Genomic DNA, 57,671 nt, shown 5'->3' on the forward strand with positions numbered 1-57,671 from the left:
GACGTCGACCCACAGGCGACGCTCGCCTTCGCCGGCAGCGCCCCGTTCAGCACCGCCGGCGTCCCGATCGCGAAGAATGCGGCGCTCCTCGAAGCCGGGCTCGACCTCGCCATCAGCCGGAGCGCGACGCTCGGCGTCTCCTACACCGGCCAGCTCGCAACCGACGCCCAGGACCATGCCTTCAAGGCCAACCTTGCCGTCAGGTTCTGAGGATGGGGGCAGGCTGCCCCAGGGTACGCTATCCTTGGTCCGCTTCCTGGCATGGACTGAATCTCCGTTCCTCGGCACCAACCTGAGCATGCACGGTGCTGACGAAATCGCCGCGGTGGCTGCTGCCTCCTGGCAACAGGTTCGATCCCGAGAGTGGGGTGCCCGCGATTGAAATCCTAGACTCCGCCGCCGGGTCTTCTATCCTCTACACGCCTGCTGCCGTGCCTCTGGAGGAACCTTGGGACAGCGTGCCCCGGAATTCGCCTGCGCCGACTGCGGCGCGGTGACCATGTATATCCCTCAGTGGACGGATGAGGATGCCTTCATAGAGTGCGCGGGATGTGGAAAGCCATTCGCGACGATCGCGGAACTGCGCGAACGGCTCGAAGCCGCGCTCCAGGAAGACGAGGTCAGCCCCGAGACCGCCGAGGAGCCGTCCGGCCTGTGCAGGCAGGAGAAGTAGTCCGGCGGGCGCCGAACGGGCCGGCGTCTTGCTGTCAATGGAGCTTCCGAAGGTCCGTGCGGTTGCGGGCATTTGCGACACCAAAGGTCTGCTGATTTGCCCGACCTTCGTCCCTAGCGGCGGAGCGCTGCAATGGAGCATTCTCCGGCTGAAGAGTTCAACGCGATTGCTCTTCCGACTTTACGCCGCGGGAGCGTTCCAGGACGCTGCCGCGGCTTTCCCTTCAGTACCCGCAGTCACTTGCCGCGCCGAGGAGGCGCGTCGGGCGCGCTTGCAACGCTCATTCCCTCGCACTGGCCTCCCATGTCGAATCAGACGAACAGGAAATCGCTCAGTTGCAGTGTGGTGGCGGTCACGCCTGTGAGCGTCACGGAGTGACCGGGCTCGATCGTCACGACCGCGTCGGTACCTGAAGCAGCGATGTGCTCCTGACGCCAGGACGCGAAATCGCCGACATTCAGGTTGAGGAAGTGGAAGTCGAGGACATCCTCGCCCCGCACGAAATCCCGGACCGTATCCTGGTCGAAGCCGGGCGCGAAGACGAAGGTATCCCGGCCGGCGCCGCCCGTCAGGAGGTCATTCCCGCCCTCGCCCCTGATCCAGTCGGCGCCCGCGCCGCCCGAAAGCTCGTTGGCCCGGCTGTCGCCGATCAGGAGATCGTTATGGGCGCTGCCGGTGATGGCGGTGACGGCGGCAGCGATCGCCGTGCCGGTGCCGGCGGCGGGTGGATTGGCCAGATAGGCCGTCGTCCAGTAGCCCGCCATCTCGCGATAGCCGGCATCGGTCGGGTGAATGCCGTCGAACAGGTCGGACAGAGTCACGCTCGGCATTTCGACGAGGCTGACATTCTGCCCTCGCCCGATCGCGTCCGAGACGACGCTGCGGATCGCAGCGTTCACATTGGCGACCTCCGTGGCGTAGCCCGCCAGCGGGATCAGGGTTGATACATAGACCTCCGTCGTCGGGCTCGCCTGCGCGAGATGGTTGAGCATGCCGGCGATCTCGGCCCCGACGGCGATCTGCGGATTGCTCTTGTAGAAGATGTCATTGGTGCCGGCCATCAGCAGGACAGCATTTGGCGCATAGGTCGAGAGCAGATTCGGCAGCAGCGCCTGGATGTCGTCCCCGGTTTCGCCGGGGTAGCCCGCATGCTGAGGATCGGGCACCTGGCCGTTGCTGTTGGGCCCGACCATGTCGACCAGACGACCCGCATTGACCATGTTCTGGTAGAAGAAACCGCGATAGCCGTGCTCGTCCTGCCCCGTAGGTGCATCGCCATTGGTGATCGAATCCCCGAGTGCCATCACCTTGGTGGCGAGCGTCCATTGCGCAGCGCCGAGATCGGCCCTGACCCCGCGCGTGGCGCCCGTGAGATCGAGCGCGGAGCCGCCACCGCTTCCGACCGTCAGCAGGAACTGCTGCGGAACCGGCGTAGAGCCATCCTCGTTGCCGTCCTCCACCGACACGGAAAAGGACGGCGCAGACGACGTTCCGTCATGCCGGAAGGCGACCTGGCCGTTCGTGAGCTGCGTGGGCGTGAAGCTCGTGGCTGCGGATCCGCCGACCAGCAACGTGCCTCCTGCGGCCCCTGAGGTCGTGAAGGCGACTCCCGTCGCAGCGTCGTCGGAGTCCGAGTAGAAGAGGTCCGCCTGGGTCAGCACATAGGTGGCGCCGCTGGCGACGGTGGCCCTCAGGTCGCCGGTCAGGCTCGGCGGCGCATTCACCGGCCCCGTCGCGATGTTGAAGACGAAGTTCCGCGCCACTGGCGTGGAGCCGTCCTCGTTCCCGTCCTCGACGGCGATCCTGAAGCTGCCGACGGGCTCGGTTCCATCATGCCAGAACGTGATCTGGCCGGCCGCCAGCTGTTCGGCCGTGAAGTTCGAGACCGCAGTGCCGTTACGGCGCACGTAACCATTGTCGAGATTGCTGACCGTGAAGGTGACGCCGGCCGGGCCGTCATCCGGATCGGTGTAGAAGAAGTCGCTGGTGGTGAACTGGTAGGTGCTGCCATTGGCGATCGTCGCCTGGAGATCGCCCGTCAGCGTCGGCGGCGTGTTCCCGCCTGTGCCCCCGCCGACATCGAAGACGAAGCTTCGCGGCACCGGCGCAGACCCATCCTCATTGCCGTCCTCGACCGACACGGAGAAGGATGGCGCCGTCGATGTGCCGTCATGCCGGAACGCGACCTGCCCGCCGGTCAGCTGCGCCGGGGTGAAGCTCGTGGCCGCATTCCCGCCGACAAGGAATGTCCCGCCGGCGACGCCTGCGACCGCGAAAGCGACGCCCGTTGCGGCGTCGTCCGCGTCGGAATAGAAGAGGTCCGCCTGGGTCAGCACATAGGTGCCGCCGCTGGCGACAGTCGCTCTTAGGTCGCCCGTCAGGCCCGGCGGCGCATTCACCGGCGCGGTCGCGACGTCGAACACGAAGTTTCGCGGAGCCGGCGTCGAGCCATCCTCGTTCCCATCCTCCACCGACACGGAGAAGGACGGAGCGAAAGACGTGCCGTCGTGGCGGAAGGCTACCTGCCCGCCGGTGAGCTGCGTTGGCGTGAAGCTCGTAGCCGCATTCCCGCCGACAAGGAACGTCCCCCCAGTGACGCCTGCGACCGCGAAGGCGACTCCGGTCGCAGCGTCGTCCGGGTCGGAATAGAACAGGTCCGCCTGGGTCAGCACATAGGTCGCGCCGCTGGCAACTGTTGCTCTCAGATCGCCCGTCAGGCTCGGCGGTGCGTTCACCGTCCCGGTCGTGATGTTGAAGACGAAATTCTGCGCGACCGGCGCGGAGCCGTCCTCGTTCCCGTCCTCGACGGCGATCCTGAAGCTGCCGACAGGCTCCGTCCCGTCATGCCAGAAGGTGATCTGGCCGGCCGCAAGCTGCTCGGCCGTGAAGCTCGATACCGCCGCGCCGTTGCGGCGGACGTAACCATTGTCGAGATTGCTGACGGTGAAGGTAACGCCGGCCGGGCCGTCATCAGGGTCGGTGTAGAAGAAGTCGCTGGTGGTGAACTGGTAGGTGCTGCCATTGGCGATCGTCGCCTGAAGATCGCCCGTCAGCGTCGGCGCGACGTTGCCCTGCCCGGCGGCGAGCGAGATCGTCGCGACGGCGCTGGCGACGGCCTGGCCGCCATTCGCCGTCCCGTCCCCATCGTTGAGCGTGAAGGTGACGGCGCGCGGTGATGTCGGGCTGCCCGCGCCTGTCGAGAAGCCGACATGCTGGAGCAGCGCCTGGACGGCCGCCGGCGTCGCGCTCGTATTGAGGCTGACCACGAGATCGGCGCCGTTCGTGCCGCCGGAAAACGTTCCGATGCTCGTCCCGTTGACCCGCACGGTGGTGCCGCTGAGCGTCACCGTCGCGTCCGTCATGATCCGGAGCTGGTCACCGGCGGAGCCGTTCTCCGTGAAGCCCACGCGCAGCGACCCGCCGCCGAAATTCGCCGAGTCGATATCGGCCAAGGTCGCCAGAGCGGCGAGCTTGACGAGAGGAGCGCCGGTCTGATGTGACAACGCCACACCGGTTCCAGCAGCGGCGCCGTTGAGGTCCAGCACCGGAACATCGTTGACCCGCGTGATCGAGATGCTCGCATCTTGTGTAAGGCTGGTATCGGCACCATCGCTCGCCGACACGCGGACCGTTCTGGCGGCGGTCGAGGGCTGGTCGCTGCCGTTCTCGTAGAGGATGCCGCGCAGGACGGCCTGATAGGTGGATGTGGACGCGCTGCCGACGATGCTGAGGACGCCGGTGGACGCCGCATAGGTCACGGCGAGCCCCGCCGCTGCGGCGGCGCTCGCGGCGGCCGCATCCAGGATGAGCCGCTCCAGCGCATTCCCGTCCGGCCGGGTGAGAAGCGTTGCCTGGAGCGAGACAAGACTGCTCGTATCTGGGTCGGTCAGCGTCGCGTTCGGCGCCACAGCCACCGAACCATTCTCGATGAAGCTCGCCGACGAGCCGGCGCCCGAGGCGGCGCCGTTCAGGTCCAGCAAAGGTCTATCATTCACCGGAATGACGGTGATCGCATCGGTCCGGACCGTGCCGGCAAGATTGAAGGTGATCGTCTGGCTTGCGGTCGGCGTATCGCTGACATCGGTGTAGGTGAGATTGCGCAGCACGGTCTGAACCCTGCTGACCGTTGCGTTGCTGTTGAACGCGATCACGAAATCGGCGCCGTTGATACCGCCCGTTACGGAGCCGACCGTGACGCCGTTAACGCGTAGGTTCGTGCCCGAAAGACTGACCCCACTCGCGAACCCGATCTGCGCCTCGGCCAGGAGGCCCGAAAGCCGAAGCGACTGGCCATTGAAGTTGCCGCTCGCGCTGAGCGTGGCGCTCGGAGCGAGCCGGATGGCGGACGCCCCCTCCTGAAAGCTCCTGCTCTCGTCGAGCCCGACGCCCGAGCCATTCAGATCGAAGCTAGTGAGAGTGGCCATGCCGCTTCCCCCCAGGACGTAGGCCTAAGGCATCGGGCCGAAAAGTGGCTTGCGCTTTTCGGGCTCATCCGATGCCAGGACAAAGAGATAGATCGACACTTCGCGCCCGACAGGACGCGCGGCGATCTAGTCATGCCAAGCGGATCGATCACTGTTGCTATCGCACGGTTCTGCGGACCGGCGGCGGAGCATTGGGAGTAGTCACAGGGGCGGCCGAGGTACATCAAACGGCCGTCCGAGTGCGGATGATGGTCAACGCCGCTTTGGCAAGGCCGTCGTCGCGGCCATGCGTCGTAGAATCCTCACGAGCGAGAGGCCGGACTTGCCGGCCCCGTTTTTCTGTTCACCAGCTCATGGACGGCCATCAACGCGTCAGTGGCAGGCCCGAGCAGGTGGTGATCCGTGAGCGCTTGGAAGAGGCCGGCGAGCATGATCACCGTCCGGCCGGCTCCACGCCGAAGGTGAAGGGCGGGAGCAGCGCAAGCGTCGGGATCGGCCCAGTACCAGCGGACCTGACATAGCGCATCATTGACTTTCCCGGTCGGCGGTGCCTCTTTTCGCGAGCTTCGGTTTCTCATTCGCCGTCATGCACGGCAGATCGGCCGTAGGGTGAAACCGTCCGTCGATGCCTACACGGTCGCGATGCCGTGGTATGAGCGCGAAGACTTCCACGAGCTGTGGGCGCTGGCTCACGACCGGGACGAGATGCCCACAGACTATGACGTCTGGCATAGCAGCGCCGTCTCGGTGATGAACGCATGGCTTGCAGAGGGACGGGCCCTGCAGATCGTCACGATCAAGCCCGCTCCATTCCTGTCCTGGCTCGGCGCGCGCGGCCTGGCCAACACGGCCGGGAACCGCCTGCGCTATGTCGAGGATCTCGCCACGCGCGACCACGACGCAGCGTGAGCCCAGAGCGCCGCCCGTTGCAGGCCCGGCCACGTCAGCGCTTGGTGATCTCGATGTCGGGCATCGTTGGCGCGGTTCCGCCGCCCTCGCTCTCGACGAAGGTCGGGGAGGGGTGCCGCGAGATGCGCAGCGCGACGTAGATCGCAACCGCGACCGACAGCCCGATCAGATAGACCAGCATGCCCTGCGGGCCCATGATCTGCATCAGCAGGGTCGCGGCAAGCGGTCCGATGGCGGAGCCGACGCCCCACAGGAACAGCAGCCGCGCCGAGAGCCCGACGGCCTGGTCCCGCCCGATGCGGAAATAGGCATGCGTGACGGCAACCGTGTAGAGCGGCGAACTGCAGCCGCCGATCAGGACGAACAGTCCGAAGAGCCAGATCCGGCCCAGGTTCATATCGAAGTTCAGGAGGATCAGCAGCAGGCTAGCCGCCATGGCGACGGTGCTGACCGCGACCAGCATGATCAGGCGGCTGGCGACACGGTCCGCCAGCAGGCTCATCGGCCATTGCAGCAGCAACGCCCCGACCTGGACGCTCGCGGTCAGCAGGATCGTGGCGCGCTGGTCGAGCCCGGAGAGGATGCCATAGGCAGGCATCACGCTGATCAGCGGGCCGCTGGTCAGCCCGACATAGAGGCAGCCGACGACGGCGGCAGGTGCCTGCCGCCAGAGCGTCGCCAGGCCGACGGAGACGACGGCGCTCGATTCCGGCCCGCGAGCCCGCGTCAGGGCGACCGGGATCAGGGCAAGGGAGAACGCCATGGAAGCGTAGAGGAAGACGTCATGAGTCTGGATCGCGACATAGCCGACACCGACCTGCGAACTGATCAGCGCGACGCGGTTGAGGATCTGGTAGACTCCGAAGATCCGGCCGCGCTGGGCGCCGTTGGCCTGCCCGCTGATCCAGCTCTCGATGCAGATTCCGTGGCCGGCGGCCGACAGGCCCATGACGAGGCGCGAGACGCCCCACCATTCCTCGGACAAGAGCGGGAAGCTCAGCGTCGAGATCGCTTGGAGTGCGGCGAAGACGGCGAAACCGCGGATATGGCCGATCCGGCCGACCTGGGCGGGGACGGCGAAGCAGCCGATCAGGAAGCCCAACGAGTAGGCCGAGGCGACGAGGCCGATCAGCAGCGGCGGCTGGTTCGCAACCGCCATCCGCAGTGGCACGACGGTGTTCACGATCGTCCCGGCGACTTGCAGGATCAGCGCGCCCGTGACGATCGCGCCAAGCGCGGCGACGGAACCGCCATAGGCCTTTGGATTCACGATGCGGCAATTCCCGAGGAGCCGATTCGACGAAGCTAGAGCATAGGACCGAAAAGTCGATCCTCTGCCGCCGCTTGCGTCAGAGATGGTCGGCCAGCGAGGGGCGATGATGCCCGTCGCGGCCGTGCGTATCCGGCGCCGCCAGCATCGCGTTGAGCACCGCCTCCTGCGTCGCCTCGGCGGCGGCCCGGAAAGGCAGGTCGATCCGGTTCTCGTTGAGGACGTCGAGCGGCACGATGCCGGCGCCCTCGTGATGGACGATAGGCGCTTTCGTCGTGAAGGCGACGGCGATGTCACCGCTGCCATTGCCCCAGAAGGCGCCGAGCCGCGCCAACCCTGCCCCGCAGCGCCGGGCGATGCGCGTCAACTGGCGGCTCTCCAGCGGCAGGTCCGTAGCCAGGATGACGATCACCGAGCCGCGCTCCGGCGCAGGCGGGGCTGCATCGGCAGCCGGCACCGGTCTGCGCCCGTCGGGCAGGACGAGATCGCCGGCATTGCCGAAATTGGCCTGCACCAGCACCCCGAGATGGAAGCTGCGCCCGTCGAGTTCCATGACGCGCGAGGCGGTCCCGATGCCGCCCTTGAAGCCGAAACAGCTCATGCCGGCACCGGCGCCGACAGCCCCTTCCGGGACCGTCCCGCCGGCAGCAGCATCCAGCGCCGCCTCGGCATCGGCGACGGTCAGCCGCCTGGCTCGGATATCGGAGAGGTAGCCGTCATTGCATTCGAGCACGAGCGAATTCACCGTGCCGGTGCTGCGGCCGATCTCGGGATTCCCGGCCAAGGCCCGGCCGACCAGCGCCTCGATCCCCGCCGCGACCGAAAACGTGTTGCCGAGCAGGATCGGCGTCTCGATCTGGCCGAGTTCGGCCACCTGCATCAGCCCGGCGCTCTTGCCGAAGCCGTTGATGACCTCGACGCCGGCGCGGACCTTTTCGCGAAACACGTCGCCGCGATGCGGCAGGATCGCGGTGAAGCCGGTCAGGATGCCGGTGTCCCGCAGGGTACGGTGTCCCACCGCGACGCCCGCCACATCGGTGATGGCGTTGAGCGGCCCGGGCGGCAGGCTGCCGCAGATCAAGCCGAAATCGCGCGCCCGTCCAACCAAGACAACCTCCCCCGCTCCCGTTCGGGCAGCTTGTCCGATCGCATCGCGCAATTGGCAAGCCCCGGGTGTGGATGGAGCCGCGCCCGCGAGAGACGTCACATGATCCCGGTCTTGGCGAAGATATCGACCGTCGACTGGCCTTCCAGGATCATGTCGCGGACGCTGTTCTCGCCGCGAACCTTGGCGAAGGCGGCCTCCAGCACCTCCTTCTCGCGGGCGGCCGGCACGATCACCACACCGTCGATGTCGCCGACGACGAGATCGCCGGCGCTGACCCGGCAGCCATTGCGGAACTGGATGTCGCAGCGGAAATCGATCACCCGGCCGCGCACGCGCTGGTCCTGCGCATAGCTGCCGGCGGAGAAGACGGGGAAGCCGAGCTCCAGGATTTCGCGGGTGTCGCGGTGGTAGCCGTCGAGCACCGCACCGGCGGCGCCGAGCGTGCGGGCGCGCGTGCTCATCAGCCCGCCCCAGAGCGCATAGGTCGGCGACGATCCGGTGCAGATGTAGATCTCGCCAGGTTGCAGGCCGTCGAGCGCCTCGAACATCAGGCCGAAGGGCTTGGCTCCGCCATGCGCCGCGACATCGACGGCGCAATCGGCCTCCTGCACCGTCATGGCCCGGCCGGCGATCACGGCGCCCGGAACCTGCACGCGGATCTCCGGTGGCAGGAACTGGCGCGTCAGGCCGATCGCATCCATCACATCGCCGAGCACGGCGCTGTAGAGCTCCTCACGGATACGCTGGAACAGCGGCTCTTCCGGCGAGGCGGGAATGGTCGACATGGTCTTCTCCTCAGGCATAGTCGATCGAGCCTCGGGCCGATCGGCTCCGAGGCGTTCGCCGCAGTCCTATCACGGCCATGGCCGTCCGGTTCCGCGCGGACGTCAACCCGCCGATGCGGCCGCCGCCGCGAGCCAGATCGAGACCGCGACGGCCCCGCCATCGGGCACGCCGAGCGCCCGCTCGCCGAGATAGCTCGCGCGTCCGAGCCGCGGCTTCATCGTCGTCGTGGCCTCGGCGCCGGCCTGGGCCGCCTCGGCCGCGAGGTCCCAGGCCTGTGCGGCCGGCACCTTGTGCGCCGCCGCCTGCGACAGCGCTTCGGCGGCCGGCAGCAGCGCGTCGAGCATGGTGCGGTCGCCGGCGCGCGCGCCACCCAGTTCCGAGACGGCGGCGACGCCGGCTGCGAAGGCGTCGGCCCAATCGGGGAGCCCGGCACTCGGCCCCTCGGCGAGGCGACGCGCCGCGCGCAGCAGCCCCACCGCGTAGAACGGCCCCGAACTGCCGCCGATGACGCGCCGCAGCTCGGCCGCTAGCAAGGCGAGAACCGCCGCCGCATCCCTGGATTCGTCGCGCGCGCAAAGCGCCTGCACCGCGGCCGCAGCGCGGCTCATGCTGATGCCGAGATCGCCGTCTCCGGCCTGGCTGTCGAGCTCGGTCAGGCGCGGCTCGGCCGCCGTAAGCGCCGATGCCGCGGCGAGTGCCGCCCTTCGGATTACGGCGCCAAGGGCGTCCGCGGAGATTAGGCTTTCATCCATCGCCTGCGCCTTGCCCGCAGCCACGATCGCCATGGCAGCCGGGACGACGCCGGAGCCCGGCCAGGCGGGCGCAGCCGTGGCCCGGTCGAGCAGGCCGAGGCTGTCGTCGTCGACCTTCATGACCGAAAGCGAGCAGCCCGGCATTTCGAGCGCGCTCAGCAGCGTCCCGGCCCAGGCCCGCTCGACCACGAGCCCGCGCTCGCGCAGCCTGGCCAGCGCCCGCCGCGCGACGACCGAAAGTTCCATCGTGGTCGTCCCGCCGAGATTGTTGACGAGCAGCGCGACGCGCGCGCCGGCGCCAAATCCGCGATCGGTGAGGATCGTATCCAGCAACCTGTCGGTGATCGCGTCAGCCGGGGCGATGCGCGCGCGCGCGACGCCAGCCTCGCCATGGATGCCGAGGCCGAGCTCGATCTCGTCCTCGCCCAGCGTGAATCCGGGGGTGCCGACAGCCGGGATCGTGCAGGCGCCGAGCGCCACACCCATCGTGCCGAGCCCCGCGACGGCTGAACGCCCCACAGCTGCGATCTCTGCGAGCGATGCGCCCTGCTCGGCCAGCGCCCCGACGATCTTGTGGATCAGCACCGTGCCGGCGATGCCGCGGCGGCGCTCCTCCGGGACCGTCTCGCGCAAGGCGACGTCATCCGCGACGACGACGATCTCGGTCGGGATCCCGCTTGCCCGGGCCAGCTCCGCGGCGAGGCCGAAATTCAGCCGGTCGCCGGTATAGTTCTTGACCACGAGCAGCGCTCCGGCCGGTCCGGCCGCGGCATGGATCGCGGCGAGAACCGCATCGACCGAAGGAGACGTGAAGACATCGCCGGAGACTGCGGCGTGCAGCATCCCCGCGCCGACATAGCCGGCATGGGCCGGCTCATGGCCCGCGCCGCCGCCCGAGATCACCGCGACGCGCCGCGCCGCCGGCTCCGGCAGGTCGCTGCGCAGGACGACGTCGTGATCGGCCAGGATGGCGAGGCCCGGATGCAGCGCGACCAGTCCCTCCAGCATCTCCCGCACGACATGGCGGGGATCGTTGATCAGCTTCTTCACGGCATCCTCCCTGCGGCCAGGCCATCGAATGGTCCCGGGCCGCGCCCAGACTGGCGATGCGCGGCGCCGGGTCAAGCCGGCCGCCAGCATATTCGCCGCGACGCGACAAGCCTCTGGATGGCAGGACCGCATATGCGCCCGGCCGATTGCCAAGCCAGCTGAGCGAGATCAAAGAAGCGGCAAAGCAATAAGCTAAGAAGCAGCATCCTGGGGAGGAACCGAACACCATGGCGTGGCGCGTACTAATCGCGGAATTTATGCACGAGACGAACACCTTCAGTGTTCAGCTCACCGACGAAGCCACCTTCCGCGCCCATGGCGCCTTCCTCGGCAACGCGATCCCCGAAGCCTTCCGCGGCACGCGCACATCGATGGGCGCCGCCTTCGAGGCCGCCGACAAGTTCGGCTGGAGCCTGACGCACCCGCTGGTCACCGGCGCGAACCCATCGGGCCGCGTCACCGATGCGGCCTTCGACATCTTCGCCGCCCACATCGTCGATGCCGCAGCGGGCGTCGACGGCGTGTTGCTGCACCTGCACGGCGCCATGGCGACGGAAAGCTCCGACGACGGCGAAGGCGAGCTGTTGGCGCGGCTGCGCCGGAAGATCGGACCGGACGTGCCCGTCGTCGCGATCCTCGACCTACATGCGACCGTCACGCAGCTCATGGCCGACAACGCCAATGCGCTGATCTCCTACCGGACCTATCCGCATATCGACCAGTATGAGCGGACCTGGCAGGGCGCAGAGCTGCTCGAACGGGCCATGAAGGGCGAGATCCGGCCGAAGGTTGCGCTCGCCCGGCGCCCGATCCTCTACGCGCTGGACGGCGGCCGCACCACCTCGCCGCCCTTCGCCGAGCTGCTGCGCCGCGGCGATGCGCTGGAAGCCTCGGGCGACGCGCTCGTCGTCAGCGTCCAGGCCGGCTTCTCCTCGGCCGATGTCCACGATATCGGACCCTCGATCGCGGTCACCGCCGATGATCGCGGCCAGGCGCAGGCCGTCGCCGAAGAACTCATGGATTATGCCTGGGAGCAGCGCCACTTCTCCTCGATTCATTTCACGCCGCTTGCCGAAGCGATCGCCCGCGCCAAGGCCGGCGAAGCGGATGCGGGCACGCCCGGCTACAAGCCGCTGGTGATCTCGGACTATTCCGACAATCCCGGCTCCGGCGCCTATGGCGACGCCACCAACCTGCTGCGCGCGGTACTCGCGGCAAAGCTCAGGAATGTCGGCTTCCACGCGATCTGCGACCCCGAAGCGGCGCTTGCGGCGCAGGCAGCCGGCGTCGGCAACCGCGCCCGCATCAGGCTCGGCGACAAGGTCGATCCCAGCATGGGCGGCGGCCCGCTCGATCTCGACGCGCAGGTCGTGGCGATCACCGACGGGCACTTCATCTGCTACGGCCCGATGGCCGGCGGCGTCTGGCGCAATTACGGGCTCTCGGCCCTGCTGCGGGTCGACGATGTCGAGATCGTCGTCATCACCCATAACGGGCAGGCGACCGATCTCGCCCAGTTCACTTCGCTCGGTGTCGATCCGACGCGGAAATCGACACTGATCGTCAAGTCGATGCAGCATTTCCGCGCCGCCTTCCAGCCGATCGCCCGCGAGGTGCTGGAGGTCGATACCGGCGCGCTCTCGACGCGCAACTTCAAGGAGCGGCCCTACAAGAAGGTGCGCCGCCCGATCTTCCCGCTCGACGACATCTGAACGCTAAGCCCGCGACGCCGGCAACGACTGCGACACAGGAGGAAACCATGGCTGTTCAAGCCGATATCGTGCTGCGCAACGGGCCGATCTGGTGCGGCCGCGAGGACGGCGTCGTCGAGGCGCTGGCGATCTGGCAGGACAAGGTGCTCGCCACCGGAACCGATGCCGAGATCAAGCCGCTCGTCGGGCCGAAGACCCGCGTGATCGACCTGAAGGGCCGGCTGGCGACGCCGGGCCTGAACGATTCCCATCTCCATCTCGTCTCGCTCGGCATGACCATGGGCTGGGTCGACTCCAAGCCCGAGGCCGCGCCGACGCTGGAGACGCTGCTCGCTGCGATCTCGGCCCGCGCCGCGACGCTGAAGCCCGGCGAATGGATCCTGTCGCGCGGCTACGACCAAACAAAGCTCGACACCGGCCGCCACCCCTATCGCGAGGAGCTGGACCGTGCGGCGCCGGACAATCCGGTGATGCTGGTGCGCGCCTGCGGCCATGTCGCGATCTGCAATTCGGAGGCGCTGCGCCTCGGCGGCATCGACGAAAGCTCACCGACCCCGCAGGGCGGGCTGATCGAGCAGCAGAACGGCCGCCTCACCGGCCTGCTCGCCGAGAACGCCCGCGCCCCGGTCCAGGCCGCGGTTCCGCCTGCCACCGAGGAGGACCTGATCGCCGGCATCGAGCGCGGCGGCAAGTACCTGCTCTCGCTCGGCATCACCAGCTGCATGGACGCCGCCGTCGGCCAGAAGGGCGGCTTCCGCGAGATCGGCGCCTATCACCGCGCGAAGCGCGACGGCCGCCTGCCGGTCCGCACCTGGCTGACGCTGCTCGGCGATGACGGCCGCTCGATCGTGCCGCAATGCTACGAGGCCGGGCTGATCTCCGGCACCGGCGACGACATGCTGATGGTCGGCGCGGTCAAGCTCTTCCTCGACGGCTCGGCCGGCGGCCGCACCGCCTGGATGACCGAGCCCTATCTCGGCGAGGACAAGACCACCGGCGTCTGGATGTGGGAGGATGCCGAGCTCGAGCGCATGGTGATGGACGCCCATGTGAAGGGCTACCAGCTCGCCTGCCACGCCATCGGCGACGCCGCGATCGAGCAGCTGATCACGGCTTACGAGAAGGCGCTCGCGGCCCATCCCGACCCGGACCGGCGCCACCGCATCGAGCATTGCGGCTTCTCGACGCCGCAGCAGCACGAGCGCATGGTCAAGGCCGGCATCTACCCTTGCCCGCAGCAGGTCTTCATCCATGATTTCGGCGACGCCTACGTCAAGGTGCTCGGCCCGGAGCGGGCGCTGCCGAGCTATCCCCTGCGCACCTGGTTCGACCTCGGGCTGAAGCCGGCGACGGGCAGCGACGCCCCGGTCTGCGACCCGAATCCCTTCCCGAACTTCCACACCATGCTGACCCGCAAGACCTGGAAGGGCACGGTGATGGACGAGGGCCAGCGCGTCTCGATCGAGGAAGCGCTGCAGGCCTATACCGAGTTCGGCGCCTTCTCGCAGAAGCAGGAGGCCGTCAAGGGTCGGCTCGTGCCTGGCTTCCTCGCCGACGTCGCCGTGTTCTCGCGCGACCTGTTGACCGCACAGCCAGCCGACATCCTGAACGATACCTGTTGCGACCTCACCATTCTCGGCGGCGAAATCGTCTACGAACGACCGGTCTGAGCTGGGGATTTACCCGCCAGGGGGAAGACAACTGCCGTAAAGGCGTTATGGTTCCACATGGGGCAAACATATCCGGGCCAGCCGGAGCTTCATAATAATCGGGAGGAATGATCGTGTTGTTCAAAAAATTCGCCTTTGCCACGGCGCTGACGGTGGCGGCCTTCGCCGTGCAGGCGCAAGTCCAGGCGCAGGAGCCCCGTCGCGGCGGAACGATCCGTTTCACGGCGCCCTACGGCGCATCCTTCGTGAGCAATGACAGCCACGTCTCGAACCAGATACAGGACGAGATCTACGGCTATGCGCTGCACAGCATGCTCTACAAATGGGATGCGAAGAACAGCAAGCCGGAGCTCGACCTCGCCAAGAGCGTGACCGTTTCGCCGGACGGCAAGGTCTACACCTTCAAGCTGCGTGACGACGCGTTCTTCCACAACGGCCGCCAGATGACGGCCGACGACATCATCTGGACCTATACCCGCCTGATGGATGGTTCGAAGAACTATCCCGGCGCGCGCTACATCGCCCGCATCAAGGGCGGCACCGATGTCCAGAAGGGCCAGGCCAAGGAAATCTCGGGCCTGAAGAAGATCGACGACCACACCCTCGAGATCACGCTGACGGACAAGGCCGACCCCGGCTACTTCCTGTTCCAGGCGACGACCGCGATCATGCCCGCCAAGGAGGCGCAGGCTCCGGACTTCTTCAACAAGCCGATCGGCCTTGGGCCCTTCAAGTTCGTCGAGCATATCCCCGGCTCGCGCATGAGCTTCGAGCGCTGGGAGAAGTACCATCAGGCCGGCAAGCCCTATGCCGACAAGCTGGTGATCTCGCCGATGGGCGAGGCTGCGGCGCGCGACGTCGCCTTCCGCAACAAGGAAATCGACGTCTCGATCCTGGGCTCGACCCAATACGTGGCCTACAAGGCCGACCCGAACCTGTCGAAGGGCATCCTCGAGGTCGCCGAGGTCTTCACCCGCAACATGGGCATGAACCCGACCTTCAAGCCCTTCTCCGACAAGCGCGTGCGCCAGGCGATCAACCACGCCATCGACAGCGACCTGATCATCAAGCGCCTCGTCCGCGACAAGGCCTACCGCGCCTCGAGCTGGCTGCCGCTCTCCTCGCCGGCCTTCGACAAGGACGCCAAGCCCTACGCCTTCGACCCCGAGAAAGCCAAGAAGCTGCTCACCGAGGCGGGCTATCCCGACGGCTTCGAGTTCGAATGGACCGCAACCCCGAACGAGAGCTGGGGCATCCCGATCGTCGAGGCGACCATCCCGATGCTCGCCAAGGTCGGCATCAGGGTGAAGGTCAAGCCGGTCGAGACCTCGGCCCTCGGCGGCGTCGTCGTGAGCGGTAACTTCCAGGCCTATATCTGGTCGAATACCTCGGGCCCGGACACGCTGACGGCGCTGAAGTGCTTCCATTCCGCGACGCCGCGCTCGTCCTGCAACTACACCACCTTCAACAACCCGGCCTTCGACAAGCTGATCGACGACGCCACCGCCGAGTCGGATCCTGCCAAGCAGCTCGACCTGCTGAAGAAGGCCAATGCCCTGCTGCAGGAAGAAGCGCCGGTCTGGTTCTTCAACTACAACAAGGCGGTCCTGGCCTATCAGCCCTGGTTGCACGGCCTCCAGCCGAACTCGACCGAGCTTGCGCTGCAGCGCTACGAGAACCTCTGGGTCGACGCCTCGTCGCCGGCGGCGAAGTAAGACCGCGCTGCGCTCCCGCCAGCCGGCCCTGCGGTCGGTTGGCGGGAGCCTTTCGCATTCGGTCGTCGCTGACGACCCGCGCAGCGGCGGTCAGGAGCCTTTGCCATGTTGCCTTATATCTTCCGCCGCCTGCTGCAGGCGATCCCGATCCTGCTCGCGGTCGCGGCCCTGATCTTCGTCCTGTTCAGCGTCATTCCCGGCAATTTCGCCAGCACGCAGATGGCCGACGGCCGCAGCATCGTCGATGCCGCCACCATCGCGCGCATGAACGAGCAGTTCGGCCTGAACGATCCGGTCTATGTCCGCTTCGCCAAATATATCGGCGATCTCCTGACCTTCGATCTCGGCACCTCCTTCCGCACCCGCCAGCCCGTGGTCTATGCGCTGGCCGAGCGCCTGTGGCCGAGCCTGCAGCTGGCCTTCGCGGCCATGATCTTCGCCGTCGTCATCGGCGTGCCGCTCGGCTTCCTCGCCGCGCTGAAGCCGGGCAGCTGGATCGACATGCTGTCGATGATCTTCGCGGTTTCCGGCCTGTCGCTGCCGATGTTCTGGCTCGGCCTGCTCCTGATGTACGGCTTCGCGCTGACGCTCGGCTGGTTCCCGAGCTTCGGCTATGGCGATGGCGACCTGCGCTACATCGTCCTTCCTGCGGTCGCGCTCGGCGTCTCGCCGCTGGCGCTGCTGGCGCGCACCTCGCGCGCTGCGGTGCTTGAAGTGATGAATGCCGATTTCATCCGGACCGCCCGCGCCAAGGGCGCGAGCGAGCTGAGGGTGATGCGCTGGCACGTGCTGCGCAACGCGCTCGTCATCGTGCTGACGACGCTCGGCCTGCAATTCGGTTCGGTCATCGGCCAGGCCGTCGTCATCGAGAAGCTCTTCGCTTGGCCGGGCCTCGGCTCGCTGCTGGTGGACAGCGTCACGCTGCGCGACATCCCGGTGGTGCAAGGCTGCATCCTGACGATCGTGCTGTTCTTCCTCGTCGTGAACATCGCCGTCGACGTGCTCTGCGCCGTCGTCGATCCGCGCATCAAATACAGCTAGGCCTTTACGCATGAAGTTCCGTGCCAATCTCTGGATCGGCGGCGCCTGCTTCGCGCTCGTCCTCGCAGGCGGCGTGTTCGCCCCCTGGTTCGCCCATACCGATCCGGTCATGGATGCCAACCTGATGAATGCCGAGCTTCCGCCCGGCTCCGAATTCTGGTTCGGCACCGACGCGCAGGGCCGCGACATCTACAGCCGCGTGCTCTACGGCGCCCGCATCTCGCTGACGGTCGGCATCGTCTCCCAGCTCATCAACACGGTGATCGGCGTAGCCCTCGGCCTCTCCGCCGCCTACTGGGGCGGGTGGTGGGACGATTTCGTCAACGGCCTGACCAACATGATGCTGGCGATTCCCTCGCTGATCTTCGCGCTGGCGATCATGGCGATCCTGAGCCCCGGCCTCACCAGCCTGCTGATCGCACTCGGCCTGACCAACTGGTCCTTCACCTGCCGCCTGACCCGCGCCGCGACGCTCTCGGTCAAGTCGATGGGCTATGTCGAGGCCGCCCGCTCGCTGGGCTACGGCACCTTCCGCATCATGCTGACGCAGATCCTGCCCAACATCGCAGGCCCGATCATCGTCATCGGCACGCTCGGCATGGGCGGGGCCGTGCTGGCGGAAGCCTCGCTGTCCTTCCTGGGCCTCGGCATCCGCCCGCCCTTCCCGAGCTGGGGCTCGATGCTGTCCGACGCGCGCGACCAGATCTCGACCGCACCCTGGATCTCGATCTTCCCGGGGTTGGCGATCTTCCTCACCGTGCTCGGCCTCAACTTGCTCGGGGACGGGTTGCGCGACATCCTTGACCCGCACTCGCGGACGCGCAAGGCCTGAGCCTCCATCTCACGACCAGGACATCTTTAGACATGCCCACCCAGCCAGCCGAGCCGGCCTGGACCGTGCCCGCCGACGACCGCGCGCCGCTCGAGAGCGTGCGTTTCCATGGCCTGAAATCCGGGCCGAAGCTGCTCGTCCTCGGCGCCGTGCACGGCAACGAGACATGCGGCCCCAACGCCATCGCCCGCATCATCGAGGATTGCCGCAGCGGGCGCCTGCTGATCGCGCGCGGCGAGGTTACCTTCGTGCCGGTGGCCAACCCCAAGGCCTATCGCCAGAACACGCGCGAGGGGGACCGCAACCTCAACCGCGACATGTATGAGCGCCCGCAGCCGGTCGACAACGAGGACCGGATCGGCCGGCGGCTCACCGCCCTGCTGCGCGAGCACGACATGCTGCTCGACGTGCATTCCTTCCGCGGCGAGGGCGTGCCCTTCGTCTTCTTCGGGCCGGAGAACAACGCGGGCGAACTTGAACCCTTCCGGCACGATGCCGCAGAGCTGGCACTGGCCGCCTGCCTCGGCGTCCCGGTCGCGATCCATGGCTGGCTCGACAACTACGTCAAGATCATCGCCGCACGCAAACGGCTGAAGCTTCCGCCGCTCGCCGTGACCGAAGGCTACGGCACGACCGAATTCATGCGCTTCTCCGGCGGCTATGCCGTGACGCTGGAATGTGGCGAGCACACGGACCCGGCCTCGACCGAGGTCGGCTACGCCGCAATCCGCAACACGCTGGGCCATCTCGGCCTGATCGATGCAGCCCCTCCGCCCTCCGCGCTCGACACCATCATCCACATGACCGATGTCGTGATCTGCGAGACCGAGGGCGACGTGGCCGAGGGCGGCTGGAAGACCGGTGACGCGGTGCCGAAGGGCGCCGTGCTGGCACGGCGCACCGACGGCAGCACGGTGACCGCGCCCAGCGACGGCTTCATCATCTTCCCGAGCAAGACCGCCAAGCCCGGCGAGCCGCTCTATCATTTCGGCGTGACGAGCCAGCGCAAGCCCTGAGCGACCCTCGCGGGTCGCCCAGGACCTGATCACCTCTCGAGGAACATGCGGCTCGCATGGTCCCTGAACGGCTTGGTGAGGAAGGAGAGCGCGGTGCGCTCCTCGGTGGTGATCATCACCTCGACGGGCATGCCCGGCAGCAGCTTGCGATCGCCGAGCACCGCGAGGTCGCCTTCGATCTGGACCTCGCAACTATAGTAGCTCTGGCCGGTGGCCGGGTCCTTGGTGGTGGCCGGCGAGACATGGCTGACCTTGCCGGGAATCTCCGGCGTGGTGTTGCGGTTGAAGGCCGAGAAGCGCAGCCGCGCCGCCTGCCCGGCCCTGACCTGGTCGATATCGGCAGGCGAGATGCGGACTTCGATGGTCAGCTTCGCGCCGACGGGGACGACGGTGGCGAGCCGCGCCGCCGGCGTGATCACGCCCCCGACGGTGAAGACCGTCATCTCGTTGACCGTTCCGTCGATCGGCGAGCGGATCTCGGTGCGTGACAGCCGGTCCTCATTGGCGACGCGGCGATCCTGTAGCTCGGCGAGCTTGGCCTCGACGAGGCGCAGCTCGCGCTGTGCCTCGGTCCGTGCGGTGTCGTCGATGGAGATGATCTGCAGGCGGGTTTCGCTGATGCGCAGCTTGGCGCGCGCCAGGGAGGCCTCGATCTCGCCGCGCTCGCCAAGCAGACGCGCCCATTCCCGGTTGATGTTGAACACCTTGGTGCCGTCGATATAGCCCTTCTGGAACAGTCCGAGGAACTTCGTGCGCTCCATCTCGACGAGCCTGAGCTCCTCGGATTTGGCGACCTGGCGCGACTCCAGCCCCTTCACCTCCTCACCCAACTGAACGATGCCGATCTCGAGCTGCTCCTTGCGGCTTTCTCGATTGGTGCGGTTGCCATCGAACAGGCGCGTCTCGCCCCCGATGATCTCCGAGGGATCCTCCGAGAAGGAGGCCATCTTGGGCGAGAAGGCGATGGTGGCGAGGCCGTCGCGCTCGGCGATCAGGCGGGCGCCCCGGCCGAGATGCTCGGCCAGCTGCGAGCGGATGATCGACAGCTCCGCCCGGGTCTGGACGTTGTCGAGCCGGAACAGCACCTGGCCCTCCCTGACGCTGTCGCCCTGCCGCACCGCGATCGACTCGATGATGCCGCCGTCACGGTGCTGCACCTCCTTGAGGTTCTGGTCGACCTTGACCATGCCCTGTCCGACGACGGCGCCGTTGAGATTGGCCGAGGCTGCCCAGCCGCCGAAGCCGGCGACCAGCAGCAGCGCCAGCGCCGTGCCCGCGAAGACGTGCGAACCGAGGCCGAAATCGGCCCGCCTTTGGGCGGCGCGGGCGCTCTTCTGGGCCTTCGCGAAGAGCTTGGCGTCGAAGTTCTGGGCATTCATGAAGCGAACCCTCCGGGACGCGGTGTTCTGGAAGAAACCAACGCAAATCAGCAATAGTACAACTTGTAGTTTCCGAAGATCTCGATCGAGTAGTCTCTGTCTTCCTGCTGCGCGACGAAGACATCGACATAGGTCCGCTCTTCGTTGTTGATCTTCTCGATGCGGAACCGGAAGGGGCGATCGTCGCCCGTCGCGCCATAGGTCTCGCCGAACGGATCGATCGCCGTGCCGCCGGCCGCTGCGTCGGCATGAATCTGATACTGCTTGACGATGATGCGATCGCCTTCCTGGAGATCGAGGATCTGATGGATCAGGTCGTTGTCGGCCCGCGCCGGCACGTCGAATTCGAACCTGTCGTCGCCCTCGCCTCCCGTCAGCGCCGTCGCCTCCGATCCGACGATGAAGTGATCGTTGCCCGAGCCGCCGATCAGCGCCTCGAAGTCGAGCACGGTGTCCTCGCCGATTTCGATGCCTATCGCCTTGGACTTCGTCAGGTCGACGGTGACGCTACAGTCCGTCCCCGACAGGTCGAGCGTGTCGTAGCCAACGCCGCCGTCGAAGCAGTCGTTAGCCCGGTCGAGCGAGCCGATCACGACATCGTCGCCGGCACCTCCCAGGACGGTATCACGCCCCTCGCCGCCATCGAGCGTATCGTCTCCTTCGCCGCCCCGCAGTGTGTCCTCACCGGCCGCGCCGAGCAGGACGTCGTCGCCCTCGCCCCCGATCAGGCAGTCGTCGCCGGCTTCGCCATTGACGACGTCGTCCCCCTCGCCGCCATCCAGCGTATCGTCGCCGTTTCCGCCAAGAAGGACATCGTCGCCTTCGCCAGCATCGACATCGTCGTCGCCATCACCGGCGACGACGATGTCGTCCCCCTCCCCCCCCATGACGACGTCGTCGCCTTCTCGGGCATTGATGACGTCGTCTCCATCTCCACCATCGATCTCATCATCACCGGTACCGCCATCGATGACGTCGTCGCCGGCACCACCCACCACCTCATCATCGCCGGCGCCGGCGAGCACGGTATCGTCGCCCGCGCCGCCATCGATCTCGTCGTCGCCATCGCCGCCGTCGAGAATATCGTTGCCGCAGCGGCCGATCAGAGTGTCGTCCCCGGTTCCGCCGGACAGCGTGTCGTCGCCGTCGCCGCCATCGAGACGGTCGTTGCCCGACTCGCCGAAGAGCGTATCGTTACCGTCCTCGCCGAACAGGATGTCGGCCCCGGCGCCGGCCTTCACCGTGTCGTCGCCGCCGCCCAGCCGCACGACGTCGCGCCCGGCACCGAGCTGCACATGGTCGGTGCCGCTGCCGCCGATCACCGTATTGTTGCCGTCGGCGGCGCTCACGCGGTTCTGGCCGGCCCCCGTGGCGATGATGTTGTCGCCCGAGCCGCCATCGACCGCATCGTCGCCGTCCCCGGCATCGATGATGTCGTTGCCCTCGCCGCCCCGGATCGTATCGTCGCCGGTGCCGCCAAAGATCGTGTCGTCGCCCGCCCCGCCGTCGAGCACGTCGTTACCGGCACCGCCATCGAGAACGTCGTTGCCGGCATCGCCGTAGAGCGTGTCGTCTCCCTCACCGCCGGAGAGCTGGTCGTTACCGTCCCCTCCCGAGAGCTCGTCGTTGCCGGCGCCCCCCACGAGCACGTCGTCCCCGCTTCCGCCGAGCAGAATGTCATGACCTGCGCCGCCGAAGAGCGAGTCCTGGCCGGCACCACCCCAAAGCTGGTCGTTGCCGTCGCCGCCGTCGAGAAAATCGTCTCCGTCCTCGCCGAACAGGCGGTCGTCGCCATCGTCGCCGTAGAGGCGGTCGTTGCCGATGCCGCCGAAGAGAATGTCGGCACCGGTGCCGCCACGGATAACGTCGTTGCCGGCGCCGCCATAGAGGGTGTCGTCACCGGCTCCGCCGTCGATCACGTCGTCGCCCGCCCCACCATGGACAGTATCCTTGCCGCCCCGTGCATCGACGATGTCGTTGCCGTCGCCGGCCTGGATCAGGTCGGCGCACTCGGAACCGGTCAGCACGTCGTCGCCGGCCGTACCGTTGATCTCCAGGACCTCGACCACGCGCAGCACAGCGACCTGCGAGACCGTCGCCACGCCGTCGGTCACGCCGTAGCTCACGAAGATGGGACCGTAATATCCCGCGGTCGGCCGGTACTGCCAGCCGCCTTCGGTCAGCTCGATCGTGCCCGACGAGACCTGCAGGTTGCGGACCGTCAGCGGATCGGCATCGGCGTCGGTTGCGCCCGCCAGCAGGCCGGCCATCGTCAGCAGCAGCGTCTGGCAGGCGCTGATATTGCCGAGCTGGACCGTTCCCGCCAGGCGCGGGGCGCGGTTGCGGGGATACGGTTCCTCCGGCTCGACCGGGCCTGGCCCGTCAGGGGGGTCAGGCTGTTCAGGAACGACGATCACGGGATTGAACGGCGCCACGACGACCGGCAACCGCGGCACGCCGCCCTCGATCACGCCAAAATGGAAGCCGCTCGATCCGACATGGCCGCTGAGGGTCCAGGAACCGTCGCTTGCCATATAGCCATTGTCGTTGCTGACGCGGCCCAGGCCGAACTCGATGTAGCCGCGAACGAAGGGCGGCAGGGGCAGCTGCTCATAGTCGATCGGCGGCGAGTCGATGCCGAGGAAGTCCGCCAGCCCCGGCATCGGCACGCCGGGGCCGCCCGTGCCGGGCTCCTGATCGTAGGCCGGCAGGTCCTTCTCGGCGAGCGAGCCGGTCTCGTCCGGATCGACTTCGGCCTCGCTTTGTGCCTCGCCCTCCGCCTTGGCTTCATCCGCGCCCTTGGGCGCGGCGCCGCGCTCGTCCTCCTGCGGCTCCGGTTCGGCCTGCGCCGAAGACAGCGAGCGTAGATAGCCGGCGATGGCAAGGACGATCACCGCGAGAGCGGCCGGCCAGCGCGACGGCGTGGGTTCTACCTGCGCCTTGCGATAGACCTCCTCCGCCGAGGGGTCGTGGTTCTGAGCGGGCTTGAGTGCCTTGACCTCGATCATGCCGTCACCCTCCTGAGCAGGCCGCCGGCCGCATCGAGTCCGCTGGCGGCGGGCAGGCGCGGATCGGCCGCGCCCTCGCCGGGCACAGGCTGCTTCTGGCCGGGGTTGAGGATCGTCTCCTTCGGCCCGAAGCCAGCGAGCTTGCCGGCCTGAATGACGGCGACGAGATCGACCGCGGCGAGTGCGCTCGGCCGGTGGGCGACGACGATGGCGATGCCGCCGCGCGCCCGGACGGCTTCGATCGCCCGGGTCAGGGCCGCCTCGCCCTCGCTGTCGAGATTGGCGTTGGGTTCGTCCAGCACAACCAGGAAGGGATTGCCGTAGAGCGCGCGGGCCAGCCCGATGCGCTGGCGCTGGCCGGCCGAAAGCGCGGTGCCCTGCGGGCCGAGCTGGGTCTGGTAACCGTCGGGCAGCTTCACGATCATGTCGTGGATGCCGGCCGCCGTCGCCGCGGCCACGATGGCCGCCGGGTCGAGGCTGGTCGCCAGCCGCGAGATGTTCTCGCCGATGCTGGCGTCGAGCAGGCTGACCTCCTGCGGCAGATAACCGAGATGGCGGCCGATCGCCTCCTCCGGCCATTGCTCGAGATGGGCGCCGTCGAGCCGCACCGAGCCGCGCAGGCACGGCCAGATGCCGGTGAGCGCGCGCACCAAGGTGGTCTTGCCGCCGCCGCTTGGACCGATGATCCCGAGCGCCTTTCCGGCTGCGATCTCGAAGCTGACCTCGCTCAGCAGGACCTGGCCGGAGCCAGGCGCCGCGACGGTAATGCGATCGACCTTCAGGGAGCGGTTCGGGGCGGGAAGCTCCATCGGCTCGACCGCCTTGCTGAGCGCCACCACGGTCTCGCGCAGCCGTCCGAAGGCGAGGCGCGCCGACACGAAGGAACGCCAGTTGCCGATCGCCTGGTCGACGGGGGCCAGCGCCCGCGCCGAGGCGACAGAGGCCGCGATGATCGCGCCGGCGGAAAGCTCGCCCTTGATGGTCAGGAAGGCGCCGAGACCCAGGATCGCCGATTGCAGGATCATGCGCAGCACACGCGCGACGGCCCCAAAAGTGCCGCTGAGATCGCTGGAGCGGGTCTGCAGTTCCAGGTGCTCGCGGTTCGACTGGTCGAAGCGCGCCACCGCGCGGCTGGAGAAGCCCATGGCCCGCACGACCTCCGCGTTGCGGGCATGGGAATCGGCCATCGCATTGCGGGTGATCGCGGCCTGCCGCGAGCTGGTGCTCAGGCTCCGCGCCAGGATCTCGCTGGCGATGGTGAGCAGCGTCAGCACCACCGCGCCGGCCAGCGTCAGCGCGCCAAGCCAGGGGTGCAGGAAATAGACGAAGGCCAGATAGAGCGGGATCCAGGGCAGGTCGAACAGGGCGCCCGGCCCCTGGCTGCCGAGAAAGCCGCGTACCGTATCGACGTCGCGGCCGCGCTCGAGCGCCTCCGTGCTGGAGAAGCCGAAGCGCGGCATGTCGATCGCGACGCGATGGGCCAGCGGCGCAATATCCTTGTCGAGCCGCGCGCCGACCCGGACCAGGACCTGCGAGCGGATGATGTCGAACCCGCCCTGGAACAGATAGAGGCCGATCGCGAGCACCGACAGCGCGGCGAGCGTCTGGACGCTGCCGCTCGTCAGCGCCCGGTCATAGACCTGCAGCATGTAGAACGAGCCGGTCAGCGCGAGGATGTTGATCAGGCCCGAGATCAGGAACAGGAACAGCGCGACCCTGCGGAAATCCTGGGTGAGAACGGCGCCGTCACGCTTGCGGGCTTCGGTCAGTCGAGCAGATGAGGCCATGGCGACACGCCTTGAAACTGACGTTGATTGGAAGTGGCGAAGATGGGCGGACCGTGAGGCCCGCCCATGGGGCTCCAGCTATGCTCAGAGCGTGAAGTTGGTGCCGGTCAGGTTGTGGCTACCCTTGAGCTCGATGCGGAAATCCTCCTCCGCGCTGCCCCCGACATTGCCCTTGACGATGGTGTAGTCGGCGCCGTCGCGCGTCTCGTAGGACACCATCAGCTGAGCCGAGGCGGTGAAGGCAGGGCCGGCCACCAGCGTGAAGCTCTGGTTACCCGCCACCGCCGCATCGGCATCGATGCCGGCGAGGTCGAGCCGGTCCCCGGCCTCGAAGTCGAGGATGGTGTCGCCATCCGCGCTCTCGATATCGGGGAAGCGGAAGATGTCCTCGCCGGCGCCGCCCTCCATCACGTTCACCGCACGGCTCGCGGTGATCACGTCGTCGCCGGAGCCGGTGGCGACATGCTCGATGCTCCACAGCGTGTCGTTTCCGCTCTGGCTGCTTACTGCGCTGCCACGCCCGAGGAGGCCGTTTCCGAGATCGACGGTGAGATTGGCGGTGATCGCCGAGAGGTCGAGCGTGTCGCCGCCTCCGCCGCCGCCGAGATCGTCACCGTGATAGGTGTCGTTCCCGTCTCCGACCTGGGCGATGAACAGGTCATGGCCCGCGCCGCCGAACACCGTGTCGTCGCCCGCCCCGGCATTGATGACGTCGTCGCCAGCCTCGCCGAAGATCCGATCGGCCCCGGCATCGCCGAACACCAGGTCATTGCCGCCACCGGCGAAGATATGGTCGCCGCCGTCACCGCCATTGACCACGTCGTGGCCCGCACCGGCATCGATGAAGTCGGCGCCGTCGCCGGCGGAGATCGCATCGTCGCCGCCATCGCCGATCAGGACGTCGTCACCGGCCAGCCCGATGATGTTGTCGTCACCGCTCGTGCCGAGCAGGACATCCGCAGAAGCCGTGCCGACGCGGAGGTTGCCGCTGCCCGAGGGTGTCGGAGCCGGCGTGCCGGTCTCGTCATCGTCGTCGTCGCAGCCGCAGGCATGATCGTCGTCGTCGTCGTCATGGCCGTGGTCATCGTCGTCATCATCGTCATCGCCGTGACCATGATCGTCGTCATCATCCTCGTCATCGTCGTCGTGACCATGGCCGTGATCGTCGTCATCGTCTTCGTCGTCGTCGCCATCGCCGATCTGCGGCGCGCCGTCGGGAGCCCTGAAGGTCACCGAATGCGTACCATTGGTCATGGTGGTCACGCCGTCATCGTCGGTGGTGCTCTGGTAGTCAGCGGCCGAGGCGCCGTCGGGCAGCTCGATCACGTCCTGCGGCCTCAGGGCACCGATGATGGTGTCGTTGCCGCCGTTCGAGCGGAAGACGATCCGGTGCGCGGAGTTCAGCGAGGAGATATCGACCGTGTCGTCGCCCGAGCCGCCATCGATCGTGATCGTGTTCGGCCGCAGGCTGGTCTGCGAGAAGTCGCCGATGATCTGGATCATGTCTCCGCCGGCCGCCCCGGTCCCGGAGGGGTCGATGCCGTTGATCCTGATCTCCTCGATCTCGGAGAGCTCGGCAATGATCGAAGCGTTGTTGGTGCCGTTCCGGGTGATGACGATCTCGCTGTTGGCGGCGAGGCCGGTCATGCCGGCGGCGACCGCCGCCGCCCTGGTGTAGATGCGGAACTCTTCCACCTCGCCATTGCCGTTGATCACGAAGGTGTCGCCGGCCGTCCCCTCCGTTCCGCCATTGACGCGGTCGCGGCCATCGGTCGGACCCGTCGCATTGGCGTTCCAGATGATCGTGTCGTCGCCGGCGTCGCCATTGACCACGTCGATTCCGCTGTTCGGCCCGAGCGACACGACCAGATTGTCGATGTGGAAGCTCTCGCCCGTCTCGAAGCCGCCCTGCGAGACGAAGCGGATGGCAGTATGCGCCGGGTTCAGCGCCTCCGAGAAATTGCTGGTGGCGGTGCCACCGAGCACCGTTCCCAAGGTCTGCCAGGTGTTGGTGGTGCCGAGGAGTGCCTGGACCGTCACCGTCTCGCCGGCATCCAGGCCGATGCTCTGATAGTCGAAGGTCAGCGTCGGGGCAGTCGCTCCGGTCAGGTTGATCGCACGCTCGATCCGGTCGTTGTTGTCGGTGCCGGCGGCGAAGGTCAGGCGGCCGCCGGTGATCAGAATGTCGCCGCTGGTGGCCGAGCCATTGTCGCCGGTCTCGGTCCAGTTGCCGGCGAAGTTCAGCGTTCCGATGTTGTTGTTGTACGCCGCAGTGGTGAATTCATCGACATAGGTGCCGTTGGCGATGCCGGCGCCGCCGCTCAGCGTGTCGTTGCCGTCGCCGCCATTCAGCGTATCGGCCCCCTCGCCGCCATTGACGATGTCGTTCCCGCCCAGCGCATTGACGGTGTCGTTGCCGCCGAGCGCGTTGATCGTCTCGGCATTCCCCGTCCCGGAGATCGTCTGGGCCGCGTTGGTGCCGTTGATCGTGACCGCAGGAGCGCCGGCCGCGAGCAGGAAGTCGGCGGCCGTCACGTTCTGGCTGGCCACGCCGTTCAGCGTGATCGTGCCGATCACCGCCAGGCTGGCATCGCGAACGGTGACCAGCGTATTGTTGCCTGCCGCCGAAATCGTCACCCGCGTCGCGAAATTGTCCGCGGTGATGCCGAGCGCGCTGAGGTCGATTTGGTCCTGGCCGCCGGTGGCATTGGCGTCAAAGCCGTTGATGGCGTCGTTGCCGAAATTCGCCGCCGTGTAGCGGACGATGTCGTTGCCGTCATTGGTGATGCCGCCGATGGTGGCGAGGTGGATCGTGTCGTTGCCCTCGCCACCGATCAGGATGTCGGTATCATTGCCGGCGCCGCCATGCAGCGTGTCGTTGCCGATGCCGCCATCGATCAGGTCGGCCCCGTCACCGCCGTTGATCGTGTCGTTGCCGCCGGCGCCGAAGAGCTGGTTGGCCGCCGCATTGCCGGTGATGAGGTTGTCGCCCCCGTTGCCGGTGCCGGTGACGGCGGTGCCGGTCAAAGCGAGGTTCTCGAGCTCGGCGCCGAGCGTGTAGCTGGCGGCGGACTCCACGGTGTCGGTGCCGCCGCCGGCAGCCTCGACGATGATGTCGCCGGCAGTGACGACATAGGTGTCGTTGCCGCCGAGCCCGCTCAGCGTATCGACGCCGGCGCCGCCCACGATCCGGTTGGCGAGTTCGTTGCCGGTACCGGCGAAGGTGCCCGCCCCGGTATAGGTCAGGTTCTCGAGCTCGGCACCGAGCGTATAGGCCGCCAGCGTCGTCTGCACCGTGTCGGTGCCGCCGCCGGCCGCTTCCACGACCACGTCGCCGGCATCGTCGACGGTGTAGGTGTCGTTGCCGGCGCCGCCGACCATCAGGTCCGCACCGAGGCCGCCATCGAGCGTGTCGGTACCGTCATGGCCGAAGAGCAGGTCGTCCCCGGTATTGCCGATCAGCGTGTTGTTGCCGGTCGAGCCCGCCAGCAGCGTGTTGATGCCGACAGCCGCTTCCCGCGTATTGCCGCCATCGGTGCTGAGCGCATAGTCGTCGGCGAAGGCGTATCCCTGATAGGTGGCATTATCCAGGTTGATCGCCTCGACCGCCTCGTTGCCGTTGGAGAAGTGGTCGGTCACCGTGACCTGCTGCCCGTTGAGCTGCAGCACGAGGTCACCGCCACCGTTCTCGAAGGCGTTGAGGCTCGTCAGGGCCTGCGCGGTGACGACGATCCGGTCGGTGCCGCTGGACTCCTGGATGACGGCGTTGCCATCGCCGATCGCGACGGAATAGGTGTCGTTGCCGTTGCCGCCGTTGAGCTGGTCGGTGCCGGCATTCATGCCGGGGATCGTGGCCTCGACCGAGAGATTGTCGATAGTCACGACATCGTTGGCCTCGTTAAGCGCGCTGACGACGAAACGGATCACCCCGTTGGCCCCGAGCGTACCCGCAAGCTGATGCGTGTAGATCTGGTTGGCTGTAGCGCCGGTGATGGTGTTGAGCAGGACGAAATCGGCCCCGTTCGCCGCGAAGAAGACCTGCACCGACTCGCCGGCCTCGAGGCTGACGGAACCGGCCGAGTAGCTCAGGGTCGCAGCGGTCGCTCCCGTGAGATTGACCACCCGCTGGATCTGCGCGCCGTTGAAGGCAGCGCCATTGCCGCCCACGAACTGCAGCGCATTGTTGTTGTTCGCATCGATGCGGATCTGCCCGGCGTTGACGCCGCCGCTGTCGTTGCTTTCGATCCAGTCCGGCCCCCAATCGGCCGTGCCTGTCGAGTTTCCGCTCGAGGCGGTGTCGAAATTGTCGGCATAGGTCACGCCCTCCTCGCCCTTCCCGCCGGCGAGATAGTCGTTGCCCTCGCCGCCGTTGAGGATGTCGGCGCCCTCGCCGCCCAGCAGGAAGTCGTTGCCGCCGGCCCCGTTAAGCGTGTCGTTGCCGCGATAGCCGGCGATCAGGTCGGCCCCGACGGTCCCGTTGATCGTCTCCGATGCAGCGGTCCCCTCGATGACGTTCAGGATGGTACCCGGCCCGTTGTTACCGCGGTCGGCGAAGTGCAGTTTCTCGATGTTGCGGATCATGTCCGTGCCATCGGAGACGATGTTCGTCCCGACCGGCCGGTTGGCCTCGTCGAAGCCGGTATGCGAGACGAGGATCGAGTCCTCGCCCGAGGCGAAAGAGTAGGCGTCGAGCGCGTCCCAGTAGACCGCCGTGTCGGTGTCACCGTCGCCGTCGTCGGTCAGGACCTCACGGACGATGTTGAGCTGCAGCGGCACGATGACCCGCGCGATCATCAGTTCGGAGAGCGTCTTGCCGACCCAGGTCGTCGGAATTCCGGTTCCGGCCTGGAAGGTGTGCTTCAGGCTGTCGATCGTGGCGATCTCGGTCTGCGAGCCAACCGCGCGGATGCTGATCCGCACGTTCAGCCAGGCATCGCCGTCGATGATGTCGTTGCCGCCGCGGCCCTCGATGGTGTCGTTGCCGGCACCGCCAAGCAGGATGTTGCCGTCCCGGAAGGCGACGCCGCCCTCGAAAGCGCCGGCGGTGGTCGGCCGGGCAAGTTCGGCGAGCAGGGCGCGCAGGCCGTTGATGCGGTCGACGCCGCCATGAGTCAGTTCATGGCCGGCCATGGTGTTCTCGGCGCCTGCAAGCGCCGGATTGGCCTCGACCTCCGCAGCGGTGACGTCGCCGCGATTGTCGCCGGAGAGCTTGTCGTTCTTGTCCCAGCCGGAGAGCGCCTCCACCGCGTCGAAGCGATCCCGCAGGATGTCCTGCGCGTCGGTGGTGAAGATCGGCGTCAGCAGGTCGGAATCCGCTGCCTCGGCATTGCCCTTGTGGATCGCCCAGTCGAAGCCGAGCATGCCCTCGTTGCGCATGACGCTTTCGCCCTGGACCATGATGTCGTCGCCGGATTCGGCGTCGAAATCATGCTCCTCGGAGCCGGCGAACATCACGTCGTGGCCAAGGATCGTCGAGTTGAAGAACAGCTCCGAATTGTCGCCGGCCGTGGTGTCGAAGCCGCCCCCGCCTTCGATCCAGTCGTCGCCCTCGTTGCCCATCAGCATGTCGACGCCGTCGCCGCCGAGGATGAAGTCGTTGCCCGCGCCGCCGAACACCTCGGTGTCGTCGACGCCGACGAAGATCACGTCCTGGCCGTCGCCGCCCATCAGGATGTCGAGGCCGTTCGAGTTCGCGATGACGTCGTTGCCCTCCTCGCCCTTGAGGAAGTCGCCGGTGTCGCCGGAGTCGGTGATGATGTCGTCGCCGGCACCGCCATTGACGAGATCGACGCCGGCGCCCGACTCGATGCGGTCATTGCCGGCATCGCCCCAGATCGCGTCGTCACCGAAATCGGTGATGATCGTGTCGTCGCCGTTCGTGCCGCCGACCACCACATGCTCGCCGCCGAAGGTGCGGAAATAGTTGGCGTCCGCGCCGGGCGTATTCGGATCGTCGCGGATCACCTTGCCGAGGCCGAGCGCCTCCAGCACCGGGTCGTTGCCGATGGGATCGACGCCCGGCGTTGTGCTACCGTTGTAGTCGGCCTGCTTGGTCCGATCGACTTCGAAGACGAAGTCGTAATTGGCGAAGGCATCGACGCCGATATGGCGCGATATGATATCGTCCGCCGTGCCCCGGATGCCATCAGGCCCGGGCTGGGTGATGTCGGTATTGGCCATGATCAGCTTCGAGAAGGAGTTCTGCTCCAACTCGTTGAGCGCGTTCAGGCCCTGGGTGCGGGTCAGGTAGTAGAAGCGGTCGCCATCCTGCAGGTTCTCGAGCTGCGCCTCGAACACGGCATTGAAGGTCGAGCCGAGGAAGCCGCCGAACGGCATCTTCTTTTCGGCCAGACCGCCGATCCAGAGGTCGATGTTGTTGAGGCCCGTTTCGGTGCTGCCGTTGGTGTCGGTCCAGCCATTGCTGTTCAGATAGGCGACGCGATCGGTCGGAGGCGCGAAGGTGCGGGCCACGCCGTCGATGGTGACGGTCACCGTCTGGTTGAGGACGAGCGCGGTCGCGGCGGCCCGCTTGCCGGCGATCGTCGTTTCGGCCTCGATCGAATTGTGCGTGCCGTAGGCGGCGATGAAGTTCACCACCGACATCGGGTTCTTCAGGTTCGCCGCGAACTCCGTCCAGCTCTCATAGGGTTTGAGGAAGGTCGAGCTCGTCGCGGCATAGAGCTGCGCGCGCGCCTCGTTGAGAGACGGCATGCCGGTGTCGCGGCCACGGGCGATGTTGATCGCCGCGAGGTCGAGCGGAATGCCCAGCAGATTGTTGCGCAGAGCGCCGGTGACGAATTCGTCGATCTCGTTGCCGCGCTCGACCGTCATGCCGCGGACGATGGCGCCGGCGGCCTGTTCGGCGGTCAGCGTGCCGTTCTGGTCGAAGGCGAGCGGGTTGAGGAAGGTCGCGATCAGACCCTGATCGTCGGTGCTCGTGATGTTGCCGTTCGTGTCGAGGAAGACACGCGGCATCGAGTCCGTCAGCATCGAATGGCCGAAGCGGTACACGACATTGGCGAACTCGGCGAAGATCGACGGATCGATGTCGGTGACCGAGTTGAACACGAAGGGATCGATCGCCGGCTGGATCTTGCGGGCGAACTCCTCGAAGACAAGATGCTGGTACTGCATCTCGGTGGCGAAGCGGCCGGCCTGGAAGAGACGCTCGCCGTCCCAGTTCAGCGTGGCGGCATAGGCGGTCTGCTGCAGAGCCGTCATACCCGCGAACGCCGGGTTGATGGCGGTGAGGTCGGTGCTCAGCCACTCGTTGATGAAGGCGAGGTCGCCGCTGCGCAGGATCGTCAGCTTTTGGGCTTCGACCTGGCGATTATGCTCCGAGTGGAAGATGTGGTGGACCGCGGTGAGGCCGATATTCTCGTTGCCGCGCCCGTCGCCGGTGATGAAATGCGCGTCGAGCAGTTCGTTGTCGTAGAAGCCCGGCCCCGACAGGCCGACGGCGCTGTCCGGGTCCGCCGCCAGGACCTGCCCGCGGCTGTTGACCTGCTGTGCGGCGTTGGCGATGTCGTCGAGGAAGGCATTGGCCGTGCGCACGGCCGAGACCGTCTCGCCGGCCTCGATGACGTTGCCGCCCATCAGCACGGTACCGACCGGCAACTGGATCGCCGAGGGCTTGATCGGGCTGGTCAGGCTGCCTTCGATATAGATCGGCGTGCCGTCGGCGGCGACGCCGGCCAGGATCTGGGGCAGGCCGTTCGGCCCGCGGATGAACTCACCATAGGGATCGGTGCGCAGCACCGGCACATGGCCGACATCGGCATCCGTCAGTTCGATGCCGAGCACGTTCTTGGCCTGTGCCTTGACGTCGGCCCAGGTCGGCAGGCCGTTCTTCTGGCCAGCGGGACCGGTGCCGTCGAGCAGCGAACCGGTCGCGACCGGCCGGCCGGTGACCGGGTCGGCCTTGTATTCGCGCAGGAAGACCTGATGCGAGGCGTTCGAGGTATAGGTCTGGTTCTGGTCGACCCAGGAGGTGGTGACGTTCTGCTGCGTCAGCGTGCCGTCCGGCTGCAGGAACTCCGTCGAGCGGGTCAGCGCCATGAAGCGCAGCTGCGCCGGCAGGTCGTCCGCAGTGCCGAAGACGCCGTCGGCGCCCTTCACCAGCGGGTCATCGTTGTTCAGCGGCATGTAGATCGTGCCGTTGCCGCCCTTGGTGATCAGGTCGAGGCCGTGATCGAAGAACTGGCCGAAGAAGGTCATCCAGGAGTTGAAGGGCGCCGACAGCCCTTCATCCGGCGCAACGTTCGGAATCAGCAGCGAGCCGCGCGAGTCGAACTGCAGCCCGAGTTCCTCCGCCTTGGCCATGAAGGCTCCGGCCGGAGAAGCAACCAGCGCCTCGGCCGCGGTCAGGGCCGTTTCGGCCGTGGTGACGTCCTCGGCTGCATCCTGGATGCCGTTGATCGTCGTGGCGGACGGTGCCGTGTTATAGGCATCAATCGCGTCGGCCAGGGCCTGTTCGGCCGTGGCCAGGGCCGTCTGGGCGGCGGTGACGGCTGCGGTCGCCTCTGCGGGCGTGATGCGCAGGGCCAGCAGCGCGGCCAGATCAGCCTGCGGATTCTCGGACCCGGCATAGGTCAGTGCCGCGATGAGCGCCGCCGGATTGCTGGCGCTCATGTCGACGATCAGGTTGGAGATCAGGCGTGGGTCGCGATCGGCGACGTTGCCCTGGCCGCCGTAATTATCGGTCAGCGTCACCGGTTCTCCCGGCCCCATCGGCCCGTCGAAGTCGACGGTCCAGCTGTCGTTGCCTTCGTTGATGAAGCCGCCCTCGAACATCCGCGGCATCGGCTGGCCCGAAGCGCCCCAGAACTCGCGGCCTGGCACCAGGTTGTTGTAGCTGCCGTCGACCGTGCGGATACCGAAGGGCGTCTTCGGATCGGGAATGGCGCGAGCCCAGCTCTGATCGCCGATAAAGACGCCAGCGTTATACTGCGTCGGGTCGGTGATGATTTCTCCTGCCGGGTTGACGCGAATTTCGGTCAGCAAGGCACCATTGGCATGTGCTTCGCCGATCTTGATCTGCTTCAGGACGAACTCGAGATCATGCTGTACCAATTTGAACATAGATATTCTCCATGAAGCAGAACATGTCTTAGCGTTCACGAAATCTTCATTTCGTGCGGCAAGATCAGATGATGGCTAGGTATTTCCTGGTAGCCCCGCGCATTTTCGTTAGATACCGCTGCGTCGCGGCGCGAGCGGAGCTTTGCCCCTGCCGACCGGACGGCTACGGTAACGATTTGTTAATCAGCAGAGTGCGCTGCCGATGAAAGAGCCGGTAGATGGAAAGGTCCCCCGAACATCTGGGCCGGAAGCCGGTGCCTCGCCCGAGACTTTCGGCGAGGGGGGATACCGACCAAAGTCGACTGCGTGGCTCAAGCGGCTCGCAGCGCGCTGGACCAGGCTGAGCCTGGAGCGCCGTTTCCTGGTCGCGGCGGCGCTGTCGGTTGGCCTGTCGATGCTGACCTTGGGGTACTGGATCGAGAAGCAGGTCCGTCAAGGCTGGCTCCAGGGCATGGCCGAGACCGGCGCCGTCTATCTCGAGGCGATCCTCGCGCCCCATCTGGAAGGCCTCGTCACCTCGGCCGGGCTGTCGGAACGCCAGCGCACCGCCATCGCGGCCCTCATCGCCGACACGCGCCTGGGCAGCCGGGTCGCCATGATCAAGATCTGGAGCACGGATGGCGACCTGCTCTTCAGCACCGGAGCCTCCAAGAACACCGAGAAGCTGTCGTCCGCCTTGCTGCAGAGCGTGAAGAGCGGGCAGGTCGCCGTCGATGTCGAATTCGACGACAAGGGGCAACACAGCCCCGTACCCACGACCCTGCTTGAGATCTACGCGCCGATGTACAAGCTGGGAACACGCGAAGTCATCGCCATCGGCGAATTCTACGAATTCAGCCGCGCCCTCGAAACCGAGATCCGGCGGATAAAATACGGGACCTGGTTCCTGATCATCAACGTCGCGCTGATCATCAGCCTGCTGCTCTTCGTCACGGTGAAGCGCGCGAGCCGCATCATCACGGCCCAGCAAAGCCTGCTCGAGAGCAATCTGGCGCGCGCCGCCGCATTGGCGAAACGCAACAATTCTCTCCGCCGCGCAGCCGACAGGGCTCGCCTGAAAGCGGCGGTGCTCAATGAGAACCACCTCGCCCATATCGGCGCCGACCTCCATGACGGGCCGATCCAGATGCTCAGCCTTCTCATGCTGAAGCTGCCGGATGTGCCGGTATCGGCAGACGGCCGCACCGCCAGCGAACGACGCGAACTGGAAAAACTGATCCAGATGACGCTCAGCGACCTGCGCAACCTTTCAACCGGGCTCGTCCTGCCTGAGCTCAAGGACGTCTCGTTCGAGGAAACCATCCGGCTCGTGACCACGCGCCACCAGCAGCAGACTGCGACATCGGTCCGCCTCGACCTTGGTGCGCTGCCGCACGATGTCTCCGACGCAGTCAAGGTTTGCGCCTACCGGATCATTCAGGAAGCGCTGACCAACGCCTACAAGCATGCCGGCGGCGCGGGTCAGATGGTGCGGGTCAGGGTCGTCAACGGCATGGCGACGATCTCGATCAGCAACGGCGGCGGGCCCCCGCGGCCCCGCTCGACGATTGCGCAGACCCCCTCACTGGGCCTGCGGGGGATGGAGGCGCGCGTGCAGGCGCTGCGCGGCACCCTGTCGATCATTCGCGACCAGGCTGGCGGGACGGAAGTCGTCGCCCAGATTCCGATCCAGCCTCAGACGGAATCCGGCAGGCCCGCCCAATCCGCCGACGGCCCCTTGGACGGCACGACCTGAAGCTTCTGCGCCGCGATGACGACCTCGAGCCGGTTGCGGGCATGCAGCTTTGTCATCAGGTTGGTCATGTAGCTCTTCACCGTCTTCTCGCTGAGAGCGAGTTCGCGGGCGATCTCGCGGTTCTGCTTGCCGCAGAGCAACAGGCGGACGATCTGCTCCTCGCGGACGCTCAATCGCGCAGCCTCGGCATTGCGCTTCTCGAGAGCCTTGCCCTGCAGCGCCGAGATCACCTTCGCCGCAAAAGACGGCGTGATGTAGATTTCGCCGCGCCCTGTCGCCTCGATCGCCTCGGTGAGGTCGGCGGCGGAGCTTCCCTTCAGCACATAGGCGCCGGCGCCGGCATCGAGCGCGCGGATGGCGTGTTCCGTGCTGGTCGATGCGGTGAAGACGATGATGCGCACGCGCGGCACGGCCGCGCGCAGGTCCCTGATCGCTTGGAACGTGTCTCCCGGCATATTCAGGTCGACGACCATGGCATCGAGATTATGACCCGTCGCGAGAGCCAGGATATCGGCTGCGCAACTACCGGTTCCAACGACGGTCAGACCGGGCCTGCGTGCGAGAACCGCCGCTACCCCCTCCATCAGTAGCGGATGGTCGTCGACAATCGCGATTGCGGTGTGGGCCATCAACTCACTCCCTTGGTCTTCTGTCGCACGTCTCTGCCGCACCTTACGCTTGCCTAGTTAGGAAGCGCTGTAAACAAGATAGTGAACTCTGTATTAAGATGGCCATGCGACGCGGTAATGGCGGCTTACGGCACGGCGCGATGGCGGGACACTGCGTCATTGCGAGAGTTTGGCGCACGCCGTGTCACTGATATTGCGGTCATGTCTGCCGCGTCCGGCGAACTCAATAACTTAATCCGTCAATGCAAGTCTTGGCACAGAAACGGAATTAGACTGTCTCGATCCGGTCTCTTCCGAGCGAATGGCCTTCGAGCTGAGAAATGAAATCCATGTGGTAACGGCACGAAGCCCCTGCTTCAGGCCATTTGGATCGAGCATCTTTTGACTGTGCGAACCGGCCAGACGAAAGATATCGAACCTCGGGTCAAGGCAGAAGCAGCGCCCTCACCTCTCGCCAGCTATCCGCGTCGGGCGTACACAAAAACCCGGTGGCGGGCCTACCGGCGCGATAGAAGCTGCCGTCGAGCAGCCGCGCATGGCCGCCGGCCTCGCTGTAGAGCAGCGCGCCGGGCGCATGGTCCCAGGGGTTCAGCGCGCCGTAGAGCAGGAAATCGCAACGCCCCGCCGCCGCGAGGCGATATTCCTGCCCGCAGCAGCGCAGCGACGCGACCTGGGCGAAGGACGGAAAGCGGCTTGGCAGGGCCTGGCGCTGAGGCTCGGGGAAATACTGCCAGCTCGCCATGCCGCTCATCCGGGCCGGCGCCGGCGCCGTTCCCACGCGCAGCTCCCGCGTCCTGCCGCCACCTCCGGCGAGCCAGGCGCCCTCCCCGCGCAGTGCCAGCGCGCTGTCGCCGAGGACCGGATCGTGGATCACGGCCGCCACGGTCTCGCCCCTGACCACGGCAGCCGCCATCACCGCGAACAGCGGCAGGTCGGAGGCATAGTTCAGCGTCCCGTCGATCGGGTCGATCACGAAGGCGAGTTCGGCCTCCGCCAATCTGTCGAGCAGCGCCGGATCGCGCGTCGCCGCTTCCTCTCCGACGAGGGCGGCGCCGGGGAAGGCGCGCGCGAGCTCGGCGCAGATGAAGCGCTCCGCCGCCTCGTCTGCCTCCGTCACGAGATCCCCGGGAGAGGCCTTCTCGCGGACATCGCCTCTCGCGAGCTTGCGGAAGCGCGGCATGATCTCCCGCCGCGCCGCCTCGACGAGGATGCCGGCCAGCCTGTCGTGGTCATGACGAGAGAAGATCATCGTCCGGCCGCCACGGCCGGATCAGCCGGCATCGAACGCGACCAGGATGGGCTGATGGTCAGAGGCGCGGGTATCGACATCGCAAACGATGCTGCGGGCACGGGCCGCGAGATCGGGCGTCGCCAGCACATAGTCGAGACAGCCCGGCGGGCCATAGGTCTGGTCGACGATGAAGGCGGTGGGCGGTGGCGGCGCCTCGCCCATCAGCGCCGGCCAGAGATCGACCAGCGGCGGCGTCCCGTCGTCAAACGGCGCCTTGAGCCGCGCCAGTGACGGATCGTCCGGCCGCATGTTGAAATCGCCGGTCAGCACCGCGCTCGCCGTGCTGGGCGTAGGCGCATAGGTGTGCGGCCCGGCGGCGCGCGGCATGCGGGCGCGCGCCGCCGCCATGCGATGCGCCTCGCGGATGCCCTCGACCTGCGCCGCGCGCAGTACGGGCGAGGAGTACTCCAGATGCGTCGTCATCACCCGCACCGGGCCGAACGGTGCCGAAACGACCGCCTCGACCAGCACCCTCGGCATGTTGCGCGTCGAGGCCGCCTCCCAGGGCAGGAGGTGACGCAGCGCCTGCGCGACCGGATAGCGGCTCAGGATCAGGTTGCCGAAGCGCTTGCGCCCGCCTTGGCCATCATCGACATCGACGCCGATCCCCTCGATCGCGGCGAAGCCCGGCAGCAGCTCGGAAAAGAGCGCGAACTGGTCGGTCGCGTCGTTGCCGTCGAGGTCGGCGAAGTTCGAGGCGACCTCCTGCAGGCAGAGTACGTCGAAATCCGCCATCGCGCGGGCGTGGGCGATGATACGGCGCGGATCGACGATGTCGTCCGTCCCGCGCGCCCACTGGATGTTCCAGGTTATCAGCTTCATCGGCGCAACCGCCCGACCTTATTTGATGCCCGCGCGCATGAAGCTCTGCACGAACTGGCGCTGGAACAGCAGGAAGCCGACGAGCAGCGGCGCCGAGGTCATCAGCGTCGCCGCGCAGATCACCGCCCAGTCGATGCCCTGGTCGCTCGAGGAGAACACCTGCAGGCCGACCGTCAGCGGCCGCGACTCAACCGAGTTCGTCACGAGCAACGGCCAGAGGAAGTTGTTCCAGTGATAGCTCACCGAGACCAGCCCGTAGGCGATGTAGGTCGGCTTCGCGAGCGGGACATAGACCCTCATCAGCACCTGCAGCGGGCTCGCGCCCTCGACGCGGGCGGCGTCGTCGAGCTCCTTCGGCACGGTCTTGAAGGTCTGCCGCAGCAGGAAGATGCCGAAGGCCGAGGCGATATAGGGCAGCGCGATCGCAGGGATCGTGTCGATCAGCCCGACCTTTGCGAGCGTCCGGTAGTTTTCGACGATCAGCGCGTCGGGCATGATCATCAGCTGCGCCAGGATCAGCGCGAAGGCGATATCGCGACCCCAGAAATCCTGCCGCGCCAGCGCATAGGCGGCGAGCGTGCCCAGCACGAGCTGGAAGGCGAGGATCATCGTGACGAGAATGAAGGTGTTGAGGAAATAGCGCGCAAAGGGCGCCGCCGCCCAGGCGCGCGTGAAGTTGTCCAGCGTCAGCGGCGCGGTCAGGTCGAAGCGCGTCGTGTATTCCGCCGGATGGATCGCGGCCCAGACCGCATAGGCGAGCGGCAGCACCCAGAGAACGGCGAGCAGGATCGCGCCGATCGACTCCAGCGTCAGCGACAGGCCTTTCGGAGCGTAAGGGTCGGCGCGGTGCGAGGACACGACCGGCTGCGCTGCGGGGGCGCTCATCGATAATGCGTCCTGCGCTCGAGGAAGCCGTATTGGAGGAAGGCAACGAGGGCCAGCAGCACCAGCAGGACGCAGGTCAGCGTCGCGGCATAGGCCGTGTCCCAGAAGCTGAAGCCGACCTGGTAGATGTAGTAGAGCAGGAGCGTCGTCGCATTATCGGGTCCGCCGCGCGTCATGACGAAGATGTGGTCGATCATGCGGAAGGCGTTGATCACCGCGTTGATCAGCACGAACAGCGTCGTCGGCATCAGCAGCGGGAACTGGATGCGCCGAAAATAGGTCCAGCGCGACGCGCCCTCGATCGACGCCGCTTCGCCGAGGCTCGGCGGCAGGGCCTGCAGCGCGGCGAGATAGAAGATCATGAAGAACCCGGCCTCCTTCCACACCGCCACGACCGTGATGGCGTAGAGCGCCGTGTCCTGCGAGCCGAGCCAGTTGGTGCTGCGCCCGCCGAAAAAGCCGACGATCTGCTCCAGCAGCCCATATTGCGGGGTGAAGAAGAACAGCCAGATATTGGCCACCGCGATCATCGGCAGGATGGTCGGCGTGAAGAACGCCATCCGGACCCAGGTCCGCCCGACGATTTTGTCGTTGACCCAGACCGCCATCAGCAGCGCGAGCGCGATAGACGCCGGGATCGTGCCGATCGCGAACCAGAGGTTGTTCGACATCGCCTTCCAGAAGATCGGGTCGGCGAGGAGCTGATGGTAGTTGTCGAGGCCGATGAAGCGCGCCGGGCGGCGCGCCCTCGGTGTCGAGTAGAAGCTGTCGATGAAGCTCGCGACCGCCGGCCAATGCGTGAAGATCGCAAGGCAGGCCATGGCCGGCAGCAAAAGCAGCCAGCCATGGACAGTGGCGGTCGCGCGGTTGTTCATCCCCGGGCCTGTCCGGCGCTCAGCGATAGGGCTTCAGGATGCGCTCGGCCTCGGCCTGCGCGTCCTCCATCGCCTTCTGCGCCGGCTTCGTGCCGGTCAGCGCGGCCTGCAGCCCGTCGTTCAGCGCCTTGGTGACGCGCTGGTTCTCATGGGTCGAGAGCTCGGCCACAGCGAATTCGAGCTGGTCGCGCGCGACCGCCGCCGGCGGGAACTCGACGACGTATTTCTTCATCGCCTCGGTCTCGTAGGCCGCCTTGCTGACGCCGACATAGCCGGTGTCGATCGACCACTGGGCCGCGCGCTCGGGCTGGGTGATCCACTTGATGAACTGGAACGCCGCCTGTTGCTGGGCCGGGGTGGCTTTCTTCGAGATGTAGAAATTGCCGCCGCCGGTCGGCGATCCCCGGCGCTTGTGAGCCGGCAGCATGCCGACGCCGAACGGGAATTTCGCATTGGCGCGGATATTGGTGAGGTTGCCGGTGGTCGTCCAGATCATCGCGACCTTGCGCTCGAAGAAGTCGCGCGGCGTGGTGCCCCATTCGACGATGCCGGGCGGATGGACCTTGTGCTTCTGCGACAGGTCGATCCAGTACTGCAGCGCCTCGACCACGCCGGGCTTGTCGTAATAGGTCGTGTCGCCGGCGGGATTCATCAGGATCGCGTCGGCCTCGGTCGTCAGCGCCTGGAACAGCCAGTAGGGGAAGCCCGAGGACGGGATCTGCGTGCCCCACTGCGTGACGTTGCCGGAGGCGTCGCGCTTCGTCAGCTTCTGCGCGAATTCGAGGTGCTCGGCCCAGGTCTGCGGCGGCTTCTCGGGGTCGAGGCCGGCCTCCTTGAACAGTTCCTTGTTCCAGTAGAGCACGATGGTCGAGCGCTGGAACGGGATGCCCCAGGTCTTGCCGCCGGTCTGGCTGTTCTCCATGAAGCCGGGATAGAAGCCGGCGAGCCACTTCTTGTCGTCTTCGGTCTTGATGAAGTCGTCGAAGGGCACGATCGCCTCTTCGTCGATCAGCGTGAACATGTCGGTCGAGAGCAGCACCGAGGTGACCGGGGGCGTACCGCTCTTATGCGCGGTCAGCGCCTTGACGATCGTCTCCTGATAGGTGCCCGCATAGATCGGGTTCACCTTGATCGAAGGGTTGGCCTTCTGGAAGTCGGCGGCATAGGTGTCGATCAGCTTGGTGATCGGCCCGCCAACGGCGACCGGATAGAAGAACGAAAGTTCCGTGGCCTGCTGCGCCGAAACGACGCCCGGCATCGCGAGGGACCCGGCGAGCGCCGCGGCGCCGCCCATGAATTCACGCCTGTCCATACTGCTGTTCCTTCCCCTGAGAGGTGGCTACGCGTCCGACCCTTGTGACGGGCCTTAACCCCGAACCACTTTGCGCTCGGACGCCTGGTCGAACCAGTGCAGTGCCGATTGTGACAGTGTGATGTAGACCTTTTCGCCGGGCCTCGTCCGCACCTTGCCAGGCCGCCGGACGATGAAGCCATGGCCGCCCACCCGCGTCTCGATCAGCGTGTCGGCGCCGAGATATTCGACTGCCACGACATCGGCCGCGATGCCGATCTCGCTGAGTTCCGTCATCTCCGGACGGATGCCGACGGCAAGCCCCGCCGGGTCATGCCCCGAAGGCTGCGTCAGTTGCGAAGCGCCGCCAGCGGCGAGAACGGCCGGCAGCGGCACGACGTTCATCGGCGGCGTGCCGACGAAGCGCGCGACGAAGATGCTCGCCGGGTTCTCGTAGAGCTCGTCCGGCGGCGCATCCTGCTCGATATGGCCGTTGCGCATCAGCACGACCTGGTCCGCCATCGTCATGGCCTCGACCTGGTCATGGGTGACGTAGATCATCGTGATGCCGAGGCGCTGCTGCAGCTCGCGCAGTTCCCGGCGCATCTCGACGCGCAGCTGGGCATCGAGGTTGGAAAGCGGCTCGTCCATCAGGCAGACCGGGGCTTCGGCCACGATCGCACGCCCCAGCGCGACACGCTGCTGCTGCCCGCCGGAGAGCTGCGAGGGTTTGCGGTCCAGCAGCCCCTTCAGCCCCAGTATCTCGGCTGCGCGCGTCACGCGTTGGTCGCGCTCGGCCCGCGGCACCTTCCGCACCTGCAGGCCGAACGAGATGTTCTCGGCGACGGAGAGATGCGGGAACAGCGCATAGTTCTGGAAGACCATGGCGATGCCGCGCTTGGACGGCTCGGCATGGGTCACGTCGCGCCCGCCGATGGTGATCGTACCGCTGCTGGTCTCCTCCAGCCCGGCGATCAGCCGCAGCGTCGTCGACTTGCCGCAACCGGACGGGCCGAGCAGCGCGACGAACTTGCCACCCTCCACGGAAAAGCTGACCTTGTCCACAGCCGCAGCCGCGCCCCAGCTCTTCGTAACGGAACTCAGCTCGACAGAGACCATTCGCTATCCGGCTTGCTGCACCAAATGCCATGCTGAGCCGGCATATGATTTTCCTCTCGTGCCGGGACCATGACGCCAAAACGCACCGGCGCACAAGGCCCGCCGGAGGCGCCGAAAGCCGCATGCACGCCGATCTTGCCCTGGGGCAGCTGCTAGAGCTGTGATTCGATCGGGAGCAGCCCGATCGCCGCAGCGGCCAGGCGGCGGCCGATGCTGGCCGAAGGCTCGGCCAGGACTGCGATTCGCGCGGCCTCGGCTCCCCCGGTCCAGGAGAGACGGCCTTTGGTGAGGGTCACGCAGAACGCATGCTGCGCGGCAGTCTGCTCGTCGATGATGCCGTTCACCTCGGCGACGAGCTCCGGCTGGACGAACAGAACGCCCATCTCGGTGTTCAGGGAGGCCGAGCGCGGATCGAAATTGAAGGATCCGACGAAGCCGGTCCGGCCATCGACGGTGAACGCCTTGGTGTGCAGGCTCGCCCCCTTGGAGCCGAACAGCGACGGCCTCTCGCGCGTGATGTTCGGCCGCAACTCGAAAAGCTCGACGCCTTCCCGCAGCAGCGGCTTGCGATAGGAGGAATAGGCGCCATGGACCGCCACGACGTCCGTGGCGGCGAGCGAGTTCGTCAGAACGCGGACCGAGGTCCCGCCAGCCGTGAGCCGACCGAGCGCCTGCACGCCCTTCTTCCCGGGAATGAAATAGGGCGAGACGAGCCTGAGTTCCTCGCGGGCTTCCCTGATCGCCCGGTAGATCCGCGGCACCAGCCAGCTGCGCTGGCCAACCGCCAGGGCCTTCTCCGGCGGATCCGAGATGACCTCGACCTCTTCCGCCCAATGCAAGTCCCCGGCGATCCGGCTGATACCATCAGCCGCGGCAATCCCGCTCAGACGCTGCAGATAGGGCTCGGCATCTGGCGGGCGGCGCCTCGACGCCTTGCGCTGGATCGGCAGGTTGCGCGCAAGCGGGCGGCTGAGCGCGCCGATCGGGATGGCGACCGGGCTGTTCCAGAAGTCGTCGAAGATGGACTGCACATCGGGCAGGCTCTCGCCGACGAACAGAACGTCCATGTCATGGAAATTGGTGGCCCGCGCCGCATCGAAATAGGCGTCGCCGATGTTGCGTCCGCCGACGATCGCCACCCGGCCATCCGCGATCCAGGCCTTGTTGTGCATGCGCCGCGTCGTCTTGAAGGCGCGAAAGGCGAGTTCGAGCCCGCGCCGGATGCCATTGGCCCGGTTGCGGCTGGGGTTGAACAGGCGGGTCTCGATGTTGGCGTGGCCGTCCAGCGCGAGATAGCGCGAATCGTTGCCGCGGGTGTTGATGTCGTCGATCAGCAGGCGGACGCGGACGCCGCGATCGGCGGCGGCGACGATCTCCTGCGTCAGCAGGTCGCCCGTCAGGTCCCAGAGCCAGTAATAATACTGCAGGTCGAGGCTTCGTTCGGCCGAGCGCGCCAGCTGAACGCGCAGCTCGAAGGCCTGGAGATTGTCGGCCAGCAGCTGCAGCCCGGTCTCGCCTCGCCGATCGCCCAGCAGCGCCACGACCTCGCGGTCCAGCAGCGTGTCGCCGTCCGCGACCGGCAGCGCGGTCGACTTCTCCCCCAGGGCCCGGCGCGCGTAGCTTCCGTAGGATGTCAGGCCGGTCAGGCCGGCGATCGCGATCGCAGCCGCACAGACGACGAGGATTTCGAACAAAGGCATGCCCAACCGCCGGATACTCCGTCCGCATCAACCCGCCACCGGCACATTCGTTCGGCGCCGACGACACTCTTCCACAGCGCAGACCGCTTCACGATGACATGGCCTGCGGATTCGCACCGAACGCGCCCGCGTGCTGCGGATGGAACAGCCGCCATGGCGGCTCGTTGATGCCTCCAAGGCAAGCCCTGGCAACCGTGCGGTCGCCGGCTTTCCGGTGCATTGGGGGGCTGGATGAACTTCGATTTCTGGAACGAGCTTGATTTGATCCTGCGCCTGCTCGCGGGAACGGCGGTGGGCGTGATCGTGGGTTGGGAACGCACCATCAAGCAGAGCATGGCCGGCATCCGCACCTTCGGCCTCGTCGGCCTGGGCACGGCGACCGCCGCCGCCGTCTTCGCCGGCCCCGATCAGGTCGATGCGTCGAGCCGCGTGATCCAGGGCGTCCTGACGGGAATCGGCTTTCTCGGCGCCGGCGTCATCTCGCTGGCGAAGGAAGAGGGCACACCGCGCGGCCTCACCACGGCGGCAGCGATCTGGGTGACCGCCGCCCTCGGCTGCGCCGCCGGCCTCGGCGACTGGCCGATCATGCTGACCGCGACCGCCATGGCGGTGCTGCTGCTGGCGATCAACCACTCCGTCGAGCGCTGGGCCGGCAGGCCGAAGGACACCGACGACAATGCCGGGCGCCCGCTCGACCGCTAGGTTTCCGTCAGGTCGCGAACGAGGCTCAGTCCAGGAAGCGGACCGGGACGCCGGGCGTCACGAGATCGGCCAGTTCCTCGGCATCCCAGTTGGTCAGCCTGACGCAGCCATGCGAGGTCGTCTTGCTGACTTTCGCGGGCTCCGGCGTGCCGTGGATGCCGAAGGTCGGCTTCGACAGCGCGATCCAGATGGTGCCGACCGGGCCGTTGGGGCCCGGCGGCAGGACGAGCTTCTCGGTGTTCCTGCCCTGTTGGAAGTTCTTCTCGGGATCGTAGGTGTAGTTCGGGTTCTTGGCGATCCGCTCGACGGTGTGCTCGCCGGCGGGGGACGGCGTGTCCTCGCTGCCGATGGTTGCGGGATAGCTCGCCAGGATGACGTCGCCCTCGCCGTAGACGATGACCATGCCGGTGCTCTTGACCGCATCGACCCGCCGCGCCGCGCCCTTCTCCAGCGAACGGCCGGCCGAGACGACGAGCACGCTCTCGCCCGCCCTGCTGAAGCGCTCCCCCGGATTGAGCGCCTGCAGCAGCTTCTCGCTCATATGGAAACGCTCGCCGAGCATCTCCTGCGGGGTGGTATAGGAGAGGCGCCTCATCCGCGCCTGCTTGGCATAGTCCGTGGGAATGGCGTCGGCGAAGCTGTAGTCCGCATCCTTGCCCGACAGCTCATAGGCCACGACGACGTCGCCGACCGCATCGCCGCCGAGCCCGGTCCAAACCACCTCGTCGATCTCGTCGCCACCGCCGAGATTGGCCTGGCGCCGATACTGCGCCACCGCCTTGCGGAAATTCTCGCCGTCGACGCCGTCGATCACGCCGGGCGAAATGCTCCGCCGGCTGAGCAGAACCTGGGCCTTGACGATAAAAGGATCGGGTCCGCCGGTTGCCGGGATGCCGCGCTGGGCGAAGCTTGCGCCGTTGACCTCCTCCGCAGTCAGCGCGGCAGCCGGCCCGCAGGCGATTCCCACGGCCGCGGAAACGGAGAGGAACGCCGACAGCAACGCGGTTCGCAGGTGGGGTAAGGGCATCGACGGGCTCCGGATACATCCGGAATCTATACGGCCGAAGGTCGCACCAGGTTCCCGGCGTCCGACGAAACCCGCACCAGCATCCGCCGCCTACAGGCAGTTGACCCAGAGCACCCGCGTCCCGCCCTCCGCCGCATTGGCAAAACGATGCGGGCGCGACGACAGGAAGCGGAAACTGTCGCCCTCCCGAAGGGTCCAGCTTTCGCTCTCGACACTGAGATGCATCGCGCCTTCCATGACGAGCCCGGCCTCCTCGCCGCCATGGGTGTAGAGCTCGTCTCCGGTGCTGGCGCCCGCCTCCATCTCGACGAGGTAGAGGCTGAGCTTCGAGCCGTCGGTATGCGGCGTCAGCAGCTGCTTTCGGATGCCCGAGCGCCAGAGCTGCAATTCACTGCGCGCCGTCCCGCGCACGATGGTCGCCGTCCGGTCGCCGGCGACATTCGGAGGAGGAAAGAGATCGCCGAGCCCGACGCCCAGAGCATCCGCCATGCTCACCAGTGCGCGCAGCGTCGGCGAGGACTTGCCACGCTCGATCTGGCTGAGGAAGCCGATGGAAAGCTGCGTCCGGGCGGCCAGATCGACCAGCGACAGGCTGCGTTCGCGCCGCAAGCGGCGCAGGCCCGCCCCGATCTGCTCATCGACCTGAGGCTGGAGCGGAGGCTGGGACGGGGTGGCGGCGGATGTGCTCATCTCGACTCCATGGGCGCCGATATTTCATGCACATGAAATGGCTTGCCGGCAATATCGTCCTATGCTCGTATCTTCATGCTCATGAAAAATCATGACCGCGCGCCGGACGCGTGAAATAAGCAGGGGATCATTGCGATGGAACGTCGGACCTTTCTCTCCATGCTGGCGGGCAGCGCTATGGCGGCCGGCATCCTTCCCGCCCGGGCGCAGGCCGTCCTCAAGGTCGGCTCGACGCCCACCGGCAGCCCCTTCACCTTCCTCGACACCAAGACCAACACGATCGAGGGCGTGATGGTCGACCTGATCAAGGCGATCGCCGACGCGTCCGACTTCAAGGTCGCGGTCGAGGGCATGCAGTTTTCGACACTGATCCCGTCGCTGACCAGCAACAAGGTCGATATCGTCGCCGCCGCGATGTACATCACCCCGGTCCGCAAGGAGGTGATCGATTTCTCGGACCCGATCTACACCTATGGCGAGGGTCTGATCGTCCCGGCGACCGACAGCAAGGATTACGTCACCTTCGAGGACATGAAGGGCATGTCGATCGGCGTGCAGATCGGCACCGCCTATGTCGACGTGCTGCAGAAGTCCGGGCTGTTCTCCGAGGTCAAGCTCTACAAGACGCTGCCGGACATCCTGGCGGATGTGAACGCGGCGCGCGTCCAGGCCGCGGTCTTCGACCTCCCGATCATCGCCTACAACCTCTCGCAGGGGCAGTTCCCGAAGGTCCGCATCGTCAAGTCCTACAAGCCGGTGATCTCCGGCTCGGTCGGCATCGGCGTACGCAAGACCGATGGCGAGCTGCTGAAGAAGATCAACACCGGCCTCGCCAAGCTCAAGGCCGACGGCACGGTCGACAAGATCCTCGCCAAATGGGGCCTGGCCTGATCTCGCGCCTTTGATCGCCACCTCGCGCCGTCATCCCGGGCGAAGCGAAGCGTAGACCCGGGATCCCTGCCGGAACGGTTCAGGCATGGATCCCGGATCGGCGCCGCTCCGCGGCTCGTCCGGGATGACGCGTCGAGGTTCGCAAGCCGCTCCAAAATCCCTCCGACCTCCGGAGTTTCATGCAGACCTTCCTGAGGGACGCCACACAGTTCCTGCCGCTCCTGCTTCAGGGCGTGAAGTTCACGATCATCGTGGCGCTGGGCTCGCTCGCGCTGTCGACCGTGCTCGGCCTGGTCTGGGCCCTGATGCGGGTCTCAGGCATCGGCTGGCTCGGCATGATCGCCAAGGTCGCCGTCAACACGTTGCGCGGCATTCCGATCCTGGTGCAGCTCTTCTATATCTATTTCGTGCTGCCCGAGTTCGGCATCGCGCTGACGGCGCTGCAGGCGGCGATCATCGGGCTCGGCATCGCTTACTCCGCCTATCAGGCCGAGAACTTCCGCGCCGGGATCGAGGCCATAGACCACGGCCAGATCGAAGCGGCGCAATCGATCGGGATGGGCTGGGGCATGACGATGCGCCGCGTCATCCTCCCGCAGGCGGTCCGGATCGTCCTGCCGCCCTACGGCAACATCATGGTGATGATGCTGAAGGATTCCTCGCAGGCCTCGACGATCACGGTCGCAGAGCTGACCTTGCAGGGCACGCTGATCGCCTCTTCGACCTTCAAGAACATGACGGTCTATTCGCTCGTCGCGCTGCTCTATCTGGCGATGTGCCTGCCGCTGATGGGCTTCGTCGGCTGGCTCGAACGCCGCTTCGGCAAGGGAGCCCGGCGATGACCCGCCCGATGATCGAGATATCCGGCGTCACCAAGAGCTTCGGCGCCTTCCCCGTGCTGAAGGGCGTCACGGCCAGCGTCGACAAGGGCGAGGTCGTCTGCCTGATCGGCCCGTCGGGCTCCGGCAAGTCGACCATCCTGCGCTGCATCAACGGCCTCGAATCCTATGATGGTGGCAGCATCGACATCGACGGCGCCCGCGTCGAGCGCGACAAGCCCTCGATCGTCGGCATCCGCACGGCGATGGCGATGGTGTTCCAGCGCTTCAACCTGTTCCCGCACCGCACCGCGCTCGAAAACGTCGTCGAGGGCCCGATCTATGTGAAGAAGGAACCGCCTGCGCAGGCCCTGGCGCTCGGCCGCGAACTGCTGGCGCGCGTCGGCCTCGGCGACAAGATCGACGTCTATCCGGGGCAGCTCTCCGGCGGTCAGATGCAGCGCGTCGCGATCGCGCGCGCGCTCGCCATGCAGCCCAAGGCGATCCTGTTCGACGAACCGACTTCGGCGCTCGATCCCGAGTTGGTCGGCGAGGTGCTGCAGGTGATGAAGAGCCTGGCCGACGAAGGCATGACCATGCTCGTCGTCACCCACGAAATGGGCTTTGCCCGCGAGGTCGCCGACCGCGTGCTGTTCCTCGACGGCGGCGTCATCGTCGAGCAGGGCCCGGCGCGCGAGGTGCTGAGCGCGCCCAACCATCCGCGCACCCAGGATTTCCTGCGCCGCGTGCTGCGGCCGATTTGAGGGACGCCACGATGGCCGAACCGTTCCCGCTCGAACCCTCGCTCTGGCACGCGACCGCCCCCGCCGCCGCACCGGTATCGCCGCTTGCAGCCGACGCCGCGGCCGATGTCTGCGTGATCGGCGCAGGCTACGCCGGCCTCTCCACCGCGCTGCACCTGGCCGAGGCCGGCATCTCCGTCGTGGTGTTGGAGGCTCATGAACCGGGCTGGGGCGGTTCGGGCCGCAATGGCGGCCAGGTGATTCCCGGCATCAAATACGATCCGAGCGAGATCGCCGCGAAATTCGGCGTGGATGCCGGCGAGGCCCTGACACGCTTCGTCGGCTCGACGGCCGATCTCGTCTTCGATCTGATAGATCGCCACGGCATGGATGTGCCGTACAAGCGCGCCGGCTGGATTCAGGGCGCGCATACGCCTGCCATGGTCGAGACGGTGAAGCGACGGGCGGCGGAATGGCAAGCGCGCGGCGTCGATGCCGACTTCCTCGACAAGGACGCCGTCGCGCGGCTGCTCGGCAGCGACCGCTATCTCGGCGGTTGGCTCGACCGACGCGCCGGCGGCGTGCAGCCACTGGCCTATGCGCGCGGGCTGGCGAAGGCCGCCATAGAGGCCGGGGCGCGCATCCATGGCCAGAGCCGTGTCGTCGCGCTGAAGCGCAACGGCGCGAGCTGGAGCGTCCGCACGGCCCAGGGCGCGAGCGTGACGGCACCGCGCGTCGTGGTCGCAACCAACGGCTATACCGGCGACCTGATCCCGAAGCTGCGCCAGACCGTGATCCGTCCGAACTCCTTCATCGTGGCGACGGAAGCCCTATCCGACAATCTCGCCGGCACGATCCTGCCCGAGGGCCAGGTCACCTCCGACACACGGCAATTGCTGCTGTATTTCCGCAAGGACCATCAGAACCGGCTCCTGATGGGCGGGCGCGGCCCGTTCCGCGAACCGAAGGACGCTTCCGACTGGGCCCATCTCGAGCGGGTCGTCGGCAAGATGTATCCGCAGGCGAAGGGCGTGCCCTTCGGGTTCCGCTGGTGCGGGCGCGTGGCGCTGACGCGGGATTTCCTGCCGCATCTGCACGAGCCCGAACCCGGCCTGCTCGTCGACATCGGCTGCATGGGGCGCGGCGTCGGCCTGCAGAGCGCCATGGGCAAGGCCATGGCCGATTACCTAGCGACAGGCGATCGCGCCCGCCTGCCCTTCCCGGTGGTGCCGATCAAGCCGTTGCCGCTGCACGCGCTCAACGAGCTCTACGTCTCGGCGATCATCACCTGGTACCGGCTGACCGACGGCGGCATGAAGGACAAGGCGGCCTGAGCCGCTGGGCGAGTGGGCGCTGAAGCTTGGAACAGCGTCGTCATTCCGGGCTCATCGCTTCGCGATACCCCGGAATGACGGTACCCGTTTGCTCACGCCGCGCGCGCCGCGGCCTTCTTCTCGGCGGCATGCTGCTCCTCCGACAGACCTGCCCGCCAATAGCTGACGACCAGATGCTGGTCGCGCCCGGGACGCAGGCGCTGCCGGGCGGCGGCGCGGATATGGCGAAAAGCCTCGTTCTCGGTCGCCGACCAGAGATAGGTCTCCGGCCCCTCGGCCTTCCAGACAAGCGCGTCGAACGCCGCCACCAAGGGCGATTCGGCCCCCTTTTGCTGCCCGTCGCGATGCAGCCAGTGGATCGACACTCCCTCCGGCGCGGCGAGCTGCTGCTCTTCCGCCGCGCCGTCAACCTCGATGAAGACGAGGCCTACAGTCTGCGCGGGCAGGTTCTCGAGCATGCGCGATACCGCCGGCAGGCCGGTCTCGTCGCAGAGGAAGACGTAGCGCTCGGCCGGCTTCAGCCCGCGCCCGCCCGGGCCGGCCATGCCGATGCGGTCGCCTACCACGGCACGCGCCGCGAAGGCCGAGCCAGGGCCGGCATCCTCATGCAGCACGAAATCGATCGCCAGCGTCCCCGCAGCGGCGTCGATCTCCCGGATCGTGTATTTGCGGATGGCGGGCCGCTGTTCCGGTGGCGGCTGTTGCAGCAGCCCGTCGGCGCCCAGCATCGGCCAGGCCGGCTCCACCGAGGCATCCGGCGGGAAGAAGAGCCGCACATGCAGCGCCTCGAGCGAAGCGTAGCGCGCGAGGTCCGTGCCACTGAGGCGGATCCGCTTCATATGCGGCGTGACCAGTTCCGTGCCGGTGACGGTGAGCACGCGAAACTCCGGCGGCAGCGACGGCGCAGCGCCGTCACCGACCCAGAGGATCGTCGGGCGCTCGCCCGCCGGCGCGAACTCCACGACATGGCTCGCGATCGCCCGCTTCATGTCCTGCAGCGAGGCAAGGTCCGGCGCCGTGATCGAGACCACGAGCTCGCCGGTCCCGCTCCGCAGCAACGCCTTGCCGCCGTCGAGCAGGATCGCAACCTCCCCGCCCTCGCGAGCGATCCGGGCGCCATGCTCGACGAGATGCTCGCAAAGCGGCGCCAGCACGGCCTCCGGCTCGGCCAGCGCGATCGTCGTCTCGGCGGAAAACAGGCTCATGCGGTCCTCGTCCTTCGATTATTCAGGGGCGCCCGCCGGCATCGCGCGGGTCGAGCCACAGCGTGCCGTCCAGCGGAATCGCCGAAAAGCGCGCCGCCTCGCGCAGCGTCGCTTGCGGATCAATATCGGCGAAGCGCTCGGGATGAACCCATTTCGCCAGCGCCTCGATGGCGACGACATGCAGCGGCGTGTCGTTGAAGAGCTGCCACATCGCGCTCGCCTTGCCGTTGCGCACGGCGCTAAGGGTCGCGATGCCGGGATGGGCGAGCAGCTTGGCGAAGCTGGCCTTCGCCGTGTCGGGCGGCACGCCGAGCCCGAGCACGAGGCCGCCGGACTTCGCCATATGCGTGCCGCCGGTCGCGACATAGACGTCCGGATCCGAGCTGATCAGCTGTTCGAGGCTGATCTGCCCGGTAGCACCCGGCACCAGCGGCGCCGACATGTTGCTGCCGCCAGCCGCGGTGATGAAATCGTCGAAAGTGCCCTTGCCCGGCGTCCCGCAGCAATCCGGCCCGCCGGCATGGGCGTGGATGAAGACGGAAGGTCGTTCCACCCCTTCGAGGCGCCGGGCGATCTCGCCGAGCCGGCCTTCATAGAAACGGATGAACTCTTCCGCCTGCTGTTCGCGCCCGATCAGCCTGGCGAGGATGCGCAGGCTCGGCACGGTGTCGCTCAGCGGCTTCAGGTAGAAATCGACCACGGCCACCTTGATGCCTGCCGCCTCAAGCCGCTGGAGGATGTCCCCCGGCCCCCGGCGCGTGCCGGCGAGCGAACCGCTGAGCACGACAAGGTCTGGTGCAAGCGCAACCGTCTTCTCGAGCGAGAAGCCGCCCTCCGTGCCGCCATCGCCGACGGTCGGTATGCTCTCGATCGCGGGAAAGCGGCTGCGGTAGCGCGCATAGGCGTCGGGGTTCTGGCGCTGATGGTCGGAACCCCAGCCCGCCAGCAGGCTGAGCGGATCCGGATGCAGCAGCCCGAGTGCGTTGAGCTGACGCCCCTGCGCCAGCACGATGCGCTTGGCCGGCGCAGGCAGCGTGATGGTGCGGCCGTGAAGATCGGTCACCGTGACAGGCTGCGCGATGGCAACCGTCGCCAGCGACAATGCCCCGAGCGCTGCGACGAGCGCCAGACGGAACTGGCGGGCGAAACTCATGAGGCTGCGTTCCTCTGCAGGGCGGGGTCTGCGAGCGCGAAGGCAACCGCGCGCGAGAGCATGGCCGGGATGACCGAGACATGGTTCTCGCCGGGAAAGACGACGCATTCACAGGCGACCCGGCCGGAGTCGCGGAGCCTCTCGGCCATTTCGGCAACGTTCTCGTGCATGCGCGCCATCGCGAGCCGCGCGTCGCGCGAAGGCGGAGCGCCCGGAGCGCCGGCCCGTTCGTCCTCGCCAACCGTCATCAGCAGTCGCCCTGCACGCACGTCGCCGGAACGGAACAGCTCTTCGGTCGCGAGGATCGCCCGGTCGTTCCACCAGATCGACGGGCTGCTGGCGACATGGGCGGCGAACAGCCCCGGCCGGGTGAACAGTGCATGCAACGCGAAAAGTCCGCCATAGGAATGGCCGATCAGCGCGCGCCGGCGGTCGTCGACCGGCGCCGCGGCGGCGATTCCCGGCAGGATTTCGTCCACGATGACGCTCAGGAAGCGGTCCGCCCCGCCGGGAACCGGCAGCAGGTCGCGCTGCCGGCGCTCGACGTCGAAGGCCCGCTCGCCGGGATAGCCGATGCCCAGCACGATGGCGGGCCCGACGCCGGTCACCTCGCCCCTGCCTGCCTGCAGGCTCGCGGCGGCCAGGGCCGTCGCGAACAGCGCATTGCCGTCCATCAGGACGAGCAGCGGGAAGCCGCTGGGCGGCGGCGGCGCAGCAGGGACGCCCATGAACAGGCGGTAGACCTGCCCGTCGCTTGCGGTGAAGTCCCGCTGGATCGCCCCAGGGAGGACGACCGACCCGTTCGAATTCCCGCTGTTGCCCACGCTGCCCCCTTCGCTCACCAGCGGTAGGACAGCGTCGCCAGAACGGTCCGGCGCAGGCCGAAGGAGCACTGAACATCGGCGTAGCAGCCGGAGATGTACTCCTTGTCGAACAGGTTCTGCGCGTTGACCTGGATCTTCCACGCCTTCAGGGCCGGGTTGGCCTTGCCGAAATCATAGCTGATCGCGGCATCGACGAGCGTGTAGTCCGGCGTGAAGAAGGTGTTGGCCGGATTGCCGGCGCCCTTGCCGACATAGCGCACGCCGGCACCGAGCCCGAGACCGGCGAAGGTCCCGCTCTGGAAGGTGTAGTGCGCCCAGAGCGAGGCCATGTGGCGCGGCACCACCGCCGGCCGCTTGCCGAGATCGACGCCGTTGCTCTTGGTCACCTCGGCATCGGTATAGGCATAGGCCGCGATCAGATCGAGGCTGTCGAAGAGCGTGGCCCGCGCCTCGACCTCGATGCCGCGCGCCCTGACCTCGCCGGTCTGGGTCTGGAAGCCCGGATTGAGCTGATCGGCCGTCGCGACATTGGTCTGGGTCAGATCGTAGGCCGCGGCCTGGATGAAGGCGTTCGCGCCCGGCAGGTCGTATTTGAAGCCGATCTCGTACTGTTCGCCTTCGGTCGGCTTGAACGGCGCACCGCCAAAGGCCGTGCCGGTGAGCGGCTCGAAAGAGGTCGAGTAGCTCGCATAGGGCGCGAAGCCGTTGTCGAAGTTATACATCAGCGCGACCCGCCCGGTCCGAGCCGTGTCGTCCTGCTTGGTCAGGACGCCGGTGGTCAGCGCCCGCGTCCGCGTTTCCGCGCGGTCGAAGCGGCCGCCGACCAGCAGCGACAGCCGGTCGAGCTTGATCTGGTCCTGCAGATAGATGCCGTATTGCGAGATCGTCTGCTTGGTGCCCGGGATCGCCGGCACGGCGAAGGGCCTGCGTCCATAGATCGGATTGGTGAAGTCCAGCGTCTGCACGGTGCCGCCGGCACCGGTGAAAGCGGTCCCGTTCATCCAGTAGGCATCGACGCCGAACAGCAGCTTGTGCGTGAGCGGGCCAGTGCGGAAATCCGCCTGGAGCGTGTTGTCGATCCCGGCCGTGCGGGCCTTCTCGTTCGAGGCGGTGACGCGCCGCGTCAGCGTGCGCTGGTCGACCGCGTTGATGCCGGCCACCGCGACCGTCTTCATGCGCGATTCGAGATCCGAGACGCGGACGTTCTGCCGGAAGCTGAACACGTCGTTGAAGCGGTGCTCGAAGGCGTAGCCGAGATTGGCCTGGTTGCGGCTGTAGCCCTCATAGCTCGGCTCGCCCGGGAAGAAGTCGCTGCGGATCCTGCCGGCGCGGCTCGGCAGCACCGTGCCGACCGCCGGAATGAAGCCGTAGAAGCCGGTCTCAGGATCGCGCTGGAAGGATGCCATCAGCGTGAAGCTCGTCGCCCCGCTCGGCCGGTAGGTCACCGACGGCGCGATGAAGATGCGCTCCTCGCGGGTAAAGTCGACCTGCGTGTCCGCAGCTCGTCCGAGACCGACGACGCGATAGAGCCAGGTCTTGTCGGGGTCGACCGGCCCGCCGAAGTCGAAGGCCATCTGGGCGCGCTGGAAGCTGCCGGTCTGGAGCTGGATCTCGCCATGCGCCTCTTCCTTGGGGCGCTTGCTGACCATGTTGACGATGCCGCCGGGCTTGACCTGACCGAAGACGACGGAAGCAGGGCCGCGCAGCACCTCGACGCGCTCCAGCCCCCAGGGCTCGTATGCGGGCACGAGGAAGTTGACGCCGCGCTGATACTTCAGCCCGTCGAGGAAGTTGATGAAGCCGGCATTGCCGCCGGAACCGCCGAAGCCGCGGATGAAGGCGCTGTCATAGCGCCCGGCCGAGAGCCGCGTCTCTGCCAGTACGCTGGCGGTATAGCGCAGCGCCTGGCCGACGCTCTGGGCGCCCTGGTCCTGCATCTGCTGGCTGGTCACCACGGTCACCGATTGCGGTGTCTCGATCAGCGGCGTGTCGGTCTTGGTCGCCGTGTCGCTGCGGCGGGCGACATAGCCGTTCACCGGCCCACCGGCGCGCTCGCCCTGGACCTGGATGGTGTCGAGATTGATCGCCTCGCCGCTCTGCGCTTGCGCGCCGCCGGCGCAGAGGACCGCTCCGAGTGCGACGCCGGCCAGCGCCGCCAGACGCACCCGACCCGCCGCGTTAACCTTGGAGACACTCGTATAGTCCATCATGCAACCCCGCTTCGCCATATAGTGGTCAGACCCTGCCCTGCTATTGCGGGACGGGGCGGCTGCGGGGCAACACGCTCGACTTTCGATTCCGGCAGCATTGCTTTCGATTGCGTTTCGAATGCCTGTAATCTGAAATCGCGAGGGCGGATTTTGCACTTGCAGTTCAGCGCAAGGCGCTCGGCGGCAGGCCGAAACGTTTCCTGAACAGGCTCGAGAAATGGGCCGGCGTGTATCCGACATGGAAGGCGGCCTCCGCCACCGTCATCTCTCCGCTGGCGATCAGGGCATGGGCACGCTGGAGCCGCTGCTCCTGCAGATAGCCGAAGACGCTGTCGCCGAAGAGCTGGCGGAAGCCGGAGGTCAGATTGGTCGGGTTCAGCCCGGTCATCCGCGCGAGCTCGGCCAGGCTCGGCGGGTCCTGCAGCTGCGCCAGCAGGATGTCGCGCGCCTCGCGAATACGTCCGGCTATGCGCTGCGGCACCCTGGCGGCGCGCGTCGGCACTTCATTCATGACGGTGTCGAGCGCGACCGCCGCGAGCTCCAGCGCCTTTCCCGCCGCATAGAGGCGATGGAGATTGCCGGCGACCGGCGGTTCCGCGAGTTGCAGGGCCAACGCGCAGAGCGTGGCGTTCGCTGGCCTGACCCACAACCCGGCATCACCCTCGACCAGCCCTTGCAGCGCAGCCATCTGGGCGCCGAATTCGTTCGCGATGAAGTCGAGATCGAACTGGAGCAGCGCGCAACGCAGCTCCCCGCCCGCCAGTCCGGTCCGCCGTTGCATATGCTCGCCGCTATTGGCGGCGATCAGCAGGGACGGGCCGGCCACCATCACCGGGGGACGGTCGTCGAGCTCCAGCGACTGCCGCCCGTCGAGGATCACCCCGATCTTCAGCCCGGCCCGCATCGGTCCGACGACACGCTCTCCCGTCTCGACCGCGAAGCGGCCGGCCGACAATGAAAGCTGGTTGGAGAAGAGCTGCAATTCGGCGACCGGATGGCGGGCATGTGAAGGAAGCCCGAGAGCAAAGACTTGGCCTGCTAACGCAATTCGGCATAAAGATCAATTTAATCAGTATCTTATATTGATTCTAAGCTTCGGAGAGGCTCTGCTTTCCCGCTGAAGGCGGTCGTCGCGAGCTGCTTATGCGGCGGATCACAGAACGATCTTTGACAGGCCTCGGCTTTTGCGGCCCGATGGCGGCAAGAACCCTCTCGAAGAGACTGCCGAGGAAATGCCAGCATGAAAATTCGCGCCGCCGTCCTGAACGCCAGCCCCGTCTCGGCACCCTTTGCGAAAAGCCGGCCGCTCTCGATCGAGGAGATCGACCTCGCTCCGCCGGGCCCGGGCGAGGTGCTCGTGCGCGTGCGGGCGGCGGGTCTTTGCCATTCCGACCTCTCGGTGATCGACGGCAACAGACCCCGGCCCGTGCCGATGGTGCTCGGCCATGAGGCTGCGGGCGAGGTGGTCGAGCCAGGCCCCGGCGTGCAGGATCTGAAGAAGGGCGACCGCGTCA

40 protein-coding genes (1 of these 40 running past the window's edge) are annotated in these 57,671 nt (G+C 66.9%); 16 read left to right on the forward strand and 24 right to left on the reverse strand.

The features are described 5' to 3' along the window. On the forward strand, window positions 1-210 hold a 210-nt coding region (locus tag ASE63_RS24990; RefSeq protein WP_056808171.1), incomplete at its 5' end, for an autotransporter domain-containing protein. Window positions 211-448: 238 nt separating this feature from the next. Then, window positions 449-673, forward strand: coding sequence for a hypothetical protein (locus ASE63_RS27630; protein WP_156410600.1), 225 nt, complete (start codon window positions 449-451; stop codon window positions 671-673). Between the two features lie 311 nt (window positions 674-984). Here the strand turns inward: ASE63_RS27630 and ASE63_RS24995 are convergent, their stop codons facing one another. Beyond that, complete coding sequence (locus ASE63_RS24995; RefSeq protein ID WP_056808174.1) at window positions 985-5,097, reverse strand: cadherin-like domain-containing protein; 4,113 nt, start codon at window positions 5,095-5,097, stop codon at window positions 985-987. A gap of 609 nt (window positions 5,098-5,706) precedes the next feature. Between ASE63_RS24995 and ASE63_RS25000 the strand changes: the two genes are divergently transcribed. Further along, window positions 5,707-6,006 carry a hypothetical protein gene (locus ASE63_RS25000; protein ID WP_056808176.1) on the forward strand — a complete coding sequence of 100 codons (300 nt, stop codon included), beginning with the start codon at window positions 5,707-5,709 and terminating at the stop codon, window positions 6,004-6,006. 34 nt (window positions 6,007-6,040) lie between these two features. Here ASE63_RS25000 and ASE63_RS25005 read toward each other — a convergent pair whose 3' ends face one another. The 4 genes from ASE63_RS25005 to ASE63_RS25020 all read right to left on the reverse strand — a co-directional run bounded on the left by ASE63_RS25005 (window position 6,041) and on the right by ASE63_RS25020 (window position 10,972). Then, entirely contained in the window at window positions 6,041-7,276 is a 1,236-nt protein-coding gene (locus ASE63_RS25005) for an MFS transporter (RefSeq protein WP_056808178.1), read from the reverse strand. 79 nt (window positions 7,277-7,355) lie between these two features. Continuing rightward, on the reverse strand, window positions 7,356-8,384 hold the full coding sequence (locus ASE63_RS25010; RefSeq protein WP_056808180.1) for a P1 family peptidase: 1,029 nt from the start codon (window positions 8,382-8,384) through the stop codon (window positions 7,356-7,358). A gap of 95 nt (window positions 8,385-8,479) precedes the next feature. Beyond that, window positions 8,480-9,169, reverse strand: a complete 690-nt coding sequence (locus tag ASE63_RS25015) for an RraA family protein (protein ID WP_056808386.1) — start codon at window positions 9,167-9,169, stop codon at window positions 8,480-8,482. Between the two features lie 102 nt (window positions 9,170-9,271). Beyond that, window positions 9,272-10,972, reverse strand: a complete 1,701-nt coding sequence (locus ASE63_RS25020; protein ID WP_056808182.1) for a dihydroxyacetone kinase family protein — start codon at window positions 10,970-10,972, stop codon at window positions 9,272-9,274. 227 nt (window positions 10,973-11,199) lie between these two features. Between ASE63_RS25020 and ASE63_RS25025 the strand changes: the two genes are divergently transcribed. The 6 genes from ASE63_RS25025 to ASE63_RS25050 all read left to right on the forward strand — a co-directional run bounded on the left by ASE63_RS25025 (window position 11,200) and on the right by ASE63_RS25050 (window position 18,958). After that, on the forward strand, window positions 11,200-12,684 hold the full coding sequence (locus tag ASE63_RS25025; RefSeq protein WP_056808184.1) for a M81 family metallopeptidase: 1,485 nt from the start codon (window positions 11,200-11,202) through the stop codon (window positions 12,682-12,684). Window positions 12,685-12,731: 47 nt separating this feature from the next. After that, complete coding sequence (locus tag ASE63_RS25030; protein ID WP_056808186.1) at window positions 12,732-14,354, forward strand: amidohydrolase; 1,623 nt, start codon at window positions 12,732-12,734, stop codon at window positions 14,352-14,354. A gap of 152 nt (window positions 14,355-14,506) precedes the next feature. After that, complete coding sequence (locus tag ASE63_RS25035) at window positions 14,507-16,069, forward strand: ABC transporter substrate-binding protein (protein WP_244491603.1); 1,563 nt, start codon at window positions 14,507-14,509, stop codon at window positions 16,067-16,069. Window positions 16,070-16,174: 105 nt separating this feature from the next. Then, on the forward strand, window positions 16,175-17,110 hold the full coding sequence (locus ASE63_RS25040; RefSeq protein ID WP_056808190.1) for an ABC transporter permease: 936 nt from the start codon (window positions 16,175-16,177) through the stop codon (window positions 17,108-17,110). Between the two features lie 10 nt (window positions 17,111-17,120). Next, window positions 17,121-17,942 (forward strand): ABC transporter permease, encoded by an 822-nt coding sequence (locus tag ASE63_RS25045; protein WP_056808193.1) that lies wholly within the window; start codon window positions 17,121-17,123, stop codon window positions 17,940-17,942. A 32-nt stretch (window positions 17,943-17,974) separates the two neighbouring features. After that, a complete protein-coding gene (locus tag ASE63_RS25050; protein WP_056808198.1) occupies window positions 17,975-18,958 on the forward strand; it encodes a succinylglutamate desuccinylase/aspartoacylase family protein in 984 nt (327 codons plus the stop codon). Window positions 18,959-18,987: 29 nt separating this feature from the next. Here ASE63_RS25050 and ASE63_RS25055 read toward each other — a convergent pair whose 3' ends face one another. The 4 genes from ASE63_RS25055 to ASE63_RS28680 form a co-directional block, all read right to left on the reverse strand. Then, the gene (locus ASE63_RS25055; RefSeq protein ID WP_082610288.1) at window positions 18,988-20,337 is read right to left on the reverse strand and encodes an HlyD family type I secretion periplasmic adaptor subunit; all 1,350 of its coding nucleotides are present in this window, start codon (window positions 20,335-20,337) and stop codon (window positions 18,988-18,990) included. 47 nt (window positions 20,338-20,384) lie between these two features. After that, window positions 20,385-23,345 carry a cadherin-like domain-containing protein gene (locus ASE63_RS28855; RefSeq protein ID WP_056808200.1) on the reverse strand — a complete coding sequence of 987 codons (2,961 nt, stop codon included), beginning with the start codon at window positions 23,343-23,345 and terminating at the stop codon, window positions 20,385-20,387. Then, window positions 23,342-25,132 carry a type I secretion system permease/ATPase gene (locus ASE63_RS25065; protein ID WP_082610289.1) on the reverse strand — a complete coding sequence of 597 codons (1,791 nt, stop codon included), beginning with the start codon at window positions 25,130-25,132 and terminating at the stop codon, window positions 23,342-23,344. Before ASE63_RS25065 ends, ASE63_RS28855 begins: the two co-directional genes overlap by 4 nt. Before the next feature lie 84 nt (window positions 25,133-25,216). After that, window positions 25,217-34,213, reverse strand: coding sequence for a peroxidase family protein (locus tag ASE63_RS28680; RefSeq protein ID WP_056808202.1), 8,997 nt, complete (start codon window positions 34,211-34,213; stop codon window positions 25,217-25,219). Window positions 34,214-34,415: 202 nt separating this feature from the next. On the opposite strand from ASE63_RS28680, the gene ASE63_RS25075 reads away from it, so the two are divergent. After that, a complete protein-coding gene (locus ASE63_RS25075) occupies window positions 34,416-35,948 on the forward strand; it encodes an ATP-binding protein (RefSeq protein ID WP_156410602.1) in 1,533 nt (510 codons plus the stop codon). Here ASE63_RS25075 and ASE63_RS25080 read toward each other — a convergent pair. The 8 genes from ASE63_RS25080 to ASE63_RS25115 all read right to left on the reverse strand — a co-directional run bounded on the left by ASE63_RS25080 (window position 35,888) and on the right by ASE63_RS25115 (window position 44,560). After that, a complete protein-coding gene (locus ASE63_RS25080) occupies window positions 35,888-36,577 on the reverse strand; it encodes a response regulator transcription factor (protein WP_056808207.1) in 690 nt (229 codons plus the stop codon). The two genes, ASE63_RS25075 and ASE63_RS25080, sit on opposite strands and share 61 nt — an antisense overlap. 424 nt (window positions 36,578-37,001) lie before the next feature. After that, the gene (locus tag ASE63_RS25085) at window positions 37,002-37,826 is read right to left on the reverse strand and encodes an inositol monophosphatase family protein (RefSeq protein ID WP_056808209.1); all 825 of its coding nucleotides are present in this window, start codon (window positions 37,824-37,826) and stop codon (window positions 37,002-37,004) included. A 21-nt stretch (window positions 37,827-37,847) separates the two neighbouring features. Then, on the reverse strand, window positions 37,848-38,690 hold the full coding sequence (locus ASE63_RS25090) for an endonuclease/exonuclease/phosphatase family protein (protein WP_056808211.1): 843 nt from the start codon (window positions 38,688-38,690) through the stop codon (window positions 37,848-37,850). 18 nt (window positions 38,691-38,708) lie between these two features. After that, window positions 38,709-39,575, reverse strand: a complete 867-nt coding sequence (locus tag ASE63_RS25095) for a carbohydrate ABC transporter permease (RefSeq protein ID WP_056808214.1) — start codon at window positions 39,573-39,575, stop codon at window positions 38,709-38,711. Continuing rightward, on the reverse strand, window positions 39,572-40,450 hold the full coding sequence (locus tag ASE63_RS25100) for a sugar ABC transporter permease (RefSeq protein ID WP_056808215.1): 879 nt from the start codon (window positions 40,448-40,450) through the stop codon (window positions 39,572-39,574). The genes ASE63_RS25095 and ASE63_RS25100 overlap by 4 nt, the downstream gene beginning before the upstream one ends. Before the next feature lie 19 nt (window positions 40,451-40,469). Continuing rightward, a complete protein-coding gene (locus ASE63_RS25105) occupies window positions 40,470-41,762 on the reverse strand; it encodes an ABC transporter substrate-binding protein (protein WP_056808217.1) in 1,293 nt (430 codons plus the stop codon). Between the two features lie 54 nt (window positions 41,763-41,816). Continuing rightward, complete coding sequence (locus tag ASE63_RS25110; RefSeq protein WP_056808220.1) at window positions 41,817-42,860, reverse strand: ABC transporter ATP-binding protein; 1,044 nt, start codon at window positions 42,858-42,860, stop codon at window positions 41,817-41,819. A 152-nt stretch (window positions 42,861-43,012) separates the two neighbouring features. Next, window positions 43,013-44,560: a phospholipase D family protein gene (locus ASE63_RS25115; RefSeq protein WP_056808222.1), complete on the reverse strand. Its 1,548-nt coding sequence runs from the start codon at window positions 44,558-44,560 to the stop codon at window positions 43,013-43,015. 231 nt (window positions 44,561-44,791) lie between these two features. On the opposite strand from ASE63_RS25115, the gene ASE63_RS25120 reads away from it, so the two are divergent. Then, window positions 44,792-45,262, forward strand: coding sequence for an MgtC/SapB family protein (locus tag ASE63_RS25120; RefSeq protein ID WP_056808225.1), 471 nt, complete (start codon window positions 44,792-44,794; stop codon window positions 45,260-45,262). A 25-nt stretch (window positions 45,263-45,287) separates the two neighbouring features. Here the strand turns inward: ASE63_RS25120 and ASE63_RS25125 are convergent, their stop codons facing one another. Both ASE63_RS25125 and ASE63_RS25130 read right to left on the reverse strand, forming a co-directional pair. Next, on the reverse strand, window positions 45,288-46,289 hold the full coding sequence (locus tag ASE63_RS25125; RefSeq protein ID WP_056808227.1) for a L,D-transpeptidase: 1,002 nt from the start codon (window positions 46,287-46,289) through the stop codon (window positions 45,288-45,290). A 90-nt stretch (window positions 46,290-46,379) separates the two neighbouring features. Further along, the gene (locus ASE63_RS25130; protein WP_056808229.1) at window positions 46,380-46,979 is read right to left on the reverse strand and encodes an XRE family transcriptional regulator; all 600 of its coding nucleotides are present in this window, start codon (window positions 46,977-46,979) and stop codon (window positions 46,380-46,382) included. Between the two features lie 135 nt (window positions 46,980-47,114). Between ASE63_RS25130 and ASE63_RS25135 the strand changes: the two genes are divergently transcribed. The 4 genes from ASE63_RS25135 (at window position 47,115) to ASE63_RS25150 (ending at window position 50,765) form a co-directional block, all read left to right on the forward strand. Beyond that, entirely contained in the window at window positions 47,115-47,870 is a 756-nt protein-coding gene (locus ASE63_RS25135) for an ABC transporter substrate-binding protein (RefSeq protein ID WP_056808230.1), read from the forward strand. Between the two features lie 179 nt (window positions 47,871-48,049). Then, window positions 48,050-48,712, forward strand: a complete 663-nt coding sequence (locus ASE63_RS25140; protein ID WP_056808231.1) for an amino acid ABC transporter permease — start codon at window positions 48,050-48,052, stop codon at window positions 48,710-48,712. 8 nt (window positions 48,713-48,720) lie between these two features. Then, a complete protein-coding gene (locus ASE63_RS25145; RefSeq protein ID WP_056808390.1) occupies window positions 48,721-49,452 on the forward strand; it encodes an amino acid ABC transporter ATP-binding protein in 732 nt (243 codons plus the stop codon). 11 nt (window positions 49,453-49,463) lie between these two features. Continuing rightward, window positions 49,464-50,765: an FAD-binding oxidoreductase gene (locus ASE63_RS25150; RefSeq protein WP_056808232.1), complete on the forward strand. Its 1,302-nt coding sequence runs from the start codon at window positions 49,464-49,466 to the stop codon at window positions 50,763-50,765. Between the two features lie 92 nt (window positions 50,766-50,857). Here the strand turns inward: ASE63_RS25150 and ASE63_RS25155 are convergent, their stop codons facing one another. The 5 genes from ASE63_RS25155 to ASE63_RS25175 all read right to left on the reverse strand — a co-directional run bounded on the left by ASE63_RS25155 (window position 50,858) and on the right by ASE63_RS25175 (window position 57,139). Further along, a complete protein-coding gene (locus ASE63_RS25155; RefSeq protein ID WP_056808233.1) occupies window positions 50,858-51,970 on the reverse strand; it encodes a siderophore-interacting protein in 1,113 nt (370 codons plus the stop codon). Window positions 51,971-51,992: 22 nt separating this feature from the next. Next, window positions 51,993-53,123: an ABC transporter substrate-binding protein gene (locus tag ASE63_RS25160; protein WP_056808235.1), complete on the reverse strand. Its 1,131-nt coding sequence runs from the start codon at window positions 53,121-53,123 to the stop codon at window positions 51,993-51,995. Next, entirely contained in the window at window positions 53,120-53,947 is an 828-nt protein-coding gene (locus tag ASE63_RS25165) for an alpha/beta hydrolase-fold protein (protein WP_156410603.1), read from the reverse strand. The genes ASE63_RS25160 and ASE63_RS25165 overlap by 4 nt, the downstream gene beginning before the upstream one ends. 14 nt (window positions 53,948-53,961) lie before the next feature. After that, window positions 53,962-56,157 (reverse strand): TonB-dependent siderophore receptor, encoded by a 2,196-nt coding sequence (locus ASE63_RS25170; RefSeq protein ID WP_056808237.1) that lies wholly within the window; start codon window positions 56,155-56,157, stop codon window positions 53,962-53,964. A gap of 163 nt (window positions 56,158-56,320) precedes the next feature. Next, complete coding sequence (locus ASE63_RS25175) at window positions 56,321-57,139, reverse strand: AraC family transcriptional regulator (RefSeq protein ID WP_082610291.1); 819 nt, start codon at window positions 57,137-57,139, stop codon at window positions 56,321-56,323. Window positions 57,140-57,397: 258 nt separating this feature from the next. Here ASE63_RS25175 and ASE63_RS25180 point away from each other — a divergent pair, with 258 nt between their 5' ends. Continuing rightward, window positions 57,398-57,671 carry the 5' portion of a zinc-dependent alcohol dehydrogenase family protein gene (locus tag ASE63_RS25180; RefSeq protein ID WP_056808238.1) on the forward strand. The gene runs 851 nt beyond the window's last position, so the window shows 274 of its 1,125 coding nt (coding positions 1-274); it begins with the start codon at window positions 57,398-57,400; the stop codon falls past the right edge of the window.

The sequence above is a fragment of the Allobosea sp. Root381 genome (assembly GCF_001429395.1).
Classification (GTDB): Bacteria; Pseudomonadota; Alphaproteobacteria; order Rhizobiales; family Beijerinckiaceae; genus Allobosea.

What these genes read in the sequence shown, in the direction of transcription:
- ASE63_RS24995 (WP_056808174.1), bottom strand. Translation starts at nt 5,097, where the DNA reads ATGGCCACTCTCACTAGCTTCGATCTGAATGGCTCGGGCGTCGGGCTC.
- ASE63_RS25015 (WP_056808386.1), bottom strand. Translation starts at nt 9,169, where the DNA reads ATGTCGACCATTCCCGCCTCGCCGGAAGAGCCGCTGTTCCAGCGTATC.
- ASE63_RS25025 (WP_056808184.1), top strand. Translation starts at nt 11,200, where the DNA reads ATGGCGTGGCGCGTACTAATCGCGGAATTTATGCACGAGACGAACACC.
- ASE63_RS25030 (WP_056808186.1), top strand. Translation starts at nt 12,732, where the DNA reads ATGGCTGTTCAAGCCGATATCGTGCTGCGCAACGGGCCGATCTGGTGC.
- ASE63_RS25040 (WP_056808190.1), top strand. Translation starts at nt 16,175, where the DNA reads ATGTTGCCTTATATCTTCCGCCGCCTGCTGCAGGCGATCCCGATCCTG.
- ASE63_RS25045 (WP_056808193.1), top strand. Translation starts at nt 17,121, where the DNA reads ATGAAGTTCCGTGCCAATCTCTGGATCGGCGGCGCCTGCTTCGCGCTC.
- ASE63_RS25050 (WP_056808198.1), top strand. Translation starts at nt 17,975, where the DNA reads ATGCCCACCCAGCCAGCCGAGCCGGCCTGGACCGTGCCCGCCGACGAC.
- ASE63_RS25055 (WP_082610288.1), bottom strand. Translation starts at nt 20,337, where the DNA reads ATGAATGCCCAGAACTTCGACGCCAAGCTCTTCGCGAAGGCCCAGAAG.
- ASE63_RS28855 (WP_056808200.1), bottom strand. Translation starts at nt 23,345, where the DNA reads ATGATCGAGGTCAAGGCACTCAAGCCCGCTCAGAACCACGACCCCTCG.
- ASE63_RS25065 (WP_082610289.1), bottom strand. Translation starts at nt 25,132, where the DNA reads ATGGCCTCATCTGCTCGACTGACCGAAGCCCGCAAGCGTGACGGCGCC.
- ASE63_RS28680 (WP_056808202.1), bottom strand. Translation starts at nt 34,213, where the DNA reads ATGTTCAAATTGGTACAGCATGATCTCGAGTTCGTCCTGAAGCAGATC.
- ASE63_RS25075 (WP_156410602.1), top strand. Translation starts at nt 34,416, where the DNA reads ATGAAAGAGCCGGTAGATGGAAAGGTCCCCCGAACATCTGGGCCGGAA.
- ASE63_RS25080 (WP_056808207.1), bottom strand. Translation starts at nt 36,577, where the DNA reads ATGGCCCACACCGCAATCGCGATTGTCGACGACCATCCGCTACTGATG.
- ASE63_RS25085 (WP_056808209.1), bottom strand. Translation starts at nt 37,826, where the DNA reads ATGATCTTCTCTCGTCATGACCACGACAGGCTGGCCGGCATCCTCGTC.
- ASE63_RS25090 (WP_056808211.1), bottom strand. Translation starts at nt 38,690, where the DNA reads ATGAAGCTGATAACCTGGAACATCCAGTGGGCGCGCGGGACGGACGAC.
- ASE63_RS25095 (WP_056808214.1), bottom strand. Translation starts at nt 39,575, where the DNA reads ATGAGCGCCCCCGCAGCGCAGCCGGTCGTGTCCTCGCACCGCGCCGAC.
- ASE63_RS25100 (WP_056808215.1), bottom strand. Translation starts at nt 40,450, where the DNA reads ATGAACAACCGCGCGACCGCCACTGTCCATGGCTGGCTGCTTTTGCTG.
- ASE63_RS25105 (WP_056808217.1), bottom strand. Translation starts at nt 41,762, where the DNA reads ATGGACAGGCGTGAATTCATGGGCGGCGCCGCGGCGCTCGCCGGGTCC.
- ASE63_RS25110 (WP_056808220.1), bottom strand. Translation starts at nt 42,860, where the DNA reads ATGGTCTCTGTCGAGCTGAGTTCCGTTACGAAGAGCTGGGGCGCGGCT.
- ASE63_RS25115 (WP_056808222.1), bottom strand. Translation starts at nt 44,560, where the DNA reads ATGCCTTTGTTCGAAATCCTCGTCGTCTGTGCGGCTGCGATCGCGATC.
- ASE63_RS25120 (WP_056808225.1), top strand. Translation starts at nt 44,792, where the DNA reads ATGAACTTCGATTTCTGGAACGAGCTTGATTTGATCCTGCGCCTGCTC.
- ASE63_RS25125 (WP_056808227.1), bottom strand. Translation starts at nt 46,289, where the DNA reads ATGCCCTTACCCCACCTGCGAACCGCGTTGCTGTCGGCGTTCCTCTCC.
- ASE63_RS25130 (WP_056808229.1), bottom strand. Translation starts at nt 46,979, where the DNA reads ATGAGCACATCCGCCGCCACCCCGTCCCAGCCTCCGCTCCAGCCTCAG.
- ASE63_RS25135 (WP_056808230.1), top strand. Translation starts at nt 47,115, where the DNA reads ATGGAACGTCGGACCTTTCTCTCCATGCTGGCGGGCAGCGCTATGGCG.
- ASE63_RS25140 (WP_056808231.1), top strand. Translation starts at nt 48,050, where the DNA reads ATGCAGACCTTCCTGAGGGACGCCACACAGTTCCTGCCGCTCCTGCTT.
- ASE63_RS25145 (WP_056808390.1), top strand. Translation starts at nt 48,721, where the DNA reads ATGATCGAGATATCCGGCGTCACCAAGAGCTTCGGCGCCTTCCCCGTG.
- ASE63_RS25150 (WP_056808232.1), top strand. Translation starts at nt 49,464, where the DNA reads ATGGCCGAACCGTTCCCGCTCGAACCCTCGCTCTGGCACGCGACCGCC.
- ASE63_RS25155 (WP_056808233.1), bottom strand. Translation starts at nt 51,970, where the DNA reads ATGAGCCTGTTTTCCGCCGAGACGACGATCGCGCTGGCCGAGCCGGAG.
- ASE63_RS25160 (WP_056808235.1), bottom strand. Translation starts at nt 53,123, where the DNA reads ATGAGTTTCGCCCGCCAGTTCCGTCTGGCGCTCGTCGCAGCGCTCGGG.
- ASE63_RS25170 (WP_056808237.1), bottom strand. Translation starts at nt 56,157, where the DNA reads ATGATGGACTATACGAGTGTCTCCAAGGTTAACGCGGCGGGTCGGGTG.